Source organism: Variovorax atrisoli 110B (genome assembly GCF_000382045.1).
Classification (GTDB): Bacteria; Pseudomonadota; Gammaproteobacteria; order Burkholderiales; family Burkholderiaceae_C; genus Variovorax; species Variovorax atrisoli.
Window position 1 is genome coordinate 1,131,406 of record NZ_KB907450.1, and the last position, 55,280, is coordinate 1,186,685.

Below are 55,280 nucleotides of genomic sequence, written 5' to 3' on the forward strand. Positions count from 1 at the left end.
CGACGCAGCTGCAGGCCAAGGGCCTGGATGCATTCTGGGCTCGCCCGGGTGACGGAACAATGGGCATGTTCGGCGCGCTCGACCTGGTGATCGCGATGCCGGTGTCATGGCTGCCGCTGGTGGCCGACTATGCGCGGCACGGCAAGCGCAGCACGGGCGGCCTGGGCGGTGCGTTCGGCGGCACGTGGATCGGCTATGCGGTCGCGAACATCTGGTGCTACGCGCTGGGTGTGATGGTGGTGAGCGTGGCAGAACCGGGCACGGGCCTCGTCACCGCGCTGCTGCTGGCGCAGGGCGGGCTGGTGGCGCTGGGGCTGATCCTGATCGACGAGCTCGACAACGCGTACGGCGACGTCTACTCGGGCTCGGTCTCCACGCACAGCCTGCTGCCGCGCTGGAGCGTGAAGCGCTGGGGCCTGCTGCTGGCCGCCCTGTGCATCGCGCTGGCGCTGGTGCTGCCGATACACACCCTGGAGCCCTTCCTGCTGATGCTGAGTTCGGTGTTCGTGCCGCTGTACGGCGTGATCATCGGCCGGCTCGGCAGCGGCGAGACGGTCTCGCCGCAAGGTACGCAGCGCAAGGTCGACCTGGTCGCGGCGCTGATCTGGATCGCGGGCATCGCCGCCTATCACGCGCTCGCCAAGTGGGGGCCGCAGCTAGGCTCCGCGCTTCCGACGCTGGCCGCGACCTTCGTGCTGGCCTGGCTCAGCCGGCCTTCAACGGCAGCCGGTGCGTCGGCACTGGCGCAAAGCCGTGGTTGAGGGGGCCATGGCCTGCGCCGATCTTCACGCCCGCACCCGCGGCCATCGCGCCGAGGATGTAGGCGCGCGCGCGTTCCACCGCATCGGGCAGCGTGGCGCCCAATGCCAGGTGCGCCGCGATGGCGGACGACAGCGTGCATCCGGTGCCGTGCAGGTTGCGGCTTTCGATGCGGCCGGAGGCCAGCCGCCGGCGTTCGCCACCGCCCTGCAGCAGCACGTCGACCACTTCGTTGCCCGGCAGATGGCCGCCCTTGAGCAGCACGGCCTTCGCCCCGAGCGCCAGGAGTTCGTCCGCCGCGCCGTCGAGCGCATCCACGCCGTCGATGGCATGGCCGATCAGCAAGGCGGCCTCGTCGAGATTGGGCGTGACGACGATCGCGCGCGGGAACAACTCGCGCACCAGCACCTGCACGGTTTCCGCCGCGATCAGGCGGTCGCCGCTGGTGGCGACCATCACCGGGTCGAGCACCACGTTCTTCAGCTGGTAGCGGTCGATGGCCCACGCCACCACTTCGACCACCTCTGGCGCATGCAGCATGCCGAGCTTGACGGCGTCGACGCCGATGTCTTCGACCACGGCCTGGATCTGCGCCTTGAGGAAGTCGGGCGGCACGCCGTGGATGCCCGAGACGCCCAGCGTGTTCTGCGCGGTGAGCGCGGTGATGGCCGTCATGCCGTAGCAGCCCAGCGCAGCGAAGGTCTTGAGATCGGCCTGGATGCCGGCGCCGCCGCCGCTGTCGGAACCGGCGATGGAAAGCACGCGTGCGTAGCGCTGTGCGGGCTCTTGGTTGGTGCCTTGGGTCATGCCGAAAATTATCCGCGACGCGAAGGAGCCCCGGCATGAGCCTTCCTTTCAACTCCGTCGCCATCCTCGGTGCAGGCCTCATGGGCCGGCTGATGGCGGTGACGCTCGCGCGGTCCGGCTGCAAGGTCGACGTGTTCGAGGCTGGCAGCGCCGACGCCGAAGGCGCCGCCGCGCGCGTGGCCGCCGCGATGCTCGCGCCGCTGGCGGAGTCGGCGGTGGCGCCGGTCTCGGTGGTGCGCATGGGGCAGCACGCGCTGTCGCGCTGGCCGGAGTTGCTCGCGCCGCTCGTGCAGCCCGTGTTCTTCCAGCGCGAAGGCACGCTGGTGCTCTGGCACCGGCAGGATGCCACGGAGGCCACCCGCCTCGCCCGCGTGCTCGCGAACACCGGCGCGCAGGTACCCGAGCTGGCGCCGATGCAATCCGTCGATGCCCGCGCGATCGCCACGCTGGAGCCTTCGCTGGGCCAGCGCTTCGCGCAGGGCCTGTTCCTTCCGGGCGAAGGGCAGCTCGACAACCGCGCGCTGCTCGCTTCGCTGCTCGCCACGCTTGAGGCCAGCCCTCGCGTCACGCTGCATTGGCAATCGCCGCGTGCGCCCTCGGACTTCACACCCGGTGCTGCCGGCCAGCCCGACTGGGTGATCGACTGCCGCGGCCTCGGTGCCCGTCCGCAGTGGAATGCCCTGCGCGGCGTGCGCGGCGAGGTGATCCGCGTGCATGCCCCCGAAGTGAGCCTGCAGCGGCCCACACGCCTCGTGCATCCGCGCTACCCGCTCTACATCGCGCCCAAGCCGGGCAAGCTGTTCGTGATCGGCGCGACGGAGATCGAGTCGGACGACATGTCGCCCGCCAGCGTGCGCTCCACGCTCGAACTGCTCAGCGCCGCGTATGCGGTGCACAGCGGCTTCGCCGAGGCGCGCATCGTAGAGATCGCGACGCAATGCCGGCCGACGCTGCCCGACAACCTCCCTGCCCTGCGCCTGCCGCAGCCGCGCGTGCTGCAGATCAACGGCCTTTACCGCCACGGCTTCATGATCGCGCCCGCGATGCTCGATGCCGCATTGGAAGTGCTGACGCTTGGCCACTCGCCACTGGCCAAGCGCTTCGGCATGCAGACCCAGGACACATGACGATGAACATCCTGATCAACGACAAGCCCTTCACGCTGCCCGACGAAGCGAAGCTGGCCGACGCGCTGGCCGCGCTGGAGGCCACGCCGCCCTTCGCCGTGGCCGTGAACCGCGAATTCGTGCCCCGCTCGGCCTACGCGACACGCGCGCTGAACCACGAAGACCGCGTCGAGGTGATCCGCCCCGTGACGGGCGGCTGATTTGATGGAGACAACGCAAATGACGACCACGAACGATCCCCTGGTGCTCTACGGAGAGACCTTCCACAGCCGCCTGCTGCTGGGCACCGCACGCTACCCCTCGCCCGATCTGCTCGAGGCTGCCGTGAAGCGCGCGAAGCCCGCGATGCTGACCGCCTCGCTGCGGCGGCAGACCGCCAGCCAGGGCTCGGGCAACAGCGAACTGGGCAACGGCTTCTGGGAGTTGCTGCGCAAGCTCGCGGTGCCGGTGCTGCCGAATACCGCCGGCTGCCACAGCGTGCAGGAGGTGATCGCCACCGCGCAGATGGCGCGCGAGCTGTTCGACACGCCGTGGATCAAGCTGGAGCTGATCGGCGACGACTACACGCTGCAGCCCGACACGCTGAACCTGGTCGACGCGGCCTCGCAGCTGATTCGCGAAGGCTTCAAGGTGCTGCCCTACTGCACCGAGGACCTGGTGCTGTGCCAGCGGTTGGTCGACGTCGGCTGCCAGGCGGTGATGCCGTGGGCCGCGCCCATCGGCACCGGCCGCGGGCCGGTCAACCCCTACGCGCTGCAGGTGCTGCGCGACCGCCTCAAGGTGCCGATGCTGGTGGACGCGGGGCTGGGCCTGCCTTCGCACGCCTGCCAGGTGATGGAGTGGGGATACGACGGCGTACTGCTGAACACCGCCGTCGCGCTGGCGCAGGACCCGGTCGCGATGGCTGGCGCCTTCGCCGACGCGGTGCAGGCCGGCCGCAGCGCACATCGCGCCGGCGCCATGGCCGCTCAGGAGGCCGCGCAACCCAGCACGCCCGTGCTCGGCACGCCTTTCTGGCATCACGAATCATGAGCACCCCATTCGACTCCGGCGCCATCGCGCAGGCCATCGTCGCGGCGCACGGGTTGCGCTTCGGCGCGATCACGTCGGCGCCGGTGAGCGCGCCCAACTTCTCTTCCGACGATCCTGTCTACCGCGGCGCCAAGCGCGCGTGCTCCGCGCTCGGCTTCATCGAGATCGACGCCGAATGCCTGGCCCACGCCTGGCGCGCGCAGACGCAGCGCCTGAGCAGCTTCGACGCGGCGCTGTGGCCCGATGCGCCGGAAGACTTCGGCATGCGCCCCTTTCCGCCCACCGCTCGCGACGACGCGTTTCCGCCGTGCCCCGCGCGGCTCGGCCTCTATGCCGTGCTGCCCGATGCCCGATGGGTCGGCCGCATGGCGCGCGCGGGCGTGCCCACCGTGCAGCTGCGCTTCAAGTCGGACGACGGCGACGCCGTCGAACGCGAGGTGCAGGCGGCCGTCGACGCGGTGCAAGGCACGGGCGCCCTGCTCTTCATCAACGACCACTGGCGGGTGGCCATCGCAGCAGGCGCCTATGGCATCCACCTGGGCCAGGAGGATCTCGACGCGCTATCGGCCGAAGACCTCGGCCAGCTGCGCGCATCGGGCCTGCGGCTGGGTGTCAGCACGCACGGCTATGCGGAGATGGTGCGCGCCGACAAGGTGAGTCCGAGCTACATCGCCATGGGCGCGGTGTACCCGACCACGCTCAAGAAGATGGCGACCGCTCCGCAGGGCGTGGCGCGGCTGGACGCCTATGCGCGACTGCTGCGCGGCTATCCGCAGGTCGGCATCGGCGGCATCGATGCGGTGCGGCTGCCGGAGGTGCTGGCCACCGGCGTGGGCTCCGTCGCCGTGGTGCGCGCGCTTGTCGCGGCCGACGACCCGGAAGCCACGGCCGCGCAGTGGATCGCGGCCATCGATGCCGCCGCAGGCGAATGAACAGAATGAAAAAGACCGAGCTTCCCTTCGATTCTTCCAGCCGGCATCGGCTGTCTCCCGTTTCTCGTGCGCTGGCAGCCCTGCTCTTCGCGGCGGCATGTTCAGCGCATGCGCAGCAGCAATCGGCGCTGCCCGAGATCACCGTCAGCGAAGGCACGGCGGCGCCTCAGGCCGACGTGAGCGGCTTCGGCGACGTGCCGCTGCGCGAACTGCCGATCTCGGCCACGGTGATCGACAGCCAGCAGCTGCAGGCCAGAGGCGCGCGCCGGCTCGCAGATCTCACGCAGTTCGACGCCTCGGTCACCGACGCCTACAACTCCGCGGGCTACTGGGACTACCTCACGGTGCGTGGCTTCGTGCTCGACAACCGCTTCAACTATCGGCGCGAGGGCCTGCCGATCAGCGCCGAGACATCGATCCCGCTCGACAACAAGGAGCGCATCGAGATCCTGCGCGGCACCAGCGGCATACAGGCGGGCACCAGCGCGCCGGGCGGACTGGTCAACTACGTCGTGAAGCGCCCCACCGAACAGGACCTGCGCACGGTGCGCATCGAGACCACGAGCCGTGGCAGCCTGCTTGGCGCCATCGACCTCGGCGGGCGCTTCGGCGAGAACCGGCAGTTCGGCTACCGCATCAACGTGGCGAGCGAGAACCTCAAGCCGCTGACGCACAACCTCGACGGCAACCGCAACCTGTTCTCGCTCGCGGCCGACTGGCGCATCACGCGCGACTCGGTGCTGGAGTTCGAGATCGAGCAAAGCCGCAAGACGCAGCCCAGCCAGAACGGCTACAGCCTGCTGGGCAGCGTGCTGCCCGCGCCGGTGGATCCGCGCATCAACCTCAACAACCAGCCGTGGTCGCAGCCCTCGGTGTTCAAGGCGCTGACGGGCACGGTGCGCTTTAGTCAGGCGCTGAATGCCGACTGGCGCTGGAGCGCGCAGATCGGCCAGCAGCGCCTGAAGAGCGACGACCGACTCGCCTACGCCTTCGGCTGCGGCGCCGAAGGCAACTACGACCGCTACTGCTCCGACGGCACCTTCGACTTCTACGATTTCCGCAGCGACAACGAGCGCCGCACGCTGACGGCCGGCAGCATCAACCTCAAGGGCAACGTGACGACGGGCAGCGTGCGGCACGAACTCGGCTTCGGCCTGCTGCAAAGCCGCGTGCGCAACCGCTTCGACAACCAGGCCTACAACTACGCGGGCACCGGCAACATCTGGGGCACGGCCATCGTGCCGCCGGCGCCGGATGCCACCACGCCGCAGACCAATCGCGACGAACGATCGACCGAGTTCTCGGTGCAGGACGCGATCCGCTGGAACGACCGCTTCACCACCTGGCTCGGCGCGCGCCACACGCGGCTCGACCGCAGCAGCATCGGCAACGACGGATCGAACCCGACCGGCTACAAGCAGGACGTGACCACGCCGTGGATCGCGGCGAGCTACGCCATCCAGCCGGGGCTCCTGGCCTACGCGAGCTGGGGGCGCGGTGTCGAATCGCAGGTGGTGCCGAACAGGATCTCGCAATACAGCAACGCGGGGCAGGCCTTGCCGGCACTTCGCTCAAGGCAGTGGGAGCTGGGCCTCAAGGGCGGCAACGATGCCTTCGATTGGCGGCTCGCCTGGTTCGACATCTCGCGGCCTCTGACCAACATCGACCTGTGCACCGGCCTGTGCGAAGTGCGCAACGACGGCAAGGCGGTGCATCGCGGCCTCGAAGCCGGCGCGCAGTGGAACCAGGGGCCGTGGCGCGTCGGCGGCAGCGTGACGTTGATCGACGCCAAGCGGCGCGGCAGCACTGCCGATCCGGCGCTCAACGGGCAGTCACCCACCAACGTGCCCAAGCAGGTGCTGCGCGCGCAGACCGCGTATCGCTTCGCGTCGGTGCCGGGCCTCGAAGTGGCCGGACAGCTTTCGTACGAAGGCCGCCGCAACGTGCTGCCCGACGGCTCGGTCACCCTGCCCTCGTGGACGCGCGTCGATGCCGTGTTGCGCTACGACACCAAGCTGCGCGGCGCGAACGCGAGTTGGACGCTGTCGGTCGACAACCTGTTCGATCGCCGCTACTGGAAGGAATCGCCCTACCAGTTCGGGCATGTCTACCTGTTCCCAGGCGCGCCGCGCACGCTGCGCCTGGGGCTGAGTGTTGCGCTTTGAGCGCGCGGCCTAAAAGTCGCGAAAAATGACGCTATAATCTAAGGCTTGTTCCTCGATAGCTCAGTCGGTAGAGCGCCGGACTGTTAATCCGTAGGTCCCTGGTTCGAGCCCAGGTCGAGGAGCCACCATCAAGCCGCAAGGCCTCTGGATGCCCCGCTACTCACAAGGTAGCGGGGCATTTCATTTGAAGTGGTGCGCGGTGTTTGTCGCAGGCAATCGTCGCATCGATGCAAAAAATGCAGTCGAAGAGCCAAGATCGGCAAATCCATTGCATATAATTTAAGGCTGTTCCTCGATAGCTCAGTCGGTAGAGCGCCGGACTGTTAATCCGTAGGTCCCTGGTTCGAGCCCAGGTCGAGGAGCCACCATCAAGCCGCAAGGCCTCTGAAGAGCCCGCTGTCTTTCCGGACAGCGGGCTTTTTCTTTGGGCCAGCCTGCTTCACTGCGATCTGCGCAAAGCCGGCCAAGCGCCCTTCACGCGCAGGGCGCACACTCGCGCGCATGGAAAGCAGCCGCCGCATCGAGCAGGACTACCGCGCCCGCGTCGCGCGCGCCGTCGCAGCCATCGTGGCCGATCCAATGGCCGAGCACCGGCTCGAAGATCTCGCGCGGCTCGCGCATTTCTCGCCCTTCCACTTCCATCGCGTCTACGCGAGCGTGGCCGGCGAAACGGTTGCCGCCACCGTGCGGCGCGTGCGGCTCGCGCTCGCGACACGGCTGCTGGAAGCCGGCGACCAGAGCATCACCCAGGTCGCGCTGGCAGTGGGCTACGAGAGCCCACAGGCCTTCACGCGGGCCTTCGGGCAGTTCACGGGACAGTCGCCGCGTTCGTTCCAGCAGAAGGTGGTGCGGGCGATCCTCGATGTCGATGCATTGCCGCAGCCGGATGAAGGCATCGCCGCGCCGGCCGTGCGGATCGTCGAGCACCCCACGAGACGACTTCATGCACTGCGGCACCAGGGGCCGTTCTCCACCATTCCCCATACGCATCGGCGGCTGCGCCTGCATGCAGGCTCCGCACGCATTTCGGACCGCTGGGGCGCTTCCTTCGGCGATCCCGAGAGCGGCATCGGCTACAGCTACTACGCCGCAGTGGATTCCCCCGATCCCTGGCCCGACGCCGCCGACGTGGAGATGCTCGACATTCCCGGCGGCTGCTACGCGGCGCATCGCCTGGCCGGGCCGTACTCGCAGATCAACGCCGCCGTGCGCGCCCTCTACATCCGCTGGCTGCCCTCCAGCGGCTACGAGCCCGACGACAGGCCCACGCTGGAGCACTACCTGAATTCGCCGCGGCAGGTTTCGCCGTCCGAACTGCGCACCGACCTGCTGATCCCGATCCGCCGCGCGATTGCGGCTTGAAACAGCACAGCTAGCGCGGCTGGAAAGCAATGAGCCCCATGCCCGCGAGGCACACCGCCACGCCGGCCACGTCCCACGTCGTCGGCCTCACGCCATCCACCGCCCAGAGCCAGGCGATCGCCACGCCGATGTATACGCCCCCATACGCGGCATAGACACGCCCGGCGGCCGTCTCGTGCAGTGTGAGCAGCCATGCGAACAGGGCGAGGCTGATCGCAGCGGGCACCAGCAGCCATACGGAGCGGTCCTGCTTGAGCCAGAGATAAGGCAGATAGCAGCCGACGATTTCCGCGAGCGCCGTCGCGACGTAGAGAAGAAAGGTCCGCATGCATGGATTGTGAGGCGCGGCTCGCAGCGCGCTTACCGGCAACGAACGCGGGGCCATTGCTTGATGGGCCCGGGAGGCATCCCTACACTCGCGCGAATGGCCCGTCTTTCGTTCGACTCCCGCAAGCACGCTGCACTCGATGCAGCGCGCGTCGGCGATGTCGCGACCACGGCGACCATGGCCGTCTACCGACGCACCTGCGCACTTTCCTGAGCCCGGCGGTCCGCTACCCTTCCTTCTGATGCGCGAACCATTGACCGCCGGGCACCCGCCGCGCGGCCGCGACGCCGTTCATTTCATTCCTCATTGACGGCGCCGCACTCGATTGGAGTGCTTCATGCTTGCAACCATTCACGGAGAGCGCACGCTCACCGAACTCGACTTCGTCCGCCTGGGCAAACTCGCCGATCAACAACTTCCACCGGCGCTCGCCGAACTGCTCGACGCGGCGGACGTGCTGCCCTCGCGCGAAGTCCCGGCCAATCTTGTGACGATGAATTCGCAGGTCGAGATCGAAGACCCGGCCACGGGCCAGCGCCAGCAGATCACGCTGTGCTATCCGGGCGACTCGCAGCCCGGTGCAGGCTTCGTTTCGGTGCTGTCGCCGGTCGGCATCGGCCTGCTGGGCGTGAAGGCCGGCACGCTCGCCTGCTGGCGCATGCCCAACGGGGTGGAGCGCTCCGCGCGCGTGTCGGCGGTGCTCTTCCAGCCGGAAGCCAGCGGGGACTTCACGCGCTGAAGCGGGGCTTTCGCTCAGTGCTTGATGACTGCGCTGGTGCGGTCCTTGGCGCTGTCGATGGTCGCACTCACGGAGCTCGTGTTGATCGCCAAAGCGACCAGGACGGCGCCGACGAAAGCAGGATCGGCGGGACTGTTGAAGTTCGAAGCGCCCGCGATGGCCAGCGCCTGCTGCACCTGCTGGCGGGTCAGTTCCGCAGCCGCTTCTCCAACGATGTTCTTCTTGGTCGCCATCTGAAACTCCTGGAAGTGAAGGAGCGACTGTAACTTTCGAGACAGCGCGTTCGCTGTCCGGTCGCTCGCAGGCTGCGGGTACGGACTCGTGCCTGGTTGCAGCGTGTTCCAGGAAGTATCCAAAGTAATAGAATCGCCGCGCCCTACCCGCCCGTCCCCCGGTGCAGTGCGCCGGCCGACGCCGCGGCCCAGGGCGATCGAGGACATGGGCTGCCGCAGCCCGCACCTCCCCACTTCGGGCTCCGGCCGATGCACCACCCGCGCGGTGGAAACCACTCGGCCGCACCGCGTGCATGCACATGACTTTCGGCACTGGCGTGCCGGATTCACGGGTCGTATCGTCGCGCGGTCGCCGGCGGCGCGTCGAATCGGGAGGTCATACAGGCCAAGGCAGATCCATCTTCGATCTTGACAAGTGACGTCCGCAACGGGCGCCGCATTCTTTTCACTTGACAGATCGGGACATGGCTTTTTCTAAACTCTCTCTCGCAAGCGCACTCGCCGGCCTGCTGGCCCTTTCGGGCTGCCAGACCATGGACATGCAAATGGGCAGCCAGTCGGCCAAGACCGTGGCCACCGGCAGCGCAGCAGGCAGCGCGACCTCCGGTGAAAGCAGCCAGCTCGAGCGCTGCGATTCGCCGCTGGGCACGATCTCGCTGATCGAGAACGTGAACGCGGGCTGGTACACCATCCTCACCGGCGAATACAAGCTGCCGCCCACGGCCAACCTGCTGCGCCTGCTGGTGCAGCAATCGAACTGCTTCGTGGTGGTCGAGCGCAGCGCCGCCGGCATGAACGCCATGACGCGCGAACGCGCACTGCAGCAGTCGGGCGAAATGCGCGGCGGCAGCAACTTCGGCCGCGGCCAGATGGTCGCCTCCGACTACGGCCTGTCGCCTGAGATCGTGTTCAGCAACAGCGATGCCGGCGGCATCGGCGGCGCGCTCGGCGGGCTGGTGGGTGGCGGCCGCGGCCGCGCCATCGCCAACCTCGGCGCGAGCCTCCAGACCCGCGAAGCCAGCGCGCTGTTGACGCTGATCGACAACCGCTCGGGCGTGCAGGTCGCGGCCTCGGAAGGCAGCGCGTCGAAGACCGACTTCGCGGGCTTCGCAGGCTTGGGCGGCCTCTCCGCTGCCGGCGGCATCGGCGGCTACACCCGCACGCCGCAGGGCAAGGTGATCGCCGCGGCCTTCATGGACGCCTTCAACCAGATGGTCCGCTCGCTGCGCAACTACAAGGCGCAGACCGTGCGCGGCCAGGGCCTAGGCGGCGGCGGCCGGCTGGGTGTGGATGGCGGCGCGGCACCGTCGCAGACCTACGTGCCGTCGGAGAAGGCCCCGGCACGCCGCCGCAAGTAAGAGGCAATGCCCCGCCGGCCGGCCCGCCTCGCTCAGAGGTAGCGCGTCTCGGCCGGCGCCTCGAACCAGTTGTTGTTGCGCCCGTCCATGTACCGGACGGGCGCCGTCGACAGTTCCTCCAGCGTCACGTCGTCCAGGCAGTTCACCGCCACGCTCACGTAGGCGCCGCCGATCTGGGGCACATTGCCGCGCCCGAACGAGCGCACGCCGCAGTTCCGGCAGAACAGCCACTCGGTGCTGTGCGAGTTGAACTGGTACAGCGACAGCTCCTCCTGCCCCGACAGCAGCGTGAAGGCGTCCGGCTTCACGATCGCGCCCCATGCGCGGGTCTTGGTGCAGATCGAGCAGTTGCACTTGCCCGTGCCTTCGGCCAGATCGATCAGGGCCTGGAAGCGGACCTTGCCGCAATGGCAGCTGCCGTTGTACGTCTTCTTCATGGTCTGTGTTCCTGTTTTCCTCGCTGCGGAGGCTGTTGAGCGAAGACCCGAGGCTACGCCCCATTGCGGACAGTTCCTGTCCTCGATTGCAGGCATGATGTGCGCATGCTGTCTGCCACCGCACGCCTGATCCGGCTTCTTTCCCTTTTCCAGGCGCAACGCTCCTGGACGGGCGCCGACCTTGCCGCCCGGCTCGAGATCACCGAGCGCACGCTGCGCCGCGACGTAGACCGCCTGCGCAGCCTGGGCTACACGGTCGACTCGACCTCGGGCGTGGCCGGCGGCTATCGGCTGGGTGCGGGTACAGCGATGCCGCCGCTGCTGCTGGAAGACGAGGAAGCCATCGCGGTCGCCCTCGGCCTGGGCAACCCCGCAGGCGCCTCGGCAGACATCGGGAACGCCTCGATGCGCGCGCTGGCCAAGCTCGAACAGCTGATGCCGCCGCGCCTGCGCCGCCGGCTCGACAGCGTCCGCGCATCGGTGGTGCCGGTGATGCAGGACAAGTCGCCTGTGCGCCTGAAGGCCGTGTCATTGCTTGCCGAGGCCTGCACGGAGCGGCTGGAGTTGCGCTTCGGCTACCGCGACCACCACGACGCCCCGACCGAGCGCACCGTGCAGCCTCATCGCGTGGTGCAGACCGGCACGCGCTGGTATCTGCTGGCCTGGGACGTGGCGCGCGAGGACTGGCGCACCTTCCGGCTCGACCGCATCGTCGAGCCCGTGCCGACCGGCGAGCGCTTCACCCCGCGCCGGCTGCCTCATGGCGACGTGGCTGCCTACATGGAGCATGCGCTGAAGGTGTCGCCCTACCTGCACCATGCGCAGATCGTGGTCCACGCGCCCATCAAGGCGCTGGAGCCCTATCTCGCCTGGGTCGGCGGAACGCCGCATGCCGTCGGCGAGGGTTCCACGCGCATCGCCACCGCGGCCAATTCGCTCGACGCGCTGGCCGTCTGGCTCGGCTGCATGCCGCACGATTTCGAGGTCGAGTCACCGCCGGAGCTGGTCGCGCACCTTTCGCTCGTGGCCGGGCGGCTGGGCAAGGCGGCGTCCCGTGCATCCCGCCCATCCCATAGGCCACCGAAAGCGGTAGGCCGCCTCCCCCGTATATAGGATGGGCAGCGAACCAGCCGCCCCCTACCCTCTGCGACATCAGCAACCCAGGCCTTTCTTCCCATGCGCCTCGTCACCACGCCATGCATGAGCGCATGCAGCTTCTCCTCCACAGGCCCGGTCCACGCATGATCGCGGAAACACAGGTCGCCCTCGTCGAAGACGACACCGGCATGCGCGAGCGCATCTCGCGCGTGGTCGATGCAGACCCCTCCCTGAGCCTGGCCTACAGCGCCTCCAATGCGAGCGACATCCTGCGCTGGCTGATCGACAACCCGGTCGACGTGCTGCTGGTGGACCTCGGCCTGCCCGACCGGCCCGGGCTGCAGGTGATCAGCCAGTGCCGCAACATGCAGCCGGCCTGCGCGGTGATGGTGCTTTCGATCTTCGGCGACGAGGCCAACATGGTCCAGGCCTTCGAGGCCGGCGCCAGCGGCTACCTGCTGAAGGACGGCACCGAGGCCGATCTCGCCACCCACATCCGCCACCTGCGCGCCGGCGGCTCGCCGATGTCGCCGGTGATCGCGCGCAAGCTGCTGCGCCGCTGGCAGGCCCACTCAGGCGGTGCATCCAGGGAACAGGCTGCTGCCAAGGCCGCCGGTGCCCCGACGGTCGCGCCAGAACGACTTTCACCGCGCGAGTTCGAGGTGCTCGACCTGGTCTCTCGTGGTTTCACCTATGTCGAAGTCGGGATGCAGATGGGAGTCTCGGCCTCGACCGTCCAAACCCATATCCGCAATATCTACGGCAAGCTGGATGTGCACAACAAATCGGAAGCTGTTTTCGAGGCCCGCAACCTCGGCTGGCTTCCCTAGCGTGACCGGCGGCGGCCTGTGCCGCCTGCTGCTCGCCGCCCTGTGCCTGTGGCTCGTGCTGGCGTCGGCAGGGACCCCAGCCAGCGCGGCGGAAGCGCCTGATGCCTTCGACGTGATCTGGGCCGAAGCGGAACTCGAACCCGATGGCCAGCCCGCGCTGCAACGCCGGGTACAGCTGCCCTTCCGCTGGGACCACGAGTTCCCGGGGCGCGGCGGCAAGGCCACCTACCGCATCGAGTTGCCCGCCTCCGCGGTACCGGTGGGCCAGTCCGCGGCCCTGCTGCTCTCGGGTGCTGGCAACCAGGTGGCGATCTCCTTCAACGACGCACTCGTGGCCAGCTACGGCACCCTGGGCGCGCCGAACTACGACGCATCCAAGAGCAACCTGCTGGTGCCGGTGCCCACCGTGCTGCACCAGCAAGGCCAGCCGCAGTTGCTGGTGGTGCGCACCACCATCCAGCGCCAGCGCGGCGCGGGGCTGGCCAGCGTCCACTACGGCCCGGAGACGTCCCTCGCGGCGGTCTACCGGGCCAGGCAGAACTGGCGCAACACATCGGCCATCGTCTATGCCGTCAGCCTGCTGCTGATGGGCGGCATCGCCGGAGGGCTCTGGCTGCGCCAGCGCGACGCGCTCTACGGCTGCTTCGCGCTGGCCGCGCTCTCTGGCGTGGCGCGCAACCTCGATCGCGTGTGGCCCGACGTGGCCATCCCCTGGCCGCTGTGGGGCGCCATCGTGGCGGTCTGCTACGCCTGCCACATCGGGCTGATCGCGCGCTTCGTGCTGCTGGTGCTGGAGCGCAATCCGCCGTGGCTGGTGCGCTCCATCTATACCGCGCTGGCGCTGTCGGTCACGCTGGCGTGCGCTTCTTTCGCGTTCGCGCAGCCGCTGCTGTGGACCGGCGGGCTGGTCATCCTGCAGCTCACCAGCATCATCTGCCTGCCCTACGTGGTGTACGGCGCGCTGGTGGACCGGCGACGCATCGCAGGCGTGCTGATGGCCGCGGGCACGCTGGCCATCCTGGCCGGCGCGCATGACCTGCTGCTGGTGCGCATGGGCCTCTTCGGCGGCGCCTACTACACGCTCACGGCGCACGCGATGTTCTTCTTCGTGATGATCCTGGCCGGCCTGGTGGTCGAGCGCTACAGCCGCACCGTGGCCGACTACCGCGCACTCAACGCCAACCTCGCGGCCCGCGTGGCCGAACGCGAAGACCAGTTGCGCAGCGCCTTCGACACCATGCGCCAGCAGCAGCAGGAACAGGCCGTGCTGCTGGAGCGCCAGCGCATCATGCGAGAGATCCACGACGGCGTGGGCTCGCAGCTGGTCGGGCTGCTCAACGTGGTGACGCAGGCCCGGCCCGACCGCTCGGTGATCGAGGAACACGTCAAGCTCGCGCTCGACGAGATGCGCATGGCCGTCGATTCGCTGCAGCCCACGCACGACGACCTGGCCACCGTACTGGCCACGCTGCGCTACCGCCTGCAGCCGCGGCTCGATGCCGCCGGCATCGAGCTGGTGTGGGACGTGGAAGTGATCCCGCAGCTGGAGCCCTTCGCCGCGCAGGCGGCCCTGCAGCTGCAGCGCATCCTGCTGGAGGCCTTCACCAACGTGCTCAAGCACGCGGGTGCCACGCGCATCGTGATGCATGCGAGCTGGCACGGGGAAGAGACGCCCTCGCTGGTGCGCATCATGCTCACCGACAACGGACGCGGCCTGTCTTCGGCGCCGGCCAGTGGCGGGCGAACGGGCCACGGCATCGCCAACATGCGGGCGCGCGCCCAGTCCATCGGCGCGCGGCTGCAGATCGAGACGGTGGATCCGGCCGCCGGAGGCACGCGCATGCAGCTCGACTGGCCCTGCTCGCCGGCCTGAGGCGCTGCCCGGTCAGCGCAGGGCGAAAGCCAGCGTCACCGCGCCCAGCGCCAGCAGCCCGAGGCCGGCGATGAACACCATCTCGCCCCACGCCTCCAGCTTCGCGCCGGAAATGCGTGAGCGCATCGAGATGAAGGACAGCAACGCGCTGGCCAGGAAGACCAGCGCGTCCACTGCGAGCAGGCGGTCGATCAGCAGCCGCATGTCGTCGCGCGGCCCGAGGTGCCCGATGGACATCACCGTCATGCACACGCCGATCATGGTGGCCGACGTGGGCAGGATGTGCGCCGAGAGGCTCTGTGCAGGTGACGTCATTCGAGCGGCGGTTCTGAAGTCTCGGTTCCTTCGTGGAACACCGAGGAACCGGCCTCGCCGGGCCTCGAGTGTTCCCCGCGGGGGTTGGCGGCGCGACACGCAGTGCGCGCAGCCCGGGGGGGTCAGCCAATCCTCACGGGCACGAAGATCTTGTCTTCGCCGCGCTGGATCAGCAGCGCCACCGACTTGTTGCTGGCCTTCGCCACCACCTCGCGCACCTGCTCCACGCTCTGCGCCGGGGTGCCGTTGATGGCCAGCAGCACGTCGCCCGCCTGCACCCCGGCCTGGGCGGAGGGGCCGGCCGCGTCCTCGATCAGCAGGCCGTTGTCGACGGAGGCTTCGCGCTTTTCCTGCGGCTGCAGCGGCCGCAGCGCCAGGCCCAGCTTGCCCTGGCCCACGTCGGCATCGGCCTTCGCGACCTTGGCGGGCTTGTCGCTCGCGTCGCCGAGCTTGGCCTGCAGCTCCTGGCGTTCGCCCTGGCGCCACACTTCCAGCGTGACCTTCTTGCCCGGAGCCTGCTGGCCGATCACAGCCGGCAGGTCGCCCGAGGACACGATGGGCTGGCCGTCGACCTTGCGGATCACGTCGCCCGCCTTCAGGCCGGCCTTGTCGCCGGGGCCGCCCTTCTCGATGTTCGAGACCAGCGCGCCTTCGGGCTTGTCGAGCTTGAACGAATCGGCGAAGGCCTGGTTCACCTCCTGCACCGCAATGCCGAGGCGTGCGTGCTGCGCCTTGCCGGTGGCGACGATCTGGTCCTTCACCTGGATCGCCACGTCGATCGGGATCGCGAACGACACGCCCTGGTAGCCGCCGCTGCGGCTGTAGATCTGCGAGTTGATGCCGACCACCTCGCCACGCGTGTTGAGCAGCGGGCCGCCGGAATTGCCGGGGTTCACAGCCACGTCGGTCTGGATGAAGGGCACGTAGCTGTCGTCGGGCAGCGAGCGGCCCTTGGCGCTCACCACGCCGGCCGTCACGGTGTTCTCGAAGCCGAAGGGCGAGCCGATGGCCAGCACCCATTCGCCGACCTTCAGGTCCTTGGTGTTGCCCAGCGCGAGCACCGGCAGGTTCTTCGCGTCGATCTTGAGCACCGCGATGTCGGTCTTGGCGTCGGCGCCCAGCACCTTCGCGCGGTATTCGCGGCGGTCGGTGAGCTTGACGGTGACTTCCTTCGCGTCCTTCACGACGTGGGCGTTGGTGATGATGATGCCGCTGGGGTCGACGATGAAGCCCGAGCCCTGCGCACGCACTGGCACCTCGCGCTGCTGTTGCTGGCCGCGCGGGTTCATCTGGCCCTGGAAGCGGCGGAAGAACTGGAACATCGGATCGTCCGGATCGACGCCCTGGATCTCGGCGGCGGCCTCGTCGTCGGACGCCTTCATGGTGCCGGTCACGCTGATGTTGACCACGGCCGGGCCGTCGCGCGAAGTGATCGTCGAGAAGTCGGGCAGCGTGACCATGGCGGCCGGCGCGGTCGCGACGGCGTTGGTGGTCGGCGCACCCACGGCGCGGGCGCTGGTGTAGGCGCCGGCGCCGACGGCACCGATCACGCCGGCGCTTGCCAGGGCGATGGCCAGGGCACGGGGAGAAGTCAGACGTGAGTTCATTCGTCGGTTCCTTTCAAGGCGTATGGACGCAAAACGATGAAAGGAATGTCGCGGGTCTGACTTAAGCGCCGCTTAAACGGCGCGGCGCCGCCGCAAGGGACTCAGGCGCGCGCCGGAAAGCGCACCAGCACGCGCAGGCCGCCGAGGCTGGACGACTGGTCGAGCGCCACCGTCGCCCCGTGCAGGTCGGCGATCGACTTGACGATGGCCAGCCCCAGCCCGCTGCCCGGCGCCTGCGACTCGCCGGAGCGGTAGAACCGGTCGAGCACCCGCTCGCGCTCCTCGGGCGGCAGGCCCGGTCCGCTGTCGTCCACGGTGAGCTCGACGGTGCCGCCCACACGGGCGATGCCGATGTCGACCCGGCCCTCGACCGGCGTGTACTTGATGGCGTTTTCCAGCAGGTTGCGAAGCAGCATTCGCAGGGCTTCCGACTGTCCAAGCACCACCGCAGCCTCGTCGGCATGCGCGATGCCGATGTCGATGCCCCTCGCCTGCGCAGCCGCCACCGCGTCGGAAACCGCGAGCCGCGCGACCTCGGCCAGGTCGACCGGCTCGGGCCTGGCGCCGGCCGCGATGCTGGCCTCGTGCCGGGCCAGCGCGAGCATCTGCTCGACCAGCCGCGTGGCGCGGTCGATGCCCGCCACCAGCCGGCTCACGGCGAGCTCGCGCGAGGCATCGTCGGGTGCGCGCTGCAGGCCCTGCACCTGCAGCTTGAGCGCGGCCAGGGGCGAGCGCAGTTCGTGCGCGGCATCGGCGACGAAATGCTTCTGCGCATCGAAGGCATGGCGCACGCGGTCGAAGAGCAGGTTCAGTTCCTGCACCAGCGGACGCACCTCGTCGGGCAGGTTCTCGTCGCTCACCGGGGAGAGATCGTCCGCCTGCCGCGAGGCGACCTGCCTTCGCACGCGCGCCACCGGCGCAAGCGACCTGCTCACCACCCACCACACGACCAGCATCAGAAGCGGCGCCATCAGCGCCACCGGCGCGATGGTGCGCAGCGCCAGCGTACCGGCCATGTGGCGGCGCGCCGCCATGTCCTGCGCCACCTGGATCACCAGCCCGCGCGTCTGCATCGAGAACACGCGATACGTGGTGCCGCGTGCGTTCACGTCGGCGAAGCCCAGCACCGCCAGCTGCGGCAGCGCGGCCTGCTCGGCCGATTCGAAGATGCGCACGCCGTCGGCCGTCCACACCTGCACGACGAAGTCGAAGTTCTGCTCGGCGGCGCCCAGCCCTCCCACCGCGGCGCTCGGCGGCAGGCCCGCGCGCAGCGACAGCGCCATCTGCTGCATGTGATAGTCGAAGATGTCGTCGGCCTCCGCGAGCACCGTGCGATAAGCCACCAGCGCCTGTGCGCCCGCAGCCAGAACGATGGCTGCAAGAAGGAACCACAACAGGCGCGCGCGCAGCGAACCGGTCAGCGAATCAAACAGCCGCCTCATGCCCCCTCCCTTCGCGGGACGTCACGGAACCGGCTTCGCCGGCCCGTAGACGTCGCCCCCGGAAGGGGGTTGGCGAAGCGACACGAAGTGCGCGAGGCCTGGGGGCGAGTCATAGCTTCGGCACCATGTAGCCGACACCCCTCACATTGCGGATGAACTCCGCGCCGAGCTTCTTGCGCAGCCCGTGCACATAGACCTCGACCGCGTTGCTGCTGATCTCGTCCTTCCAGCTGTAGAGCTTCTCCTCGAGCTGCGCGCGCGACAGCACCATGCCCGGCCTCGCCAGCAGGGGCTCCAGCACGGCCCACTCGCGCGCCGACAGCACCACCGGCTGGCCGGCCACCGTGACCTCGCGCGTGGCCGGGTTGATGCTCACGCCCATGTGCTCGTACACCGGCTCTGCGCGCCCCGCCGCCCGGCGCAGCAAGGCGCGTATGCGGGCAAGGAGCTCGTCGAGGTCGTAGGGCTTGAGCACATAGTCGTCGGCGCCGGCATCGAGGCCTTCGATGCGCTGCTGCACCGAGTCGCGCGCGGTGGCGATCAGCACCGGCATGCGCTGCTTGCGCGCGCGCAGGTTGCGCAAGACCTCGAGGCCGTCGCGCCTGGGCACGCCCAGGTCGAGCATCACGAGGTCGTATTGCTGGGTCCGCAGCGCCGTTTCGGCGGCCTCGCCGTCTTTCACCCAGTCCACCGCGTACTGTTCGGCGCGCAGCAGGTCGAGCACCGCTTCGCCGATCATCACGTCGTCTTCGAGGAGGAGCAGTCGCATGGTTGTGTCCGTTTCGGGGGTTCGAGGCGCGGGCTTCGGCCAAAGTTCAGATCGGGCCCGCGCTCAGAGCAGAGACCGGACTTCGCGCGCGGCTTCGAAGAGCAGCGGCAGCATCTCGCGCAGCAGTGTCTCCTCCTGGTAGCGCGTGCCCGAGAGCACCACGTTGAGCGCCGCCACAGTGCGGCCCTGCATGTCGCGCAGCGGCACGGCCAGCGCCTGCACACCCAGCTCGTGTTCCTCGCTGGCGAAGCAGTAGTCGTCCTTGCGCGTGCGGGCGATCAGCTGCCGCAGGCCCCGTGCCTGCGTCACCGTGCGGGGCGTGAGCCGCGCCAGGTGCCGGCCCTTGAGCCATTGCATGAACTGGGTCGGCGCCATCGCCGCCAGCAGCACGCGCCCGGTGGAGGTGGCATGCGCGGGCAGCCGCGCGCCCAGGTGCAGGCCGTAGGCGAGCACCCGGGTCGGCGTGCCGTAGGTGCCGCTGCGCGCAACGATGACGACCTCCTCGCCATCGAGCACCACGGCCGAGAACGACTCGCCGGTCTGCGCCGCGAGCCGGTTCAGCGTCGGCTGCAGCGCGCGCGGCAGGCGCGACGAGGCGAGATAGCTGCCCGAGAAGCGCAGCACCTTCGGCGCCATCCAGAAATAGCTGCCGTCGGTCTCCAGGTAGCCCAGGTGGGCCAGCGTCAGCAGGTGGCGGCGGGCGGCGGCGCGCGTGAGGCCGGCGCGCTCGGCGGCCAGCGTGGCGTTCAGGCGCTGGCGCTCGGTGTCGAAGCTTTCGAGCACGGCCATGCCCTTGGCGATGCCCTCGATGAAGTCGGCCTTGGCGATGCTCATTCGGCGGGATGGTTCGTCGTCTATGGAAGTGTTGCGCGATGATCGCGCACGCATTCGCATGATCGCACACAGCCGCGCAAGCGGCCTCCACGGAACGCCCCGCGCGCCCTACGCTCCGCAAAACCCTTTCGGAGACACCCACATGCGCACCCAGGTCGCCATCATCGGAGCCGGTCCCGCCGGCCTGCTGCTCGGTCAGCTTCTGTACAAGGCAGGCATCGACAACGTCATCGTCGAACGCCAGAGCGGCGACTACGTGCTCGGCCGCATCCGCGCCGGCGTGCTGGAACAGGTCACCATGGACCTGCTGGCGCGTGCCGGCGTCGACACCCGCGCCAAGGCCGAGGGCCTACCGCACGAGGGCATCGAGCTGCTCTTCAAGGGCGCGCGCCACCGCATCGACATGCACGGCCTCACCGGCGGCAAGCAGGTGACGGTGTACGGCCAGACCGAAGTGACGCGCGACCTGATGGAAGCACGCGCGGCCGAGGGCCTGACCACCATCTACAGCGCGGCCAACGTGAGCCTGCACGACTTCCAGTCGGGCAAGCCGCGCGTGCGCTACGAGAAGGACGGCCAGACGCACGAGATCGAATGCGACTTCATCGCCGGCTGCGACGGCTACCACGGCGTGAGCCGCGCCAGCGTGCCGGCCGACGCGATCCAGACCTACGAGAAGATCTACCCCTTCGGCTGGCTCGGCGTGCTGGCCGACGTGCCGCCGGTTTCGCACGAACTCATCTATGCCAACACCGCGCGCGGCTTCGCGCTGTGCAGCATGCGCAGCGCCACGCGCAGCCGCTACTACGTGCAGGTGCCGACCGAGGAGCGGGTGGAGAACTGGAGCGACGAGGCCTTCTGGAACGAGCTGCGCGAGCGGCTCGACCCCGAGGCGCGCGAGCGCCTGGTGACCGGCCCTTCGCTGGAAAAGAGCATCGCGCCGCTGCGCAGCTTCGTCGCGGAGCCGATGCGCTTCGGCTCCCTCTTCCTGGCGGGCGACGCGGCGCACATCGTGCCGCCGACCGGCGCCAAGGGCCTGAACCTCGCTACGGCCGACGTGGGGTATCTCTCGCGTGCCGTCGAAATCTTCTACGGCGAGAAGTCGGCCTCGGCGCTCGACCGCTACTCCGACCTGTGCCTGCGCCGCGTCTGGAAGGCCGAGCGCTTCTCGTGGTGGTTCACTTCGCTGATGCACCGCTTTCCCGAGACGGGCGCCTTCGGGCAGAAGATCCAGGAGGCGGAGCTCGACTACCTCGTGCACTCGACCGCAGCCTCCACCGCGCTGGCGGAGAACTACGTCGGGCTGCCGCTCGAAGACTTCTAGGCCGCAGCCGTAGCCTTGGCCGCAACAGGCCGGCCTTCCAGCGCGGCCTTCATGGCCGCCCCGCCCTGCTCCATCATCGGTGCGATGTAGGCAGCCATGGCGTCGGGCAATACGTCGGTGATCCAGACGAAGCGAGAGCGGCCCTCCCCTTCCTCGAACACCTGCGCCGTCGCATGGTGATGCGTCGCCTTGCCGCCTGTGACGGTGTAGGCCAGCCGGCGGTGCGCTTCGTCGATGCCCACCAGCACCTCTCGCGCAACGAGGCCGTTGGCGAAGGTCAGGATGCGGGCGCCCTCCGCGTCGATCGTGCAGGCCGTGAGAAAACCCGGCGCGAGCCGCGTGTGCACGGCGTTGAAATCCCGCAGCGCATCCCAGACCTGCGCTGCGCCTGCCTCGACGACGAATTCCTTGTAGACCGTGGCCATGGTGCCGCTCCTCGTTCAGGGGCAGACCGCCTCGACGTTGTTGCCGTCGGGATCGATCAGGAAGGCCGCGTAATAGGTCGGGCTGTAGTCCGGCCTCGGGCCTGCACCGCCGTTGTCGGTGCCTCCGGCTTGCAGGCCTGCCTTGTGGAAGGCGGCCACGGCCTCGTGGCTGGGTGCGCGGAAGGCGATATGGGTGCCCGGCCCTTTTGCCGCGCCCTTGGCGGCATAGAGCCACAGTGCCGGCTCGTCCGCAGGGCCGATGCCGGCGTAGCTGTCGTCGTGCGGGCCCGGCACGTGGCCCAGCGGCGCGAGCGCGGCCTCGTAGAAGCGGCGGCTCGCGGCGAGGTCCGCGACTTTCAGTCCGATGTGGTCGTACATGATGGTTTCCTGCTCGATGTGTTGATCAGGAGTCCATCATCGAAGAGCGCCGCGATCCGCTCTTGGAGAATCTTGCGATCGCCCTTTGCCGCCCTGCGGAAGCCGCCGGGCGACACGCCCGCGGCCCGATGGAAGGTGCGCACGAAGTTGCTCAGATCGGCAAAGCCCACGTCCAGCGCGACCTCGGTCACCGGCCGGTGCTCGTCTTCGGCCAGCAGCCGCGCGGCGCGCCGCAGGCGTGAGCGCACGAGGTACTGGTGCGGCGTGACGCCCAGCACCTGCGAGAACAGCCGCAGGAAGTGGAAGGAGCTCAGGCCGGCTTCGGCAGCGGCGCCGTCGAGGCCGATGTCGTGCTGCAGGTTGGCGTCGATCCACATCGCGGCGTCGACCGCGCGGCGGCGGTCGCGGGAGATGGCCGACGAAGGCAGCTTCGGCTTCGCCCGGCCCGAGACGACCTCGACGAAGCGGCTCGCGAACCACATGCCCAGCTCGTCCAACCCCACGTCGCCTTGCCCGTCGGCCGCGGCCTGGGCCAGTTCGCCGATGACCACCAGTTCCGCCAGCGGCGGCACACCGCCGGCGCGCCAGGTCTTGCCGTCGCCGCCGATCAGGTCGACGAAGCCCGGCGAGAGGTGAAAGGCCAGGCACTCGTCGCCGCAGACGTGGTGGTCGTGCGTGCAGACGTACTCGTCGCCCGGGCAGCCGACCAGCACCGAGCCGGCGACCAGTTCATAGGCATTGCCGCGCGTGCGATAACCGAAGCTGCCCTTGCGCACGTACGAGACCGAATAACCTTCGTGCATTTCTGTGAAAGGCTGCGCGTCGGGACCCGCATCGCAGCGGTAGCTGGCGATGCGGATTGCGTCGGTCTGTACTTCGTTGGTGACAAGCATGGCCGACGCCCTCGTGCCCCACGAAAACGATTGCTCAATCGACCGTTTGCATCGCCTGCCAGACGCGTGCGGGGCTCAGCGGCATGTGCAGGCGCGGTGCGCGCGTGGCGAGGCCGTTGCGCGCGAAGGCATCGGCCACCGCGTTCACGATGGCCGGCGTGGCGCCGATGGTGCCCAGCTCGCCCACGCCCTTCACGCCCAGCGGGTTGTTCTTGCAGGGCGTGGACTCGTCCATCTCCATGTTGAACATGGTGTCGACGATGTCCGCGCGCGGAGCCGCGTAGTCCATCAGGCTGCCGGTGACAGGCTGGCCGGTCTCGTGGTCGTACACCACCTGCTCGTACAGCGCCTGGCCGATGCCCTGCACAGCGCCTCCCTCGAGCTGGCCGCGCACGATCATCGGATTGATCACGCGGCCCACGTCGTTGACCGAGCTGTAGGCCACCACGCTGATCTCGCCGGTGGGCGGATCGATCTCGATCTCGCAGATGTGGCAGCCGTTGGGCCAGGTGGGGCCCGCCACGGTGCTGGTGGAGTCGACGAAGATCTCGCGCCCGGGCTGCTTCGCCGCCAGCGTGAACAGGTCGAGCTCGAGGTCGGTGCCGGCCACGTTGAACACGCCGCGGCTGTAGACGATGTCGTCGAGCGAGGCCTCGAACTCCTGCGCTGCGAGTTCGCGCGCCTTGTCGATGGTGCGCTCGGCGCCGATGCGCACGGCCGAGCCGCCGGTGAAGAGAGAGCGCGAGCCGGCGCTGCCGAAGCCGTCGCCGCGGTCGGTGTCGCCGAGCACCACGCGGACCTTCTCGATGGGCACGCCGAAGGCGTCCACAGCGAGCTGGGCCAGCGAGGTGGCGATGCCCTGCCCCATGGCGTTGACGGCCGAGAAAACCTCGATCACGCCGTCGGCCTGCACCGAGACTGTGACGCGCTCCTCGAAGACGTTGCCGCCCGTCCACTCCAGGAAGGTAGCGATGCCCAGGCCGCGGTGCTTGCCCCGGCCGGCCGACTCGGCGGCGCGGGCCTCGAAGCCCTGCCAGTCCGCGAGCGTGAGCGCCTGGTCCATCACCGACTCGAAGTTGCCGGTGTCGTAGGTCTGCGCCATCGGGTTCTTGTACGGCATCTGCTCCGGGCGGATGAAGTTGCGCCGGCGCAGCGCGACGCGGTCGATGCCGGTCTGCCGCGCGGCCTCGTCCATGAGCCGCTCGATGGTGAAGATGGCTTCGGGGCGCCCCGCGCCGCGGTAGGCGCCGGTGGGCGCGGTGTTGGTGAGCACCGCCTTGAAATGGAAGTCGATGGTCTGGATGTCGTAGACGCTGGTCTGCACCCAGGGGCCGATGAGCAGTTGGATCGCGACGCCGGTGCCGGTGGCGTAGGCGCCGACGTTGGCGAGCGTCTTGATGCGCAGCGCGAGAATCCTGCCATCGGCGTCGAGCGCCATCTCGGCGCGCGCCTCGATGTCGCGGCCGTGCGCGCTGGAGAGGAACTCCTCGCTGCGGTCGGCCACCCACTTCACCGGCCGGTCCACCTGCAGCGCCGCATAGGCGACAGCGATGTCCTCCGGATAGGCACCGGTCTTCATGCCGAACCCGCCACCGACGTCGCCCACCACCACGCGCACCTTCTCCTTCGGCAGGCCGATGGCGGCGCAGATGGCGTCGCGCACGCCGGACGGCATCTGCGTGCTCATGCGGATCGTGAGGCGGCCGGTCTTGGGGTCGCGCGCAGCGAGCACCGAACGCGGCTCGATCGTGAGGGCGACCACCCGCTGGTTGATCACGTCGAGGGCGATCACGTGGCTGGCCCGGGCGAAGGCAGCCGTGGCGGCCTCGCTGCTGCCGTGGCGCATTTCTGCGCTGATGTTGCCGGTGGCCTCCTCGCACAGCAGCGGCGCGCCCTCGGCGGTGGCGCTGGCGAGGTCGACCACCATGGGCAGCTCTTCATACTCGACCATGATGGCTTCGGCCGCGTCGCGCGCCTGCTGCACGGTCTCGGCCACCACCGCGGCCACCACCTCGCCGACGAAACGGGTGCGCTCATGGGCGATGGCCCGGCGCGGCGGGCTGGCGCTGTCGCTGCCGTCCGCGCGCTTGAACCCCGCGGCGCCCGGCAGGGGCTTGACGCCGGCATCGGCCATCTCGGCGCCGGTGATCACGCGCAGCACGCCGGGCATGGCGGCGGCGGCGCTGGTGTCGATGGAAACGATCCGCGCATGCGGATACGAGGATCGGAGGAAGACGAGGTGCGCCTGCTCAGGCAGCGTGACGTCGTCGGTGTAGCGTCCGGCGCCCGAGAGAAGGCTTTCGTCTTCGAGGCGGCGAACTGCCTGGCCGCTGCCGAAGCGGGTGGGATTGGGTTCAGTGGTCAACGTTGTCCTCTTGTACTTATCCCCGGCGTTCGCTCGGGCCTGCCTGATCTGGTCGTTGATGCTGCAAATGCAAGCTGTGCACTATAGGGTTTCCGGCGGGTCTTGTGGCGCCGGGTCGTAGGAGCCGACTGCTGGTGGCGATGTCGACCGGACGCGATTTTCACCGACTGGCCCCATGTTTGCGAAGCCGTGTATACCTATGGACATGCGACAACTGCCCTGGCTCGAACCCGGAGATGCCCTGCCCGACCCCGCTTCGGCCTGGGGAGCAGCCGACCCGGTACCCGGTCTGCTGGCCGCCGGCGGCGCGCTCGACGTCGATACTTTGATGCAGGCCTACGGCAACTGCGTCTTCCCCTGGTTCAGCGAGGATCAGCCGATCCTGTGGTGGAGCCCCGACCCGCGCATGGTGCTGCAGGTGGACGAGTTCAGGCTGCACCGATCGCTGCGCAAGACCCTGGCGCGCTTCGTGGAAACACCCGGCTGCGAGGTGCGCATCGACCACGGTTTCGAGGCCGTCATCAGGGCCTGCTCGGCCTCGCCGCGGGTGGGCCAGTCGGGCACCTGGATCGTGCCGGACATGGTGGCGGCCTATACGGATTTGCACCGCGCGGGCCACGCCCACAGCGTCGAGACCTGGATCGACGGCGAGCTCGCGGGCGGCCTGTACTGCGTTTCGCTGGGTCGCGCGGTCTTCGGCGAGTCGATGTTCACCCGCCGTCCGGACGCATCGAAGATCGCGCTGGCGGCGCTGGTGTCGCTCTGTCGCCACTTCGGCGTGCGGATGATCGACTGCCAGCAGAACACCGCCCACCTCGCGAGCCTCGGCGCCCGCGAAATGCCGCGCAAGCGCTTCGTCGCGCACGTGGCAGGGGCACGGCAGGAACAGGGCCCACGGTGGCGATTCGAGCCCGTATACTGGTCCGAACTCCTTTCAGCGCGACCTCCCTCCCTGACGTGACGCACCTCAAGGATCTCCCGCTCCACACACTGCAGTTCTATGCGACTGCACCCTACCCCTGCAGCTACCTGCCGGACCGGCAAGCCCGCTCGCAAGTGGCCACGCCCAGCCACCTGATCCACAACGACGCCTACTCCGACCTGGTGCTCAGCGGCTTCCGGCGCAGCGGCATGTTCACCTACCGGCCCTACTGCGATGGCTGCCGCGCCTGCATCCCGCTGCGCGTGCTGGCCAACTCCTTCCGTCCCAACCGCAGCCAGCGCCGGGCGGTGAAGCAGCATGCCAACCTGCAGGCCCGCGTGCTCAAGCTGTGCTTCATGCCGGAGCACTACCAGCTCTACCTGCGCTACCAGAACGGCCGCCACGCCGGCGGCGGCATGGACCACGACAGCATCGACCAGTACACCCAGTTCCTGCTGCAGAGCCGGGTCAATTCGCGGCTGGTGGAATTCCGCGAGACCCTGCCCGACGGCAGCGCTGGCGCGCTCAGGATGGTGTCGATCCTCGACGTGCTCAACGACGGCATCTCGGCCGTCTACACCTTCTACGAGCCCGACTCGAGCGCCGGCTACGGCACCTACAGCGTGCTCTGGCAGATCGAGCAGGCCCGCAAGCTGGGGCTGCCGCACGTCTATCTGGGCTACTGGATCGAGCACAGCCCCAAGATGAACTACAAGGCGCGCTTTTCCCCTCATGAAGTGTTGTTGGACGGCCGCTGGCAGGCACCAGGCGATTTCACAAGATAAAATGGCGCTCGGTCATCACCGCAGAGCGCCATGAGAAAAAACCAATCCGACATTCCCGCCGTTCCCGTGATCCAGGTGATCGAGCGCATGTTCGCGCTGATCGACGTCCTGGCCTCCCGCGAGGACGCGATTTCGCTGAAGGAGATCAGCGAAAAGACAGGGCTCCACCCGTCGACCACGCACCGCATCCTCAACGACCTGGCCGTCGGCCGCTTCGTCGACCGCCCCGAAGCAGGCAGCTACCGGCTCGGCATGCGCCTGCTGGAGCTCGGCAACCTGGTCAAGGGCCGGCTCAACGTACGCGACGCAGCCCTGGGCCCGATGCGCGAGCTGCACAAGCTGACGCAGCAGCCCGTCAACCTCAGCATGCGCCAGGGCGACGAGATCGTCTACATCGAGCGCTCCTACAGCGAGCGCTCCGGCATGCAGGTGGTGCGCGCCATTGGCGGCCGCGCCGCCCTGCACCTGACCTCGACCGGCAAGCTGTTCCTGGCAGCCGACGACCCGCAGCGGGTGCGCAGCTACGCCACGCGCACCGGGCTGGCTGGCCACACCCGCAACAGCATCACCCAGCTGCCCGCGCTGGAGCGCGAACTGTCGAAGGCGCGCCAGTACGGCATCGCCCGCGACAACGAAGAGCTGGAACTGGGGGTGCGATGCATGGCTGCAGGCATCTATGACGACCAGGGCAAGCTGGTGGCCGGCTTGTCGATCTCGGCGCCAGCCGACAGGTTGGACGAAGGCTGGCTGCCCAAGCTGCAGGCCACGGCCAACGAGATCTCGGGCGCGCTGGGGTTCAAGGAAGGCATGTCGGCCACGCCCTCGCCTTCCGCAAGCTCCTCACCTTCCGCTGGTGCTTGACCTGGCACCGGCAGCAGCCGCGCCGCCCGCCAAAAACAAAACAGGCCCTCGCAGGGCCTGTTTTTCGTTGGGGACAGGATCTGCCTGATCAGCCAGCCACCTGGTATGCAGCGTTGCGCGACGAGGCCGCCGGCGAACCGACCGCATGCGTGGCTTCCACCCAGCGGCGCACGCGCTCCGCATCGGCAATGCGGCTGAACTTGCCGGCCGAATCCAGGAACACCATGATCAGCTTGCGGCCGGCAACCCGGGCCTGCATCACGAGGCATTGGCCGGCTTCGGAGATGTAGCCGGTCTTCTGCACGCCGATTTCCCAATCGGGGCTCTTCACGAGACGGTTGGTGGTATTGAACTGCAGCACGCGGTTGCCGACTTCGACCTGGTACTCGGGCGAGGTCGACAGCGAACGCACGGTGGCATCGGCGTAGGCGGCGTTGACCAGCAGAGCCAGGTCTTGCGCGCTCGACTGGTTGCGGCTCGACAGGCCGGTGGGCTCCACGTAGCGCGTGTCCTTCATGCCGAGCATCTTGGCCTTGGCGTTCATGATGCTCACGAAGGTCGCCAGGCCACCCGGATAGGTGCGGCCGAGCGCGTGCGCTGCACGGTTCTCGCTCGACATCAGCGCCAGGTGCAGCAGTTCGCCGCGCGAGAGCGTGGTACCGACGGTCAGACGCGAGCTGCTGCGCTTCTCGGTGTCGACGTCGTCCTGGGTGATGGTGATGAGTTCGTCGTTCGGCAGATGGGCCTCGCTGATGAGCAGGCCGGTCATGAGCTTGGTGAGCGACGCGATCGGCAGCACGGCGTGGTCGTTCTTGCTGAGCAGAACTTCGTGGGTGTCCTGGTCGATGACCAGCGCAACGCTCGACTTCAGGTCGAGCGCATCTTCGGTTCCATGCAGGCCGGCCATCTGGCCGAAGGATTGGCGCGGAGCCTCCACGACGCGTACCACCGAGCGGCGCTGCACGGCCACCACGGTCTTGCCGTTCTTCTTGTGGATGGTGGCGACGACGTTGCGGCCGCCGCGAACCACCTTCTCGGCGCGTTCGGCCTTTTCGGCACGGCCGCCGCGCTTGGCGACGACGGCGGTCTTCGAGGAAGCGGCGCTGCGCTTGACTTCGACGGGCACAGGCCCCTTCGCCTTCTTGGCGGCGACGGCGGTCTTGGCGGCGGGCTTTTCCTTCTTTGCTGCCTGGGCGCCAGGCAGCAAAAACGCCGTGGCGCAGAGCGCGACGGCGATGGCTTTGAAAGCGGGCAGGAACCGCTGGCTGGAAACTCGGCTTAGGCGGGCTTCAGGCATTAATAAATCTCCAGCGGCGACAAACGAGGACCGCAGTGTATCGAAATCAAAAAAGACACGCAATATCAGTTACTTGCATCCTCTTCTTCATTCGAATAACAAGGATCGCCCGACAACCTAACCTTGTGCCGCAACTCTCTCAGCTTGGCTCTGTAACTTGTTGAGCGCACTCAAATAAGCCTTAGCCGAAGCGACAACGATGTCCGGATCTGCACCCACACCGTTGACTACCCGCCCTGCGTTTTGTAACCGGACTGTAACTTCTCCCTGGCTTTCCGTCGAGCCGCTGATGGCGTTTACAGAGTAAAGAACCATCTCGGCACCACTCTTGACATGCGACTCGATGGCCTTCAGGGAAGCATCAACCGGGCCATTCCCGTCGGATTCGCCGGTGACTTCCTTGCCCTGGACGGTGAACACGATTTTCGCCTGGGGGCGCTCGCCGGTTTCGCTGTGCTGGGAGAGAGAGACGAAAGCAAACTGCTCACCAACGTTCGACACCTCCTCCGCGCTGACGAGCGCGAGGATGTCCTCGTCGAAAATCTCGGACTTCCGATCGGCCAGTTCCTTGAAGCGCAGGAAGGCAGCGTTGATCTCGCCTTCGCTGTCCATGGCCACGCCCAGCTCCTGCAGGCGCTGCTTGAAGGCGTTGCGGCCGCTGAGCTTGCCCAGCACGATCTTGTTGGCGGTCCAGCCCACGTCTTCCGCACGCATGATCTCGTAGGTGTCGCGCGCCTTCAGCACGCCGTCCTGGTGGATGCCCGAGGCATGCGCGAAGGCGTTGGCGCCCACCACCGCCTTGTTGGGCTGCACCACGAAGCCGGTGGTCTGGCTGACCATGCGGCTGGCGGCCACGATGTGCTGGGTGTCGATGCGCAGGTCGAGCCCGAAGTAGTCCTTGCGGGTCTTCACCGCCATGACGACCTCCTCGAGCGAGCAGTTGCCCGCGCGCTCGCCCAGGCCATTGATGGTGCACTCCACCTGGCGCGCGCCGCCGATCTTCACGCCGGCCAGCGAGTTGGCCACGGCCATGCCCAGGTCGTTGTGGCAGTGCACCGACCAGATCGCCTTGTCGCTGTTGGGAATGCGCTCACGCAGCATCTTGATGAAGTTGCCGTAGAGCTCGGGGATGGCGTAGCCGACGGTGTCGGGCACGTTGATGGTGGTGGCGCCTTCGGCGATCACGGTTTCGAGCACGCGGCACAGGAAGTCGGGGTCGCTGCGATAGCCGTCCTCGGGGCTGAATTCCACGTCGCCGATCTGGTTGCGCGCGAAGCGCACCGCCAGTCTCGCCTGTTCATGCACCTCCTCGGGCGACATGCGCAGCTTCTTTTCCATGTGAAGCGGCGAGGTGGCGATGAAGGTGTGGATCCGCCCGCGGGCCGCGCCCTTGAGGGCCTCGGCTGCTCGGCCGATGTCGCGGTCGTTGGCGCGCGAGAGGCCGCACACCGTCGAATCCTTGATCGTGTTGGCGATCGCCTTCACCGCCTCGAAGTCACCGTTCGAGCTGGCCGGAAAGCCCGCCTCGATGACGTCGACCTTCAGCCGCTCCAGCAGCTTGGCGATGCGCATCTTCTCGTCGCGCGTCATCGAGGCGCCCGGCGATTGCTCGCCGTCGCGCAGGGTGGTGTCGAAAATGATCAGCTGGTCGGTCATCGTGGTTCTCCTTCGTACGCGCCTTTCCTGCGCGTCCGGACCGGACCAGCGCTTCAGCGTCAGGCGACTTCAACCACCGATTGTGCGCTGTGCGCGCCCCGGGTACGCGCACGTTGCACGCCCGAGACGATCGCCTTCAGCGAAGCGGTGACCACGTTCGCGTCCACGCCCACGCCGAAGAGCGTGTGCGTGCCGTCCACGCGCAGCTCCAGGTAGGCCACCGACTTCGCGTCGGCACCCGCGCCGATGGCATGCTGGTGGTAGTCCATCACGCGCACGGAATGGCCCGTGGCCTGGCTCAGCGCCTGCGTGAAGGCGTCGATGGGACCGTTGCCGCGGCCCTCGATGGCGCGGACTTCGCCGTCCCATTGCACGTCGGCCTGAATCGCCACGGCAGCCTCTGCGCCCTCGCCCTTCTCCTCGATCAGGCGATGCGGCAGCGACTGCGCGGTCTCGATGCCGTATTCGCGCACGAACAGCTGCCAGAGGTCGGCCGCGGTGAGCTCCTTGCCGGCCACGTCCATCACGCGCTGCACCGACTGCATGAACTCCATCTGCAGGCGGCGCGGCATCTCGATGCCGTACTCGCTCTCGAGGAGGTAGGCCATGCCGCCCTTGCCCGACTGGCTGTTCACGCGGATCACCGCCTCGTAGCTGCGGCCGACGTCCTTCGGGTCGATCGGGAGGTACGGAATCTCCCAGACGTCGCCGTCCTTGCGCGCCGCGAAGGCCTTCTTGATCGCGTCCTGGTGCGAGCCCGAGAACGAGGTGTAGACCAGGTCGCCCACGTACGGATGGCGCGGGTGCACCGGGATCTGGTTGCAGTGCTCGACGGTGGCGCGGATCTCGTCGATGTTCGAGAAGTCGAGCTCCGGCGATACGCCCTGGGTATAGAGGTTGAGCGCGACGTTCACCAGGTCGAGATTGCCGGTGCGCTCGCCGTTGCCGAAGAGGCAGCCTTCGATGCGCTCGGCGCCGGCCATCAAGGCCAGTTCACCCGCCGCCGTGCCGGTGCCACGGTCATTGTGCGGATGCACGCACAGCACGATGGAGTCGCGGCGCGCGAGGTTGCGGTGCATCCACTCGATCATGTCGGCGAAGATGTTCGGCGTGGAGTGCTCGACCGTGGTGGGCAGGTTGATGATGCACTTGCGCTCGGGCGTGGGCGCCCAGACTTCGGTCACCGCGTCGACCACGCGCTTGGAGAAGTGGACATCGGTGCCCGAGAACATCTCGGGCGAGTATTGGAAGGTCCACTTCGTGTTCGGCTGCTTGGCAGCGAACTCGTTGAACATGCGGGCGTGGCTGCTGGCGAGTTCGACGATCTGGTCCTCGTCCATGCCGAGCACCACGCGGCGCATGACGGGCGCAACCGCGTTGTAGAGATGCACGATCGCGCGCGGGGCGCCCTGCAGCGATTCGAAGGTGCGGGCGATGAGGTGGTCGCGCGCCTGCGTCAGCACCTGGATCGTCACGTCGTCGGGAATGCGGTCTTCCTCGATGAGCTTGCGCACGAAGTCGAATTCGATCTGAGAAGCCGAGGGGAAGCCGACCTCGATCTCCTTGAAGCCGATGGCCACGAGGGTTTCGAACATGCGCATCTTGCGCGCGATGTCCATGGGTTCGACCAGGGCCTGGTTGCCATCGCGCAGGTCTGTCGACAGCCAGATCGGCGCCTTGGTCAGCACGGCATCGGGCCAGGTACGGTCCTTGAGGCCGATCGGGGCGAATGCGCGGTACTTGCTTTGAGGTTGCTTGAGCATGTCGATTTCTCTGTGATGGTTGGTAATCGACCAGCAACCCCAAAAAACAAACGGCCCGTTGCTGGTGCGAACGGGCCGTGATGAGGGATTTGCGCGTGCGCTACCGTCTCCGCCCGTGAGGGAGGGCTAGTAGGGCCAGAAGCGAAATCTTGTTCATGAGGGTGTCGAATGTAGCACAAGCCACGCTCAGTTATGCAAGCCCCGTTCGTCGGGCTCCTCCGTCGAGGTGCTGATCACGCTGGCCTGCTGGCCCTTGGCCTTGCGCCAGGCATAGACCACATAGCCGCTCAGGCCGTAGACGACGAACAGGCCGAACAGCACCGTCGGCGGGTGGATGTTGATGACGGCGATGCCCAGCGCGATCAGCACGATCACCGCGAAAGGCACGCTCTTCTTCATCTGGATGTCCTTGAAGCTGTAGAACGGCGCATTGGTGACCATCGTGAGGCCCGCGTACAGAGTGAACGCGAAGGTGACCCACGTGATCTGCGTCCACGAGAGATACAGCACCTCGCCACCGCGCTTGCCCCACTCGTTCACCAGCCAGATGAAGCCCGCAACGAGCGCAGCAGCTGCAGGTGACGGCAGCCCCTGGAACCAGCGCTTGTCGACCACGCCGGTGTTGACGTTGAAGCGCGCGAGGCGCAGCGCCGCGCATGCGCAATAGACGAAGGCAGCGATCCAGCCCCAGCGGCCCAGCCCCTTGAGCGACCACTCGTAGGCGATGAGCGCCGGCGCTGCGCCGAACGACACCATGTCGGACAGCGAATCCATCTGCTCGCCGAACGCGCTCTGCGTATTGGTCATGCGCGCGACGCGGCCGTCGAGGCTGTCGAGGATCATCGCCGCGAACACGCCGAGCGCCGCGAGGTCGAAGCGCGCGTTCATGGCCATCACGACCGAATAGAAGCCGCCGAACAGCGCCGCCAGCGTGAACAGGTTCGGCAGGATGTAGATGCCTTTGCGGCGCTTGCGCGGCGGCACATCGTCGGGAAGCGTGTCGTCATGCATCGAATTTGCCTCCATCCCTCGTGCGTGCTGCGTGGGTAGCTATCCATTCGATAGCATCTTGATCTGTGAATCGCATGGTTCGCAGTGTAGTTCAGGGGCCCGCGTCGTCCCCTTTCAAACAAAAGGGCCACCGCAACGGGTGGCCCTCGGGAAACGGGCGCCGAAGCGCCCTCCTGGCTGGCAGATCAGTTGCGGGTCTGGTCGACCAGCTTGTTCTTCTTGATCCAGGGCATCATCGCGCGCAGCTTCTCGCCGACGACTTCGATCTGGTGCTCTGCATTCAGGCGGCGGCGGCTGATCAGCGTGGGAGCGCCAGCGGCGTTTTCCAGCACGAAGCTCTTGGCGTATTCGCCGGTCTGGATGTCCTTCAGGACCTGCTTCATGACCTTCTTGGTCTCTTCGGTCACGACACGCGGGCCGGTGACGTACTCGCCGTACTCGGCGTTGTTCGAGATCGAGTAGTTCATGTTGGCGATGCCGCCTTCGTAGATCAAGTCGACGATCAGCTTCAGTTCGTGCAGGCACTCGAAGTACGCCATTTCGGGGGCGTAGCCGGCCTCCACCAGCGTTTCGAAACCGGCCTTGATCAGCTCGACCGTGCCGCCGCACAGAACCGCTTGTTCGCCGAACAGGTCGGTCTCGGTTTCTTCGCGGAAGTTGGTCTCGATGATGCCGGCCTTGCCGCCGCCGTTGGCAGTGGCGTAGCTCAGCGCGAGGTCGCGCGCCTTGCCGGTCTTGTCCTGGTGCACGGCCACGAGGTGGGGCACGCCGCCACCCTGGGTGTACGTGCTGCGCACGGTGTGGCCCGGGGCCTTGGGAGCGACCATCCACACGTCGAGGTCGGCGCGCGGCTGCACGAAGCCGTAGTGCACGTTGAAGCCGTGCGCGAAGACCAGCGAAGCGCCTTCCTTGATGTTCGGGGCGACGTCGTTCTTGTAGACGTTGGCGATCTGCTCGTCGGGCAGCAGGATCATGACCACGTCGGCGGCCTTCACGGCCTCGGCCACTTCGGCGACCTTCAGGCCGGCCTTCTCGACCTTGGGCCAGGAAGCGCCGCCCTTGCGCAGGCCGACCACGACCTTCACACCGCTGTCGTTCAGGTTCTGCGCGTGCGCATGGCCCTGCGAGCCGTAGCCGATGATTGCAACCGTCTTGCCCTTGATGAGGCTCAGGTCAGCGTCCTTGTCGTAGTAAACCTTCATTTGAATCTCTCCTAAAAAATCTCTCGCACCCGTGCGGGATGCATTTCACTCAAAGGCCGGAGGAATTCCGGTCCTTCATCTGCTGGTTGATGGACACGAGGCTGTCGTGGATGCGGAACAGCACGATGAGCAGTTCGCTGTAGATGCGTACGCCGATGGTGCCGAAGATCAGGACCGTGAAGGCCGGCAGGTACTGGCGCTGCAACAGCGCTGCCACCGCCAGCACGACCACGCCCAGCAGGCCGAGGAAATAGAGCACCCGGACGATCGCCGGGGTCACCATCCTGTCGAAACCAAGCAGTCCTCGCATCACTCTCGCCTCATGTGTGGATGAACGTATGAACTGAGGGCGCCTTCACCCTCCTACACGCGCAGGATGCGCTCGCCGCGCCCGATGCCACTGGCACCGGTACGGACAGTCTCGAGGATAGCGCTACGCTCGATCGCTTCCAGGAAAGCGTCGTTCTTGCCGTGGTCGCCGGTGAGTTCGATGGTGTAGCTCTTGTCGGTCACGTCGATGATGCGGCCGCGGAAGATTTCCGCCATGCGCATCATCTCCTCGCGTTCCTTGCCGACCGCGCGCACCTTCACCATCATGAGCTCGCGCTCGGTGTAGGCGCCTTCGGTGAGGTCGACGACCTTCACCACCTCGATCAGCCGGTTCAGGTGCTTGGTGATCTGCTCGATCACGTCGTCCGAACCGGTGGTGACGATGGTCATGCGCGAGAGGCTTGCGTCCTCCGTGGGCGCCACCGTGAGCGATTCGATGTTGTAGCCGCGGGCCGAGAACAGGCCCACCACGCGGGAAAGAGCACCCGGCTCGTTTTCCAGCAGCACTGCGATGATGTGTTTCATGTTTGCGTGACTCCTCTTTTCGCCGCCCTCCCCCGTGCACGGTAATGCGCGGGCTTGGCGGGCAATAGATTCGTCAGTAGTAAAGAGTTGAGCGAATGTCCGTTCCGTCGATCCGGTCAGAGATCTTCGGAACCCAGCAGCATCTCGGTGATGCCCATGCCGGCCTTCACCATCGGGAACACGTTCTCGGTCGGATCGGTACGGAAGTCCATGAACACCGTGCGGTCCTTGAGCTTGCGCGCCTCGCGCAGCGCCGGTTCCACGTCTTGTGGACGCTCGATCAGCATGCCGACGTGGCCATAGGCCTCGGCGAGCTTCACGAAGTTGGGCAGCGCATCCATGTAGCTGTGGCTGTAGCGGCCGGAGTATTCGATCTCCTGCCACTGGCGAACCATGCCCAGGTAGCGGTTGTTGAGCGAGCAGATCTTGATCGGCGTGTTGTACTGCAGGCAGGTGGAGAGTTCCTGGATGCACATCTGCACCGAGCCTTCGCCGGTGATGGTGAACACTTCCGAATCGGGCTTGGCGAGCTTGATGCCCATGGCATAGGGAATGCCCACGCCCATGGTGCCAAGGCCACCGGAGTTGATCCAGCGGCGCGGCTCGTCGAAGCGGTAGTACTGGGCGGCCCACATCTGGTGCTGGCCGACGTCCGACGTGATGTACGTGTCGGTATCCTTGGTCATGTTCCAGAGGGTCTCGACCACGTACTGCGGCTTGATCACGTCCTTGTTGCCGCGGTCGTACTTCAGGCAGTCGCGCGAACGCCATGCCTCGATCGTCTTCCACCAGTCGGCCAATGCGCCAGCGTCGGGCTTGGTGGTGCTCTCGCGGATCATCGAGATCAGCTCGGTGAGCACGTCCTTCACGTCACCGACGATCGGGATGTCGACCTTCACGCGCTTCGAGATGCTCGAAGGGTCGATGTCGACGTGGATGATCTTGCGTTCGTTCTGCGCGAAGTGCTTGGGGTTGCCGATCACGCGGTCGTCGAAGCGCGCGCCCACGGCCAGCAGCACGTCGCAGTTCTGCATCGCGTTGTTGGCTTCGATGGTGCCGTGCATGCCCAGCATGCCCAGGAACTTGCGGTCGCTCGCCGGATAGGCGCCCAGGCCCATCAGCGTGTTGGTGACCGGATAGCCCAGCATGTCGACCAGCGTGCGCAGTTCGTTGCAGGCGTTGCCCAGCAGCACGCCACCGCCGGTGTAGATGTAGGGGCGCTTGGCGGCCAGCAGCAGTTGCAGCGCCTTGCGGATCTGCCCGCCATGGCCCTTGCGCACCGGGTTGTACGAGCGCATCTCGACCTTGTCGGGATAGCCCGCGTACGGAATCTTCTTGAACGAGACGTCCTTGGGCACGTCCACCACCACGGGGCCCGGACGGCCGCTGCGCGCGATATGGAAGGCCTTCTTCATCGTCATGGCCAGATCCTTGGGATCCTTGACGAGGAAGTTGTGCTTGACGATGGGGCGGGTGATGCCGACCGTGTCGCATTCCTGGAAGGCGTCGAGGCCGATGGCTGCCGTCGGCACCTGGCCCGAGATGATCACCATCGGGATCGAGTCCATGTACGCCGTCGCGATGCCGGTGACCGCATTGGTCAGGCCGGGACCGGAAGTGACAAGCGCCACGCCGACCTCACCGGTGGCACGGGCGTAGCCGTCGGCAGCGTGGACGGCGGCCTGTTCATGGCGCACCAGCACATGCTGGATGGTGTCCTGCTTGTAGAAAGCGTCGTAGATATAGAGAACCGCGCCGCCCGGGTAGCCCCAGACGTACTGGACGCCTTCGGCCTGCAGTGCCTTCACCAGCACTTCGGCGCCCATGAGTTCTTGAGTCGAATTGCCTGCGCCAGCGGACGCAGCGGCTGCGGAGACGATTTCCGCCTTGGAGATTTCCATGATCAACCTTTGTTTATTTCGGGAACGAAATACCTTGGGTGCCCCTTGCCAACCCTTGTGAGGTCGCGCCAGGACTTGAGGCCAAAGCCATGGACGGACTGATGTTCCGCCGGACCGTGACCCGTTTGCCTTTTGACTTGCAAGGCGGATTATGACATTTCCGGGCGTTCATATTCGCTTCAGCTGCCTTGTAAAGCTACAAAGGCATAATCCGCGGCGATAAACGTAGCGATCGCTAGACCCCATTCCCACGCGGCGCGCCCTGCGCGCCCCCTCTCGCTTGGCCACTGAACAAGAACTCTCCGACTTCCTGAAAAGCGTCGAACGGCGCGCTTTCAAGCGCTCGGTCTACCACGTGCGGGATGAAGAAGCGGCCCTCGATATCGTGCAGGACAGCATGATGAAGCTGGCCCAGCACTACGGGGACAAGCCCGCGGCCGAGCTGCCGATGCTGTTCCAGCGCATCCTGTCGAATTGCACGCTCGACTGGTTCCGCCGCCAGAAAACCCGGCGCGCCCTGTTCTCCAACCTCAGCGATTTCGATTCGGTCGACGAAGACGGAGATTTCGATCTGTTGGAGAACTTCGTCTCGCCCGCCGACTCTAGGGAGGCGGAGAGCGCCGAAGACACCACCCGCCGCGCCCAGATCTTCAAGGAGATCGAGGAGCAGATCGCAGCTTTGCCGGGCCGTCAACGCGAGGCTTTCCTGATGCGTTACTGGGAGGAAATGGACGTCGCAGAGACGGCCGCTGCGATGGGCTGCTCCGAGGGCAGCGTCAAAACCCATTGCTCGCGAGCCGTCCACGCTCTGAGCAAGGCGCTCAAGGCCAAGGGAATATCGCTATGAACACTAAGGTTCCAACCTCGATCAACACCGTTGCCGAAGACCAGTTCGGCCAGCGTCTGGCAGCCCGCCTCTCGGCTGGCAACCAGGAACTGCCGCACGACATCGGCGAGCGGCTGCGCGTGGCGCGTGCGCAGGCCGTGGCGGCGCGCAAGCAAGCCCCGCAACTGAGGACCGCGCCTGCGGTGGTGCGCTCGGGCAACACGCTCACGATGGGCGGCAGCTGGTGGACTCGCATCGCATCGGTGGTGCCCCTGATAGCGCTCGTTGCGGGCCTGATCACCATCAGCGTGATGCAGGACGAGGACCGCGCCAGTGAACTGGCCGAAGTGGATTCCGCTCTGCTGACAGGCGATCTCCCCCCCGCCGCCTACACCGACCCCGGTTTTGCCCAATTCCTCAAGGCCGAAAACGCCTCCGACTGAACCTTCATCGATCGAATGCGACGCCGCACCTCTTCCAGCTTGAACAGCCCCCGCCCGTTGCGCCCGCTTCCGGCGGGCGCATTCATTTGGGCGGGCGCGTTCGCTGTCGCGGCCTTCGGCCTGACGCTCGCCTGCGCCCAGCCTCCTTCCGAGACCGCCTCCAAGGCGACTGGGAACCCGCCTTCGAGCACTTCGGCTTCGGCGAGCAGCCCCAAGGCCGTTGCCCCGACGAAGCCGCTGTGGAACGAACTCACGGCCGAGCAGCAGCAGGCGCTGAAGCCGCTGAATTCGCACTGGAACACGCTGAACATCGGTCAGAAGAAGAAATGGCTGGCGCTGTCGCGCAACTTCAGCAGCATGTCGGCGGAGGACCAGTCCACCCTCCACAGCCGGATGATCGAATGGGCCGCCCTGAGCAACCAGCAGCGCATCCAGGCCCGCCTGAACTTCGCCGAGGTGAAGCGCATTCCGGCCGATGAGCGCAAGCTCAAGTGGGAGCAATACCAGGCTCTGAGCGAGGAAGAAAAGCGCAAGCTGGCCGAGCGCGCCGCCGCCAAACCGCGCGGCGCCGCAATTCCCGTGCGACCGGTGTCTTCCCAGAAGCTGGTGCCGGTGCCTCCCATTGCGCCCGCCGGACACTCGCCGCGGATCCTGCTCGCCCCTCCCCCTGCACCGGCCGAGACGGTTCTGGTCGCCTCGCCTCCGGAACGCGCTCCCGCAGCGGCTGCCGCGGCGACACCGGCTGTTTCCGTCGCTCCAGCCGCTCCGGCCTCCTCCGGCGCCACGGCGCAGCCTGTTCCCGCCGAAGCCCAGGTGCCGGCACCATCGACGGCAGCGGATCAAGCGTCGTCTTCCACCCCCTGAGCGCAGGCCTCGATGGTTTCCAGCCCCTCCGAAGCTTCGAGCTCCGATCAGCCCGCCTCGCCCAACCCTCTTGCTCCCAGCGCTCCTGTTTCGATAGTGCCCGGCCTCTGGCGCCGCATGGCCTGCTGGCTCTACGAGGGCATGCTGCTCTTTGCCGTGGTGTTCGTCTCGGGCTGGCTCTTCAGCACGCTGGGCCAGATGCGCGACGCGATGGATTCGCGGCGCCATCTCCTGCAGGCTTTTCTTTTCGTGGTATTCGGCGTGTACTTCGTCTGGTTCTGGACCAAGGGCCAGACCCTCGCCATGAAGACCTGGAACATCCGCATCGTCGACATTCACGGCCAGCCCGTGAGCCAGCGCCGCGCGCTCGCGCGCTACCTGCTGAGCTGGGTCTGGTTCCTGCCGCCGCTGGCCGCCATCGCGCCCTTCAAGCTCTCGGGCGGCGAGTCGACCGTGCTGATCTTCGGCTGGGTGGCCGTCTGGGCCGTTCTGGCACGCTTTCACCCCGACCGCCAGTTCTGGCATGACGCCTGGGCCGGTACACGGCTCATCACCTCCAAACCGATGAGCCGCCGATGAGTGCCGTGCCGAAGCTTCCCGATCCCGCCGTCAACCCGCAGAAGGCCCGCAAGGGCCTCGATCGCGTCTGGCATGCCACGCTGATATCCCTGCACGGCCTGCGCGCCGGCTGGAGCGAGCCCGCCTTCCGCCAGGAAGCCATCCTGTCGATCGTGATGATCCCGGCAGCCTTCTGGCTGGGGCGCAGCTGGGTCGAGGTCGCGCTGCTCGCCGGCAGCGCCGTGCTCGTGATGATCGTGGAGCTTCTCAACACCGCCGTGGAGGCCGCCATCGACCGCATCGGGCCCGAGTGGCACGACCTCTCCAAGCGCGCCAAGGACATGGGCAGCGCCGCCGTGCTGCTTTCGCTGACGCTTTGCGCAGGGATCTGGGCAGCGGCGCTGTGGCAACGCTTCATGTCATGAGGCGGTCCATCGGCTGCGGCATGATGGCGGGATGACTCCCGAATTTTCGATCTGTGTGTACTGCGGCTCGCGCCCCGGCGAGCGCCCTGAATTCACCCAAGCCGCCCAGGCCGTCGGCCAATGGATCGGCCGGCATCGCGGCCAGCTTGTCTACGGCGGTGGCCGAACCGGCCTGATGGGCACGGTGGCCGAGGCCACCCGCCAGGCCGGCGGCCGCGTCGTCGGCATCATCCCCAAGGCGCTGGTCGACAAGGAACTGGCCAACCCCCTTTGCGATGAACTCCACGTGGTCGACACCATGCACGAGCGCAAGGCCATGATGGGCGAGCGCGCCGACGCCTTCGTCGCCCTGCCGGGCGGCATCGGCACCTTCGAGGAACTGTTCGAGATCTGGACCTGGCGCCAGCTCGGCTACCACGACAAGCCCACCGGCATCCTCAACACCGCCGGCTACTACGACGGCCTGCTCGCCTTCCTGGCGCACAGCGTGCGCGAGGGCTTCATGGGCGAATGGCAGATGGAGCTAATCCGCACCGGCACGGACGTGACCGAACTGCTCACGGCGCTGCGCGCCGAGGTACCGCTGCACGCACGCGGAGACCGCCTCTCGGAAAACCTCTGACCTCGGACAGCCCCGGGGGAAGTCAATCCAGAAACACCGAGGAACCGGCTCCGCCGGGCCTCAGGTGTTGCCCCCGGAAGGGGGTTGGCGCAGCGACACGAAGTCGCGCGCAGCCTGGGGGCGAACCAATCAAACAGCGTTCTCGTTCTCTTCGCCGGTACGGATGCGCACGATGCGCTCCACGGCGGTCACGAAGATCTTGCCGTCGCCGATCTTTCCGGTGCGCGCGGAATTGACGATGGCTTCGATGCAGCGCTCCACGTCAGCCTCGTTGACGACCACTTCGACCTTCATCTTGGGAAGGAAGTCGACGACGTATTCGGCGCCGCGGTAGAGCTCGGTGTGCCCCTTCTGGCGACCGAAGCCCTTGACTTCGGTCACTGTCAGGCCGGTGACGCCCACTTCGGCCAAGGCCTCGCGCACGTCCTCGAGCTTGAAGGGTTTGACGATGGCGGTGATCTGCTTCATGGTTTTTGCGCTCCGGCGGTTTCGTTGAATTTGCTGGTGATAGGGTAACGCCAATCCTTGCCGAAGCTTCGGTGGGTGACCCGGATGCCTACCGGCGCCTGGCGCCGCTTGTACTCGTTGATCTTGATCAGCCGCGCGACCCGCTCGACCACCGCGCGCTCGTAGCCGGCCGAAATGATCTCGTCGATTCCCTCGTCGTCCTGCATGTAGCGTGCCAGGATCCCGTCGAGGATGTCGTAGGGCGGGAGGCTGTCCTGGTCGGTCTGGTCGGGCCGGAGCTCGGCGCTCGGGGGGCGCGTGATGATCCGCTCGGGGATCGGCTCGCTACCCGTGCCGTACGGGTCGTGGGCATTGCGCCAGCGCGCCAGGGCGAAAACAGTGGTCTTGAGCAGGTCCTTGATGACCGCGAAGCCCCCTGCCATGTCGCCGTACAGCGTGCAGTAGCCGGTGGCCATCTCGCTCTTGTTGCCCGTGGTCAGCACGATGGAGCCGAACTTGTTCGACAGCCCCATCAGCAGCGTGCCGCGGATGCGGGCCTGGATGTTCTCCTCGGCCGTGTCCTCGGGCCGGCCCTTGAACTCCTCCGCCAGCGCGCCCTTGAAGGACTCGAAGGTGTGCCTGATGGAAATCTCGTCGTAGCGCACACCCAGGCGGCCGGCCATGTCGCGTGCATCGATCCAGCTAATGTCGGCGGTGTAGGGCGAAGGCATCATCACCGCTCGGACCCTGTCCTTGCCCAGTGCATCGACCGCGATCGCGAGCACCAGGGCGGAGTCGATGCCGCCCGAAAGCCCCAGGATGGCGCCCGGAAACCCGTTCTTGCCGATGTAGTCGCGCACGCCGAGCACCAGGGCATCCCAGAGCTGAGCCTCGGCGTCGCGCGGGGGGGCGATGGCGCCCGGCTCCGCGACGAAGCCGATGCCGCCCTGCGGCTTGCGCTCCAGCTGCACGAAAACCAGCTTCTCCCGGAAACTCTCGGCCTGCATGGCGGTGGCGCCGTCGGCCTGCAGCGCGAAGGAAGCACCGTCGAAAACCACCTCGTCCTGCCCGCCCACCAGGTGCGCGTAGACCAGCGGCAGCCCGACCGCACGCGCCCGGTCGGCCATGCGCGCGACGCGCTCGCCCTCCTTGCCCACGTGGTAAGGCGAAGCGTTGATCACCGCCAGCACCTCGGCGCCGCCATCGCGCGCGAGTTCCGCCGGCTGGTCGAACCAGGCGTCCTCGCAGATCAGCAGGCCGACCGAGACGCCCTCCACCTCGAACACGCAGGTGCCCTGCCCCGGCGTGAAGTAGCGGCGCTCGTCGAACACCTGGTAGTTGGGCAGTTCGCGCTTGGCGTAGGTCTCGAGGATGCGGCCTTCCTTGATGACGCTGGCCGCGTTATGGCGCATCTGCACGGCCACCGAGCGGCTGCGCAGGCTGCCGCCCGTCGGATGCCCCACCACCACGACCATGTCTTTGAGGTCGGCCAGAGCGGCGGCGATGCCTTTCACGGCATCATCACAGGCTTCGGTGAAGGCGGGGCGCAGGAACAGGTCCTCCGCAGCGTAGCCGGCAATCGAGAGTTCGGGCGTCAGCAGGAGGCGCGCACCCTGGCCATGGGCTTCGCGCGCGGCATCGACGATCTTCTTCGCGTTGCCGGCGAGGTCGCCCACCACAAAATTGAGTTGCGCGATGGCGAGCTTGAGCGTCATACAGAAGGAAGAAAAAGGCTTGAACGATTATGTCATTCGGGTTCTGCCGTCTCCGTCGGACGTGAGCCCGGAAGCGTGGAACGCGCTGCTCGCCGCCCAGGCCGAGCCGTCGCCCTTCATGCGCCACGAATACCTCTCGGCCCTGACCGACAGCCGCAGCGCCACACCCGACAGCGGCTGGCTGCCGCAGTTCGTCACGCTGTGGCAGGGCGAGCAGTTGCAGGCCGCGTGCCCGCTCTACGTCAAGGACCATTCCTACGGCGAATACGTCTTCGACTGGGCCTGGGCCAATGCCTACGAGCAGCATGGGCTGGTCTACTACCCGAAGGCGGTGGTGGCGGTGCCTTTCACGCCGGTGCCCGGTGCACGGCTGCTGGCGCGCGATGCCGAGAGCCGCACTTTGCTGGTGCAGGGCCTGATCGCGCTGTGCAAGCAGCTCGAACTGTCGTCGCTGCACCTGCTGTTCGGCGCCGACGCGGACATCGCCGCCTGCACCGAGGCGGGCCTCATGCTGCGCAACACGGTGCAGTTCCATTGGACGAACGCGCAATACGCCGATTTCGACGCCTTCCTCGCCAGCCTCTCCCACGACAAGCGCAAGAAGATCCGCCAGGAGCGCCGCAAGGTGGCCGACGCCGGGGTGCGCTTTCGCTGGTCGCGCGGCGCCGACATCGGCAAGGCAGACTGGGATTTCTTCTACCGCTGCTACGAACGCACCTACCGCGAGCACGGCAACCCGCCCTACCTCACGCGCGACTTCTTCCGGCGCATGGCCGACACGATGCCCGAGGCCTGGCTGCTCTTCGTCGCCGAGCGCGACGGCAAGCCCATGGCGAGCAGCCTGATCGCACTCTCCACGGAACCCGACAGCCCCCTGGTGGCCTACGGTCGCTACTGGGGCGCGCTGGAGCGCGTCGACTGCCTTCATTTCGAGGCCTGCTACTACCAGCCGCTGGCCTGGTGCATCGAGCACGGCGCGCAGCGCTTCGAGGGCGGTGCCCAGGGCGAGCACAAGATGGCGCGGGCGCTGATGCCGGTAAAGACCACCAGCGCGCACTGGCTGGCGCATCCGTCCTTCGCCGACGCAGTGGAGCGCTTCCTAGAACGCGAGGGGGCGGGCATCGAGAACTACATGGACCATCTGGGAGAGCGCAGCCCCTTCAAGTCAGGTTGAGCTGCGATTCGGCGCTGCTATAAAAGCGCCGACATCCACAACAATCCAGAGAGGAAGAACTCGATGCCATTCATCGGACTGGGCCTGCACGTCCTCATCGCGCTGTTCTTTGCCGTGCATGCGATGCGCCACGGCAAGCAGATGTACTGGCTGCTGATCCTGTTCAGCTTTCCGCTTCTCGGCAGCATCGTGTACTTCGTGGTCGAGTACCTGCCGGCCTCGCGCATGCAACGCACCGCGGGCAAGGTGGCGAACGCGGCCATCGGCTTCATCGACCCCGAGCGTGAGTACCGCGCCGCCGCCGAGGCCTACGACCTCGCGCCCACGGCACAGAACAAGCTGCGCCTCGCCAAGGCCGCGCTCGACAGGGGCCAGGCCGCCGACGCGGTCGGCCACTACCGCGACGCACTGAAGGGCCCGCTGGCTTCCGACCCGGAACTGCAGTTCGGCCTCGCCAGCGCCCTGCTCGCGGCGGGTGGCGCCACCGCCGGGCGCGACGCCCTTCAGGCCCTGCAGACGCTGCGCTCCACGCGCGACGACTACCGCAAGGACGAAGTGGCAGTGCTTATCGCCCGCGCCCTCGCCGCCGACGGCCAGCAGGCGGAGGCGCGCCAGGCCTTCGAGGAAGCGCTGAGCCGCTACAACACCGTCGAGGCCCGCGCCCGCTACATCGCATGGCTCGCCCAGCAAGGCGACGCCGCCGGCGCGCAACGCCAGTGGGACGAGTTCCAGCAGGCCGCGCGCCACTGGAACTCGCACGCACGTTCGGTCAATCGCGAATGGATGCAGTTGGCCGGCGACGCCGTCCGGGGCTGAGCGTTCTCTGTCCAAGGGCATAGCGCCCTTGTCCGTTTGGCACATCGACGGCGTGTCCGCCCTCTCCTAGCATCGGCTTCGAGGAGAGAACCCCAGCATGCAGACATCCACACGCCGGGCCGTCGCGGCACTCTGCTTCATCGCAGCCGGGCCCTGGGCGTCGGCCGCCAGCTTCGATTGCTCCAAGGCCGGCAACGCCACCGAGAAGGCGATCTGTGCCGACGCCGGACTCTCGCGGCAGGACGAAGCTATGGCCGCGCTCTACAAGCGGCAGGCTGAGATGCCCGGCACGGGCCAGTGGCCTGCCATCCTGAAACGGGATCAGCGCGACTGGATCGCGGTGCGCAATCGCGAATGCAAGGCGAACACGGAGTGCCTGAAGCAGGACTACGAGCGGCGCATCAGCTATCTCAGCCACCCTCTTCTCCAGTGGATGGGCCGCTATGTGGAGGGCCGCTGCCCGCGGGACGGCCGCTTCCTCGACGTGACGCCCGAGGTGGGCGGCACGCTGAGCATCGATCTCTACATCTGCCCCGATTCGCGCGGGAACATGCTGCTGCAGGGCAAGAACGTGCTCGACGGGCAGCGGCGCCTCGTGGTGCAGGAGTCCGGGCGTTGCACCCGCACCCTCCAGTTCGATACCGACCGCGTCACCGTCTCCGACGGGCCGGGCTGCGCACCTGCGCTGGCCGGCAGCTTCGCGCGCGACCCGCGGCGCTCGCCCTTCGAGAACGAATAGGCGAGCTTTTTACTTTCAGCTTCTTACTTCTTGTAGTTGGCCACGCCGTCCATGATTTCCTTCCTGGCCGAGTCGATGCCTTCCCAGCCCAGCACCTTGACCCACTTGCCCGCTTCCAGGTCCTTGTAGTGCTCGAAGAAGTGGCTGATGGCCTTCAGGCGCATCGGGTTCACGTCGTCCACCGACTTCCAGTGGCTGTAGATCGGCAGCACCTTGTCGGTGGGCACGGCGAGCACCTTGCCGTCGACGCCGGCTTCGTCTTCCATCATCAGGATGCCCAGGGGGCGGCACGGCACCACCACGCCCGGCAGCAGCGGGTACGGCGCGATCACCAGCACGTCGACCGGGTCGCCGTCGCCCGACAGGGTCTGCGGCACGTAGCCGTAGTTGGCGGGGTAGTACATGGCCGTCGTCATGAAGCGGTCGACGAAGATCGCGCCCGATTCCTTGTCCACCTCGTACTTGATCGGGTCGGCGTTCATCGGGATTTCGATCACGACGTTGAAGGCGTCGGGCAGGTTCTTGCCGGGGGAAACTTTGTCGAAGGACATGACGTTTTTCGAGTAGTTGAAAAGTATGAGAGGGACGGGGACAAACCCTGAGTTTACTTTCCGTGTCACCGGCCGGTCGCACACGCATCTGTTTTTGCCTGTAAATTGCAACCGTTGGCCAATCGGCTCCGCACCCCGGTGCAGCGAGCTTCGAGGAAGCAACGCGGCGGAAATCACGGTCCCGTACGCGTTGCACGCAAGGGCCCGTGCTGTCCGTCTCCACTAGTCACAACGAACGAATGGAGAAGCAAAGCATGATCGGCAACACCCCCCTGATACTGGCCATCGTCTGCGGTCTCGTCGCCGTGGCCTACGGTTTCTGGGCCCGAAGTTGGATTCTGGCGAAGGACGCGGGCAACGCCCGCATGCAGGAGATCGCGGCGGCCATCCAGGCCGGCGCCTCGGCCTACCTCGCCAAGCAGTACAGCACCATCGCCGTCGTCGGCATCGTGCTCGCCATCCTGATCGCCGTCTTCCTCGACCTCACCACCGCCGCCGGCTTCATCGTGGGCGCGGTGCTTTCCGGAGCCTGCGGCTTCATCGGCATGAACGTGTCGGTGCGCGCCAACGTGCGCACCGCGCAGGCCGCTACCCACGGCATCGGTCCGGCGCTCGACGTCGCGTTCCGCGGCGGCGCCATCACCGGCATGCTGGTGGTCGGGCTGGGCCTGCTGGGCGTGTCGGCCTTCTACTGGGTGCTGATCGGCAGCGGCACTCCGGCCGCGGGGCACAGCCTGTCGGCGGTGCTCAACCCGCTGATCGGCTTCGCCTTCGGCTCCTCGCTGATCTCGATCTTCGCGCGGCTGGGCGGCGGCATCTTCACCAAGGGCGCCGACGTCGGCGCCGACCTGGTGGGCAAGGTGGAGGCCGGCATCCCCGAGGACGATCCGCGCAACCCCGCAGTGATCGCCGACAACGTGGGCGACAACGTCGGCGACTGCGCCGGCATGGCCGCCGACCTGTTCGAGACCTATGCCGTGACGCTGATCGCCACCATGGTGCTGGGCGCGCTGATGGTCGCGGCGGCGCCCACCAACGCGGTGCTCTACCCGCTGGCGCTGGGCGGGGTCTCGATCATCGCGTCGATCATCGGCTGCTTCTTCGTGAAGGCGTCGCCGGGCATGGTCAACGTGATGCCGGCGCTCTACAAGGGGCTGGCGGTGTCGGGCATCCTGTCGCTGATCGCCTTCTGGTTCGTCACCAGCTGGCTGATCCCCGACAACGCGATCGCCGCGAGCGGCAGCCAGCTCAAGCTGTTCGGCGCCTGCTTCGTCGGTCTGGCGCTGACGGCCGCGCTGGTGTGGATCACCGAGTACTACACCGGCACGCAGTACAAGCCCGTTCGGCACATCGCGCAGGCATCGACCACGGGCCACGGCACCAACATCATCGCGGGCCTGGGCGTTTCGATGCGCTCGACAGCCTGGCCGGTGATCTTCGTTTGCATCGCGATCCTGGCGGCCTACTCGCTGGCTGGCCTCTACGGCATCGCGGTGGCCGCCACGTCGATGCTGAGCATGGCCGGCATCGTGGTCGCGCTCGACGCCTACGGCCCCATCACCGACAACGCCGGCGGCATCGCCGAGATGAGCGAACTGCCCGACAGCGTGCGCGCCGTGACCGACCCGCTCGACGCGGTCGGCAACACCACCAAGGCCGTGACCAAGGGCTACGCCATCGGCTCGGCAGGCCTGGCCTCGCTGGTGCTCTTCGCCGACTACACGCACAAGCTGGAGAGCTTCGGTCAGGCGATCAGCTTCAACCTGAGCGACCCGATGGTGATCGTGGGCCTGTTCATCGGCGGCCTGATCCCCTACCTCTTCGGTGCGATGGCCATGGAGGCCGTGGGCCGCGCAGCCGGCGCGGTGGTGGAGGAAGTGCGCCGCCAGTTCCGCGACATCCCCGGCATCATGGAAGGCACCGGCAAGCCCGAGTACGGCAAGGCCGTGGGCATGCTGACCGGCGCGGCCATCAAGGAAATGATGATCCCCTCGCTGCTGCCGGTTCTGGTGCCGATCATCGTCGGCCTGGTGCTCGGGCCGAAGGCGCTGGGCGGGCTGCTGATGGGCACCATCGTCACGGGCCTGTTCGTCGCCATCAGCATGTGCACCGGCGGCGGCGCCTGGGACAACGCCAAGAAGTACATCGAGGACGGCCACTTCGGCGGCAAGGGCAGCGAGACGCACAAGGCCGCCGTCACCGGCGACACCGTGGGCGACCCCTACAAGGACACGGCCGGACCGGCGGTGAACCCGCTGATCAAGATCATCAACATCGTGGCACTGCTCATCGTGCCGCTGGTGGTGAAGTTCCATGCGGGCGATGCGGCTGCGGCGGCACCTGCGAAGGTGGAGACGCCGCCCGCCGCCACTGCACCGGCGGCCATGGCCCCATCGACACCCGCGGCCACGGTCGCATCGGGTGCCGTATCGGCAGCCGAAGCCGCCGCGGTGAAGGTGGAGAACGGCGTCGTGAAGTTCTACTTCACGACTGCCAGCGCCGAGGTGGCGCCCAACGCCAAGGAGGCGCTGGCCGACGTCATCAAGGCCGTGCAGAGCGGCAGCACCGTGCTCGTGAGCGGCTACCACGACGCCAGCGGCGACCCGGCCAAGAACGCCGAGCTCGCCAAGCAGCGCGCAATGGCCGTGAGCGATGCGCTCAAGGCCGCCGGTGCGCCCGAGGACAAGATCGAGCTGGCCAAGCCGGAGCAGTCGCAGGCCGACGGGCCTCCTGCCGAGGCTCGCCGCGTCGAAGTCAAAGTAAAGTCATGAGATGACGCTCCCCCGGGCTTCGCGCGGTTCGCGTCGCTACGCCGGCCCCCTCGCCGGGCCCCACACCTGCGGCCCGGCAGTGCCGGTTCCGCGGTGTCTCGCGCACGGCCTGCTCGAGCCTTGCATGCCACTGAAGGCGCGTTGCGCCATGGACCACTGAAAGATGCCCACGACCGAACGACTCGAATCATTCATCGCCGCCGTCGAAGGCGGCGCGCATGCCAAGGCCATCGAGGACTACTACACCGAAGACGCCACCATGCGCGAGAACCAGGCCGAACCGCGGCGCGGCCGCAGCACGCTGGTGGCCCAGGAAACCGCCGTGCTGGAGCGCGCCGAGTCGGTGGTCTCCACCTGCGTTCGGCCGGTGCTGGTGAACGGCGACCACGTCGCGATCCACTGGATCTTCGAGTTCACGTTTAAGGGCGGCGGCAGGATGCGCATGGAGGAGATCGCCTGGCAGCGCTGGGAGGGCGAGCGCATCGCCGAGGAGCAGTTCTTCTACGACCCCGCCCAGCGAAAGCCGGGCTGACCGGGACCTTCCCCGACCGCTCCATCCACCGCCATGGCGCTGCTGCCAGTCTCCTAGCCCCATGCGATACCTACATGCCCTGTTCGCCGGCACCTGGGCCATCGCCCGGGCCGAGTTGGCGATCGTGCGGCGCTTTCCGCGCATCCTGCTGGCAGTGGCGGCGGTGGGCGTGGTGCCCGCGATCTATGCGCTGATCTATCTCTCGAGCGTGTGGGACCCGGCCGGCCACACATCCGACCTGCCCGCCGCCATCGTCAACCAGGACCGGGGCGTGACCTACATGTCGCGCACGGTCAACGTGGGCGACGAGCTCACGCGCACCCTGCTCGACAAGCGCGCCTTCGGCTTCCGCACGATGACCGACACCGAAGCGGCACGCGCCGAGGTGCGGCGGGGCACGCTGGCCTTCGCGCTGCTGATCCCGCCCGACTTCAGCGCCAACGCGGTGCCCGGCGCGCAGCGCGGCGCGGGACAGATCGTGGTCTACACCTCCGAAGGCAACAACTACAGCTCGGCCGGCCTGGCGCGGCGCTTCGCGGGCGAACTGGGGCACCAGGTCAACGAGATGCTCAACGAGCAGCGCTGGGGCCTGGTGCTGAATGCGGCCTCGGGCTCGCAGGCGCGGCTCGACAAGCTCAAGCAGGCCCTGATGGAGCTGCGCGACGGCAGCCAGGCGCTGGCCAGCGGCGCCGCCCAGTACGGCGCAGCCGCACAGCAGGTGGGAAGCGGGTTCAAGCAGGTCAACGGCGGCATCCGCACCATCGAATCGAAGCTGCCGGCCGATGCCGACCTGCGCGCGCTCAAGGCCGGCTCGCAGCAGCTCGCGGCGGGCCAGCGCGAACTCGGCAGCGGCCTCGCGCAAATCGGCGACGGGCTCGAGCAGCTCGAAGGCGGTGCCGGGCAGCTCGGCGACGGCGCGCGCCGGATGCAGAAGGACACGGCCGACATCCCCTTCGTGGGCGAGCGCATCGCCAAGGGTGCTGGCGAGCTCGCGGCGGGCGCCGACAAGCTGCGCGGAGGCATCGAGCAGGCGCAGGCCGCCATGACCAAGGCGCAGGACGGCAGCCGCAAGCTCGCGAACGGCGCGACCGCGCTCGACGGCGGCGTGGGCAAGCTCACCGACGGCATGGCGGCGCTGGCGGCGGGCATCCACACCATGTCGGGCAGGCTGCCGCCCGACCGCAAGCTCGACGAGTTCGTGCAGGGCGGCGTGCAGCTCGCCCAGGGCGCGGAGCGGCTTTCGACCGGCGTGCGCACCATCGAGGCCGCCCTGCCCGCCTCGATCACCCGCATCCAGGGCAGCGCCTCGGGGCTGGCGGACTCGGTCGAGCCCAAGGTGGAGGTGGTGGCGCCGGTGGCCAACAACGGCAGCGCCTTCGTGCCCAACATGGTGTCGGTGGCGCTGTGGATCGGCGCGGTGATGGCGGGCTACCTGTTCAACATCCGCATCGTGCTGTCGGACCACAGCCACTACCCCAAGCTCGCGAAGACGCTGGGCAAGATCACCATGCCGGCGCTGATCGTGCTGCTGCAGGTTGCGCTGGTGCTGGCCACGCTGGTGGGCGTGCTCCAGGTGCAGGCCCCGGACGTGCCGGCCCTTGCCTTGACGATGGCGCTGGCCTCGCTGGTGTTCCTGGTGGTGCTGTTCGCGATCCTGCACGTGTTCGGCGACTTCGGCCGCATCCTCACCGTGCTGCTGCTGACGCTGCAGCTGTCGGCCGGCGGCGGCGTGCTGCCGGTGGAGCTTTCGGCCGGCTTCTTCCGCGACGTGCATGGCTGGCTGCCCTTCAGCTGGGTGGTGCAGGCCTTCCGCGCCGTGATGTTCGGCGCCTTCGACAACGGCTGGGCGCATGCCTGCGGGGCCGTGCTGCTCTCGGGCGCGGTTGCCGTCGGGCTGATGGCGATCTTCGGCAAGTGGAACGAAGTGCTGCCGGCGGACTACAAGCCGACGATCCAGGTCTAGGGCTCAATATGTGACATCAATGATGTAACATTCAATCTGTCACATGAACACGCCAGCCGCCACCGATGCCGCCCAGGAACTCTCCGTCGAGGAGCTGGCCGCGCACACCGGCGTGACCGTGCGCAACATCCGCGCCTACACCACCGCCGGCCTGCTGCCGCCGCCCAGGCTGCGCGGACGGCTCGGCCTGTATGGCGACGAGCATGCGCAGCGCCTGGCGCTGATCCGCGAACTGCGCGACCAGGGCTTCGGCATAGAAGCCATCCGCCGCATCTTCGACCGCGCGCCGGCCTCGGCGTGGCGCGACCTCGTGGCCGTTGCCCGGTCCGTCTCGGGCAGCCTCTTCGCCGAGGAAAAGCCGGTGGTGGTCTCGGCCGACGCGCTGGCCGCCAAGTGGAAGGGCCAGATGACGCCCGCCCTGCTCGCCCGCGCCACCAAGGCCGGCCTCATGCGCGAACTGCCCGACGGCCAGGTGCAGATGCTCAGCCCCGCGCTCGGCCAGATCGCCGAGCAGCTTGCCGCCCTGGGCCTGCCGCTGGAAGAGGCCATCCGCATGCAGGAGACCATGGCCCGCACGCTGCGCACCGTGGCGCGCCACTGGCTGCGCGCGCTGGCCGACAACCTGCTGAGCAGCGACGCCATCGACGCCGGGCGCGCAACCCAGCTGCTCGAACAGGCCCGGGGCCTCGCCACCGGCGCGGTGCAGGCCGCGTTCCCCGTGATCCTGCAGCAGGAGCTCGACGCCCTGCTGCGCAAGACCACCTGAACCGATGACGAAACGAACACGCCACGCCGCAAGCCCCTTCACGCCGAGCCTGTTGCCGGCATTGCTGGTGCTGTGCGGCACCGCCTTCGCGCAGGCACTGCCACAGGCCCAGACGCCAGCCCAGCCGCAAGCCGGCGACGACACCCTCTCCCTGAGCTTCGACGCGGCCCGCGCCCGCATGATCGACCGCTCCGACAAGCTGGCCGCCGCCCGCGCCGCCGTCGACGCGAAGGAGCTGCAAAGCCAGGGCCTCAAGCGCCTGGGCGGCCCCTCGGTCAGCATCTCCGCGCTGGCCTATGCCTACAACGCGAACCTGAACCTCGATCTCGATCCGCTCAACCAGCGGCTCGGGCAGCTGGGTTCGGCGCTGCCGTCGTCCATCCAGAGCGTGATCGCGCGCGTGCCGATACCGCAACTGCCCAACAGCTACACGCTCAACCGCCACGACACCGGCACCAACGCCTCGATCTCCGCCGTGTGGCCGATCTACGTGGGCGGCGCGACCGACGCGGTGCGCGGCTTCGTCTCGGCCCAGACGCGCGAGGCGCAGGCCGACGCCGAACAGGCCGGCCACGAGGTCGACACCCTGCTCGTGCAACGCTACTTCGGCGCGCAGCTCGCCCGCCGCGCTGCCGCCCTGCGCCTGCAGGCCGAGCGCACCATCGCGCAGCACGACTCGGCGGCGCAGAAGATGCTGGCCGCCGGCGTGATCTCGCGCGTCGAGCGGCTGCAGGCCAGCGCCGCGTATGAAGAAGCCCGCCGCAACGCACGCAAGGCCGAGAACGACGCGGCGCTGGCCTCCGTGGCGCTGGCCCGCACCGTACGCGCCGACGGCAGCGTGGCGCCGCAGACGCCGCTCTTTCTCATCAGCACGCCGATCGAGCCGCTGAACTACTTCATCGATTCGGCGCTCACGCGGCACCCGGGCCTGGACAAGGTCGCGGCCAAGAAGTCGCAGGCCGAGCAGCTGCACGAAGGCGAAGAGGCGCTGCGCAGGCCGCAGGTGATCGCCTTCGGCACGCGCGAGCTCAAGAGCGGCAACGCCGACTGGGTGGCCGGCGTCGGCGTGCGCTGGACGCTTTACGACTCGGTGGACCGCGACAAGCTCTCGGCCGCCTCGCTCAAGCAGGTCGAGCAGGCCGAACGCACCGATGCGCAGGCGCGCAGCGACATCTCGCTGCTGGTCGAGCGCAACTGGCGCGCGCTGGAGAACGCTCGCCGCCAGTATCTGGAGATGAAGGCCTCGGTCGAGCTCGCGCAGGAGGTCGTGAAGCTGCGCACCGCCGGCCTGCGCGAAGGCACGAGCACCACGCTCGACCTGATCGACGCAGAGACCAACCAGGCCAAGGTGCTGACCGAACGCGCGCAGGCCGCCAACGACTACGTGCAGGCGCTCGCGCAGTTGCTCGAAAGCGCCGGGCTTTCCGACAGGTTTTCCGACTACATCGCACGTGCCGACGTGAAGGTGAATTGATGATGAGTGCCAAGACCCGAAAACTGATCGCGATACTGGCCGGCCTGCTCGTGCTGGCGCTGCTCGTCTGGGGCTTCTGGCGCGCCTCGCGTCCGGCGCCCGAGGTGTTCCAGGGCCAGATGGAAGCGCGCGAGACCGACGTCGCGGGCAAGGTGACCGCGCGCGTCGCCGAAGTGCCGGTGAAGGAAGGCGATCGCATCCAGGCCGGCACGGTGCTGGTCCGCATGGACAGCCCCGAGGTGCGCGCCAAGCTCGCGCAGGCAACCGCCGCCGAGCAGGCCGCGCAGGCCGTCGCCGAGAAGGCGCAGAACGGCGCCCGTCCGCAGGAAGTAGAAATGGCGCGCATGCAGTGGCAGCGTGCCGAGACCGCCGCGCAACTGGCGCAAACCTCTTTCCGCCGAGTCGACGGACTCGCGCGCGAGGGCCTGGTGGCCGACCAGAAGCGCGACGAAGCAGAGGCCAACTGGAAGGCCTCGCGCGACGCCGCCATCGCGGCGAAGGCGCAGTACGACATGGCCCGCACCGGCGCCCGCCCCGAGGACAAGGCCGCAGCCAGCGCACAGGCCCGCCAGGTCGCCGGCGTGGTGGCCGAGGCGGAAGCCGCCAAGGCCGAGACCGAGCTACGCAGCCCCGTGGCCGGCGAGGTGGCCAAGGTGCTGGCGAAGGTCGGCGAACTTTCGCCGCAGGGCGTGGCGGTGGTCACGGTGGTCGACCTGAACGACCAGTGGGTGGTGCTCAACGTGCGCGAAGACCGGCTCGCCCGCTTCGCGCTGGGCGACGAATTCGACGCCCACCTGCCCGCGCTGCCCGAGGGCAAGCGCACCGCACGCTTCAAGGTCTACTACAGCGCCGTGCTGCCCGACTTCGCGACCTGGCGCGCCACGCGCGGCGGAACCGGCTTCGACGTGC

55 protein-coding genes and 2 tRNA genes (2 of these 57 only partly in view) are annotated in these 55,280 nt (G+C 67.6%); 33 read left to right on the top strand and 24 right to left on the bottom strand.

Going from position 1 to position 55,280, the window contains the following annotated elements:
- A protein-coding gene (locus G369_RS0105330) for a purine-cytosine permease family protein (RefSeq protein WP_019652949.1) crosses the window boundary here: on the top strand, positions 1–761 show its 3' portion. The gene continues 586 nt to the left of window position 1, outside the view; 761 of the gene's 1,347 nt are visible here — the last part of the coding sequence; its start codon lies beyond the left edge, outside the window; the stop codon is at positions 759–761.
- On the opposite strand, the gene thiD is transcribed toward G369_RS0105330, so the two are convergent.
- A complete protein-coding gene (thiD, locus tag G369_RS0105335) occupies positions 706–1,566 on the bottom strand; it encodes a bifunctional hydroxymethylpyrimidine kinase/phosphomethylpyrimidine kinase (protein ID WP_019652950.1) in 861 nt (286 codons plus the stop codon). The two genes, G369_RS0105330 and thiD, sit on opposite strands and share 56 nt — an antisense overlap.
- Before the next feature lie 35 nt (positions 1,567–1,601).
- On the opposite strand from thiD, the gene G369_RS0105340 reads away from it, so the two are divergent.
- The 8 genes from G369_RS0105340 (at position 1,602) to G369_RS0105375 (ending at position 8,184) form a co-directional block, all read left to right on the top strand.
- Positions 1,602–2,693: an FAD-dependent oxidoreductase gene (locus G369_RS0105340; RefSeq protein WP_019652951.1), complete on the top strand. Its 1,092-nt coding sequence runs from the start codon at positions 1,602–1,604 to the stop codon at positions 2,691–2,693.
- Entirely contained in the window at positions 2,690–2,893 is a 204-nt protein-coding gene (gene thiS / locus G369_RS0105345) for a sulfur carrier protein ThiS (protein WP_019652952.1), read from the top strand. The genes G369_RS0105340 and thiS overlap by 4 nt, the downstream gene beginning before the upstream one ends.
- Before the next feature lie 19 nt (positions 2,894–2,912).
- The gene (locus tag G369_RS0105350; RefSeq protein WP_019652953.1) at positions 2,913–3,725 is read left to right on the top strand and encodes a thiazole synthase; all 813 of its coding nucleotides are present in this window, start codon (positions 2,913–2,915) and stop codon (positions 3,723–3,725) included.
- Entirely contained in the window at positions 3,722–4,657 is a 936-nt protein-coding gene (gene thiE / locus G369_RS0105355) for a thiamine phosphate synthase (RefSeq protein WP_019652954.1), read from the top strand. Before G369_RS0105350 ends, thiE begins: the two co-directional genes overlap by 4 nt.
- Before the next feature lie 5 nt (positions 4,658–4,662).
- Complete coding sequence (locus G369_RS0105360) at positions 4,663–6,822, top strand: TonB-dependent siderophore receptor (RefSeq protein ID WP_019652955.1); 2,160 nt, start codon at positions 4,663–4,665, stop codon at positions 6,820–6,822.
- Positions 6,823–6,871: 49 nt separating this feature from the next.
- A tRNA-Asn gene (locus G369_RS0105365) sits at positions 6,872–6,947 on the top strand.
- A 164-nt stretch (positions 6,948–7,111) separates the two neighbouring features.
- A tRNA-Asn gene (locus tag G369_RS0105370) sits at positions 7,112–7,187 on the top strand.
- Positions 7,188–7,323: 136 nt separating this feature from the next.
- Positions 7,324–8,184 (top strand): AraC family transcriptional regulator, encoded by an 861-nt coding sequence (locus G369_RS0105375; RefSeq protein ID WP_019652956.1) that lies wholly within the window; start codon positions 7,324–7,326, stop codon positions 8,182–8,184.
- A 10-nt stretch (positions 8,185–8,194) separates the two neighbouring features.
- Here G369_RS0105375 and G369_RS0105380 read toward each other — a convergent pair whose 3' ends face one another.
- Positions 8,195–8,512 carry a YnfA family protein gene (locus G369_RS0105380; RefSeq protein WP_019652957.1) on the bottom strand — a complete coding sequence of 106 codons (318 nt, stop codon included), beginning with the start codon at positions 8,510–8,512 and terminating at the stop codon, positions 8,195–8,197.
- 337 nt (positions 8,513–8,849) lie between these two features.
- On the opposite strand from G369_RS0105380, the gene G369_RS0105385 reads away from it, so the two are divergent.
- Positions 8,850–9,251 carry a GreA/GreB family elongation factor gene (locus G369_RS0105385; RefSeq protein WP_026346213.1) on the top strand — a complete coding sequence of 134 codons (402 nt, stop codon included), beginning with the start codon at positions 8,850–8,852 and terminating at the stop codon, positions 9,249–9,251.
- Positions 9,252–9,265: 14 nt separating this feature from the next.
- Here G369_RS0105385 and G369_RS0105390 read toward each other — a convergent pair whose 3' ends face one another.
- Positions 9,266–9,484, bottom strand: coding sequence for a hypothetical protein (locus tag G369_RS0105390; RefSeq protein ID WP_019652959.1), 219 nt, complete (start codon positions 9,482–9,484; stop codon positions 9,266–9,268).
- A gap of 464 nt (positions 9,485–9,948) precedes the next feature.
- On the opposite strand from G369_RS0105390, the gene G369_RS0105395 reads away from it, so the two are divergent.
- Entirely contained in the window at positions 9,949–10,842 is an 894-nt protein-coding gene (locus G369_RS0105395) for a CsgG/HfaB family protein (RefSeq protein ID WP_019652960.1), read from the top strand.
- A 32-nt stretch (positions 10,843–10,874) separates the two neighbouring features.
- Here G369_RS0105395 and G369_RS0105400 read toward each other — a convergent pair whose 3' ends face one another.
- A complete protein-coding gene (locus tag G369_RS0105400) occupies positions 10,875–11,279 on the bottom strand; it encodes a GFA family protein (protein WP_019652961.1) in 405 nt (134 codons plus the stop codon).
- A 105-nt stretch (positions 11,280–11,384) separates the two neighbouring features.
- Here G369_RS0105400 and G369_RS35455 point away from each other — a divergent pair, with 105 nt between their 5' ends.
- From G369_RS35455 to G369_RS0105415, 3 genes are all read left to right on the top strand, one after another.
- Entirely contained in the window at positions 11,385–12,392 is a 1,008-nt protein-coding gene (locus tag G369_RS35455; RefSeq protein WP_019652962.1) for a helix-turn-helix transcriptional regulator, read from the top strand.
- 128 nt (positions 12,393–12,520) lie between these two features.
- Positions 12,521–13,207, top strand: coding sequence for a response regulator transcription factor (locus tag G369_RS0105410; RefSeq protein WP_019652963.1), 687 nt, complete (start codon positions 12,521–12,523; stop codon positions 13,205–13,207).
- A gap of 1 nt (position 13,208) precedes the next feature.
- Positions 13,209–15,080: a sensor histidine kinase gene (locus G369_RS0105415; RefSeq protein ID WP_019652964.1), complete on the top strand. Its 1,872-nt coding sequence runs from the start codon at positions 13,209–13,211 to the stop codon at positions 15,078–15,080.
- A 12-nt stretch (positions 15,081–15,092) separates the two neighbouring features.
- Here G369_RS0105415 and G369_RS0105420 read toward each other — a convergent pair whose 3' ends face one another.
- The 5 genes from G369_RS0105420 to G369_RS0105440 form a co-directional block, all read right to left on the bottom strand.
- The gene (locus G369_RS0105420; RefSeq protein WP_019652965.1) at positions 15,093–15,395 is read right to left on the bottom strand and encodes a hypothetical protein; all 303 of its coding nucleotides are present in this window, start codon (positions 15,393–15,395) and stop codon (positions 15,093–15,095) included.
- A gap of 122 nt (positions 15,396–15,517) precedes the next feature.
- Positions 15,518–17,002 carry a DegQ family serine endoprotease gene (locus tag G369_RS0105425; RefSeq protein WP_019652966.1) on the bottom strand — a complete coding sequence of 495 codons (1,485 nt, stop codon included), beginning with the start codon at positions 17,000–17,002 and terminating at the stop codon, positions 15,518–15,520.
- Positions 17,003–17,103: 101 nt separating this feature from the next.
- The gene (locus G369_RS0105430) at positions 17,104–18,444 is read right to left on the bottom strand and encodes an ATP-binding protein (RefSeq protein WP_019652967.1); all 1,341 of its coding nucleotides are present in this window, start codon (positions 18,442–18,444) and stop codon (positions 17,104–17,106) included.
- Between the two features lie 109 nt (positions 18,445–18,553).
- On the bottom strand, positions 18,554–19,213 hold the full coding sequence (locus tag G369_RS0105435; protein ID WP_019652968.1) for a response regulator: 660 nt from the start codon (positions 19,211–19,213) through the stop codon (positions 18,554–18,556).
- A gap of 63 nt (positions 19,214–19,276) precedes the next feature.
- A complete protein-coding gene (locus G369_RS0105440; protein ID WP_019652969.1) occupies positions 19,277–20,047 on the bottom strand; it encodes an IclR family transcriptional regulator domain-containing protein in 771 nt (256 codons plus the stop codon).
- Between the two features lie 142 nt (positions 20,048–20,189).
- Between G369_RS0105440 and pobA the strand changes: the two genes are divergently transcribed.
- Entirely contained in the window at positions 20,190–21,371 is a 1,182-nt protein-coding gene (pobA, locus tag G369_RS0105445) for a 4-hydroxybenzoate 3-monooxygenase (RefSeq protein WP_026346214.1), read from the top strand.
- Here the strand turns inward: pobA and G369_RS0105450 are convergent.
- The 4 genes from G369_RS0105450 to G369_RS0105465 are packed head-to-tail and all read right to left on the bottom strand — an operon-like array spanning position 21,368 to position 25,432.
- Positions 21,368–21,796 carry an SRPBCC family protein gene (locus G369_RS0105450; RefSeq protein ID WP_019652971.1) on the bottom strand — a complete coding sequence of 143 codons (429 nt, stop codon included), beginning with the start codon at positions 21,794–21,796 and terminating at the stop codon, positions 21,368–21,370. The two genes, pobA and G369_RS0105450, sit on opposite strands and share 4 nt — an antisense overlap.
- 15 nt (positions 21,797–21,811) lie before the next feature.
- Positions 21,812–22,174, bottom strand: coding sequence for a VOC family protein (locus G369_RS0105455; RefSeq protein ID WP_019652972.1), 363 nt, complete (start codon positions 22,172–22,174; stop codon positions 21,812–21,814).
- Positions 22,153–23,067, bottom strand: coding sequence for a helix-turn-helix domain-containing protein (locus G369_RS0105460; protein WP_019652973.1), 915 nt, complete (start codon positions 23,065–23,067; stop codon positions 22,153–22,155). The genes G369_RS0105455 and G369_RS0105460 overlap by 22 nt, the downstream gene beginning before the upstream one ends.
- Before the next feature lie 34 nt (positions 23,068–23,101).
- Complete coding sequence (locus tag G369_RS0105465) at positions 23,102–25,432, bottom strand: xanthine dehydrogenase family protein molybdopterin-binding subunit (RefSeq protein WP_019652974.1); 2,331 nt, start codon at positions 25,430–25,432, stop codon at positions 23,102–23,104.
- Between the two features lie 205 nt (positions 25,433–25,637).
- Between G369_RS0105465 and aat the strand changes: the two genes are divergently transcribed.
- The 3 genes from aat to G369_RS0105480 are packed head-to-tail and all read left to right on the top strand — an operon-like array spanning position 25,638 to position 28,000.
- Positions 25,638–26,393: a leucyl/phenylalanyl-tRNA--protein transferase gene (gene aat / locus G369_RS0105470; RefSeq protein WP_026346215.1), complete on the top strand. Its 756-nt coding sequence runs from the start codon at positions 25,638–25,640 to the stop codon at positions 26,391–26,393.
- A complete protein-coding gene (locus G369_RS0105475; protein WP_019652976.1) occupies positions 26,390–27,139 on the top strand; it encodes an arginyltransferase in 750 nt (249 codons plus the stop codon). Before aat ends, G369_RS0105475 begins: the two co-directional genes overlap by 4 nt.
- Before the next feature lie 30 nt (positions 27,140–27,169).
- Entirely contained in the window at positions 27,170–28,000 is an 831-nt protein-coding gene (locus tag G369_RS0105480; RefSeq protein WP_019652977.1) for an IclR family transcriptional regulator, read from the top strand.
- A gap of 88 nt (positions 28,001–28,088) precedes the next feature.
- Here G369_RS0105480 and G369_RS0105485 read toward each other — a convergent pair whose 3' ends face one another.
- The 8 genes from G369_RS0105485 to G369_RS0105520 all read right to left on the bottom strand — a co-directional run bounded on the left by G369_RS0105485 (position 28,089) and on the right by G369_RS0105520 (position 37,685).
- Positions 28,089–29,297: a serine hydrolase gene (locus tag G369_RS0105485; RefSeq protein ID WP_019652978.1), complete on the bottom strand. Its 1,209-nt coding sequence runs from the start codon at positions 29,295–29,297 to the stop codon at positions 28,089–28,091.
- 117 nt (positions 29,298–29,414) lie between these two features.
- On the bottom strand, positions 29,415–30,953 hold the full coding sequence (locus tag G369_RS0105490) for a 2-isopropylmalate synthase (RefSeq protein ID WP_019652979.1): 1,539 nt from the start codon (positions 30,951–30,953) through the stop codon (positions 29,415–29,417).
- Positions 30,954–31,012: 59 nt separating this feature from the next.
- Positions 31,013–32,716 (bottom strand): 2-isopropylmalate synthase, encoded by a 1,704-nt coding sequence (leuA, locus tag G369_RS0105495; RefSeq protein ID WP_019652980.1) that lies wholly within the window; start codon positions 32,714–32,716, stop codon positions 31,013–31,015.
- A 186-nt stretch (positions 32,717–32,902) separates the two neighbouring features.
- Positions 32,903–33,727: a CDP-diacylglycerol--serine O-phosphatidyltransferase gene (gene pssA, locus G369_RS0105500; RefSeq protein ID WP_019652981.1), complete on the bottom strand. Its 825-nt coding sequence runs from the start codon at positions 33,725–33,727 to the stop codon at positions 32,903–32,905.
- A gap of 185 nt (positions 33,728–33,912) precedes the next feature.
- Positions 33,913–34,929, bottom strand: a complete 1,017-nt coding sequence (gene ilvC, locus G369_RS0105505; RefSeq protein ID WP_019652982.1) for a ketol-acid reductoisomerase — start codon at positions 34,927–34,929, stop codon at positions 33,913–33,915.
- Positions 34,930–34,978: 49 nt separating this feature from the next.
- On the bottom strand, positions 34,979–35,239 hold the full coding sequence (locus G369_RS0105510; protein WP_019652983.1) for a DUF4282 domain-containing protein: 261 nt from the start codon (positions 35,237–35,239) through the stop codon (positions 34,979–34,981).
- 53 nt (positions 35,240–35,292) lie between these two features.
- Positions 35,293–35,784 carry an acetolactate synthase small subunit gene (gene ilvN / locus G369_RS0105515; RefSeq protein WP_007834236.1) on the bottom strand — a complete coding sequence of 164 codons (492 nt, stop codon included), beginning with the start codon at positions 35,782–35,784 and terminating at the stop codon, positions 35,293–35,295.
- A gap of 116 nt (positions 35,785–35,900) precedes the next feature.
- Entirely contained in the window at positions 35,901–37,685 is a 1,785-nt protein-coding gene (locus tag G369_RS0105520; protein WP_019652984.1) for an acetolactate synthase 3 catalytic subunit, read from the bottom strand.
- Between the two features lie 280 nt (positions 37,686–37,965).
- Between G369_RS0105520 and G369_RS0105525 the strand changes: the two genes are divergently transcribed.
- From G369_RS0105525 to G369_RS0105550, 6 genes are read left to right on the top strand one after another with little or no spacing between them, the layout of a single operon-like run.
- Positions 37,966–38,532 carry an RNA polymerase sigma factor gene (locus G369_RS0105525; protein WP_019652985.1) on the top strand — a complete coding sequence of 189 codons (567 nt, stop codon included), beginning with the start codon at positions 37,966–37,968 and terminating at the stop codon, positions 38,530–38,532.
- The gene (locus tag G369_RS0105530; protein ID WP_019652986.1) at positions 38,529–38,954 is read left to right on the top strand and encodes a DUF3619 family protein; all 426 of its coding nucleotides are present in this window, start codon (positions 38,529–38,531) and stop codon (positions 38,952–38,954) included. The genes G369_RS0105525 and G369_RS0105530 overlap by 4 nt, the downstream gene beginning before the upstream one ends.
- Before the next feature lie 57 nt (positions 38,955–39,011).
- The gene (locus G369_RS0105535; protein WP_244164273.1) at positions 39,012–39,818 is read left to right on the top strand and encodes a DUF3106 domain-containing protein; all 807 of its coding nucleotides are present in this window, start codon (positions 39,012–39,014) and stop codon (positions 39,816–39,818) included.
- Positions 39,819–39,830: 12 nt separating this feature from the next.
- Complete coding sequence (locus G369_RS0105540) at positions 39,831–40,397, top strand: RDD family protein (RefSeq protein ID WP_019652988.1); 567 nt, start codon at positions 39,831–39,833, stop codon at positions 40,395–40,397.
- On the top strand, positions 40,394–40,801 hold the full coding sequence (locus G369_RS0105545) for a diacylglycerol kinase (RefSeq protein WP_019652989.1): 408 nt from the start codon (positions 40,394–40,396) through the stop codon (positions 40,799–40,801). Before G369_RS0105540 ends, G369_RS0105545 begins: the two co-directional genes overlap by 4 nt.
- 31 nt (positions 40,802–40,832) lie before the next feature.
- Complete coding sequence (locus G369_RS0105550; RefSeq protein ID WP_019652990.1) at positions 40,833–41,423, top strand: LOG family protein; 591 nt, start codon at positions 40,833–40,835, stop codon at positions 41,421–41,423.
- Positions 41,424–41,552: 129 nt separating this feature from the next.
- Here the strand turns inward: G369_RS0105550 and G369_RS0105555 are convergent, their stop codons facing one another.
- Positions 41,553–41,891, bottom strand: a complete 339-nt coding sequence (locus tag G369_RS0105555; protein WP_019652991.1) for a P-II family nitrogen regulator — start codon at positions 41,889–41,891, stop codon at positions 41,553–41,555.
- The gene (locus G369_RS0105560; protein ID WP_019652992.1) at positions 41,888–43,585 is read right to left on the bottom strand and encodes an NAD+ synthase; all 1,698 of its coding nucleotides are present in this window, start codon (positions 43,583–43,585) and stop codon (positions 41,888–41,890) included. Before G369_RS0105560 ends, G369_RS0105555 begins: the two co-directional genes overlap by 4 nt.
- Positions 43,586–43,604: 19 nt before the next feature.
- Between G369_RS0105560 and G369_RS0105565 the strand changes: the two genes are divergently transcribed.
- The 3 genes from G369_RS0105565 (at position 43,605) to G369_RS37030 (ending at position 46,314) form a co-directional block, all read left to right on the top strand.
- A complete protein-coding gene (locus tag G369_RS0105565) occupies positions 43,605–44,759 on the top strand; it encodes a GNAT family N-acetyltransferase (protein ID WP_020722960.1) in 1,155 nt (384 codons plus the stop codon).
- 63 nt (positions 44,760–44,822) lie between these two features.
- Positions 44,823–45,575, top strand: coding sequence for a hypothetical protein (locus G369_RS0105570; protein ID WP_019652994.1), 753 nt, complete (start codon positions 44,823–44,825; stop codon positions 45,573–45,575).
- Positions 45,576–45,672: 97 nt separating this feature from the next.
- Positions 45,673–46,314: a lysozyme inhibitor LprI family protein gene (locus tag G369_RS37030; RefSeq protein WP_019652995.1), complete on the top strand. Its 642-nt coding sequence runs from the start codon at positions 45,673–45,675 to the stop codon at positions 46,312–46,314.
- Between the two features lie 23 nt (positions 46,315–46,337).
- Here the strand turns inward: G369_RS37030 and ppa are convergent, their stop codons facing one another.
- Positions 46,338–46,865 carry an inorganic diphosphatase gene (ppa, locus tag G369_RS0105580; RefSeq protein ID WP_019652996.1) on the bottom strand — a complete coding sequence of 176 codons (528 nt, stop codon included), beginning with the start codon at positions 46,863–46,865 and terminating at the stop codon, positions 46,338–46,340.
- 254 nt (positions 46,866–47,119) lie between these two features.
- Between ppa and G369_RS0105585 the strand changes: the two genes are divergently transcribed.
- From G369_RS0105585 to G369_RS0105610, 6 genes are all read left to right on the top strand, one after another.
- A complete protein-coding gene (locus G369_RS0105585; RefSeq protein WP_099047473.1) occupies positions 47,120–49,636 on the top strand; it encodes a sodium-translocating pyrophosphatase in 2,517 nt (838 codons plus the stop codon).
- A 163-nt stretch (positions 49,637–49,799) separates the two neighbouring features.
- Complete coding sequence (locus G369_RS0105590) at positions 49,800–50,168, top strand: nuclear transport factor 2 family protein (RefSeq protein ID WP_019652998.1); 369 nt, start codon at positions 49,800–49,802, stop codon at positions 50,166–50,168.
- 61 nt (positions 50,169–50,229) lie between these two features.
- On the top strand, positions 50,230–52,131 hold the full coding sequence (locus tag G369_RS0105595) for a YhgE/Pip domain-containing protein (protein ID WP_019652999.1): 1,902 nt from the start codon (positions 50,230–50,232) through the stop codon (positions 52,129–52,131).
- A 43-nt stretch (positions 52,132–52,174) separates the two neighbouring features.
- Positions 52,175–52,897, top strand: a complete 723-nt coding sequence (locus G369_RS35465; protein ID WP_019653000.1) for a MerR family transcriptional regulator — start codon at positions 52,175–52,177, stop codon at positions 52,895–52,897.
- Between the two features lie 4 nt (positions 52,898–52,901).
- Positions 52,902–54,371 (top strand): TolC family protein, encoded by a 1,470-nt coding sequence (locus G369_RS0105605; protein ID WP_157773632.1) that lies wholly within the window; start codon positions 52,902–52,904, stop codon positions 54,369–54,371.
- On the top strand, positions 54,371–55,280 hold the 5' portion of the coding sequence (locus tag G369_RS0105610) for an HlyD family secretion protein (protein ID WP_019653002.1). The gene runs 77 nt beyond the window's last position; only the first 910 of its 987 coding nucleotides appear in the window; the start codon lies at positions 54,371–54,373; its stop codon lies beyond the right edge, outside the window. Before G369_RS0105605 ends, G369_RS0105610 begins: the two co-directional genes overlap by 1 nt.

Bases quoted from the DNA above. Each gene is read 5' to 3' on its own strand.
- thiD (WP_019652950.1), bottom strand. From the start codon at position 1,566: ATGACCCAAGGCACCAACCAAGAGCCCGCACAGCGCTACGCACGCGTG.
- G369_RS0105340 (WP_019652951.1), top strand. From the start codon at position 1,602: ATGAGCCTTCCTTTCAACTCCGTCGCCATCCTCGGTGCAGGCCTCATG.
- thiS (WP_019652952.1), top strand. From the start codon at position 2,690: ATGACGATGAACATCCTGATCAACGACAAGCCCTTCACGCTGCCCGAC.
- G369_RS0105350 (WP_019652953.1), top strand. From the start codon at position 2,913: ATGACGACCACGAACGATCCCCTGGTGCTCTACGGAGAGACCTTCCAC.
- thiE (WP_019652954.1), top strand. From the start codon at position 3,722: ATGAGCACCCCATTCGACTCCGGCGCCATCGCGCAGGCCATCGTCGCG.
- G369_RS0105360 (WP_019652955.1), top strand. From the start codon at position 4,663: ATGAAAAAGACCGAGCTTCCCTTCGATTCTTCCAGCCGGCATCGGCTG.
- G369_RS0105375 (WP_019652956.1), top strand. From the start codon at position 7,324: ATGGAAAGCAGCCGCCGCATCGAGCAGGACTACCGCGCCCGCGTCGCG.
- G369_RS0105380 (WP_019652957.1), bottom strand. From the start codon at position 8,512: ATGCGGACCTTTCTTCTCTACGTCGCGACGGCGCTCGCGGAAATCGTC.
- G369_RS0105385 (WP_026346213.1), top strand. From the start codon at position 8,850: ATGCTTGCAACCATTCACGGAGAGCGCACGCTCACCGAACTCGACTTC.
- G369_RS0105390 (WP_019652959.1), bottom strand. From the start codon at position 9,484: ATGGCGACCAAGAAGAACATCGTTGGAGAAGCGGCTGCGGAACTGACC.
- G369_RS0105395 (WP_019652960.1), top strand. From the start codon at position 9,949: ATGGCTTTTTCTAAACTCTCTCTCGCAAGCGCACTCGCCGGCCTGCTG.
- G369_RS0105400 (WP_019652961.1), bottom strand. From the start codon at position 11,279: ATGAAGAAGACGTACAACGGCAGCTGCCATTGCGGCAAGGTCCGCTTC.
- G369_RS35455 (WP_019652962.1), top strand. From the start codon at position 11,385: ATGCTGTCTGCCACCGCACGCCTGATCCGGCTTCTTTCCCTTTTCCAG.
- G369_RS0105410 (WP_019652963.1), top strand. From the start codon at position 12,521: ATGATCGCGGAAACACAGGTCGCCCTCGTCGAAGACGACACCGGCATG.
- G369_RS0105420 (WP_019652965.1), bottom strand. From the start codon at position 15,395: ATGACGTCACCTGCACAGAGCCTCTCGGCGCACATCCTGCCCACGTCG.
- G369_RS0105425 (WP_019652966.1), bottom strand. From the start codon at position 17,002: ATGAACTCACGTCTGACTTCTCCCCGTGCCCTGGCCATCGCCCTGGCA.
- G369_RS0105430 (WP_019652967.1), bottom strand. From the start codon at position 18,444: ATGAGGCGGCTGTTTGATTCGCTGACCGGTTCGCTGCGCGCGCGCCTG.
- G369_RS0105435 (WP_019652968.1), bottom strand. From the start codon at position 19,213: ATGCGACTGCTCCTCCTCGAAGACGACGTGATGATCGGCGAAGCGGTG.
- G369_RS0105440 (WP_019652969.1), bottom strand. From the start codon at position 20,047: ATGAGCATCGCCAAGGCCGACTTCATCGAGGGCATCGCCAAGGGCATG.
- pobA (WP_026346214.1), top strand. From the start codon at position 20,190: ATGCGCACCCAGGTCGCCATCATCGGAGCCGGTCCCGCCGGCCTGCTG.
- G369_RS0105450 (WP_019652971.1), bottom strand. From the start codon at position 21,796: ATGGCCACGGTCTACAAGGAATTCGTCGTCGAGGCAGGCGCAGCGCAG.
- G369_RS0105455 (WP_019652972.1), bottom strand. From the start codon at position 22,174: ATGTACGACCACATCGGACTGAAAGTCGCGGACCTCGCCGCGAGCCGC.
- G369_RS0105460 (WP_019652973.1), bottom strand. From the start codon at position 23,067: ATGCTTGTCACCAACGAAGTACAGACCGACGCAATCCGCATCGCCAGC.
- aat (WP_026346215.1), top strand. From the start codon at position 25,638: ATGCGACAACTGCCCTGGCTCGAACCCGGAGATGCCCTGCCCGACCCC.
- G369_RS0105480 (WP_019652977.1), top strand. From the start codon at position 27,170: ATGAGAAAAAACCAATCCGACATTCCCGCCGTTCCCGTGATCCAGGTG.
- G369_RS0105485 (WP_019652978.1), bottom strand. From the start codon at position 29,297: ATGCCTGAAGCCCGCCTAAGCCGAGTTTCCAGCCAGCGGTTCCTGCCC.
- G369_RS0105490 (WP_019652979.1), bottom strand. From the start codon at position 30,953: ATGACCGACCAGCTGATCATTTTCGACACCACCCTGCGCGACGGCGAG.
- leuA (WP_019652980.1), bottom strand. From the start codon at position 32,716: ATGCTCAAGCAACCTCAAAGCAAGTACCGCGCATTCGCCCCGATCGGC.
- pssA (WP_019652981.1), bottom strand. From the start codon at position 33,727: ATGCATGACGACACGCTTCCCGACGATGTGCCGCCGCGCAAGCGCCGC.
- ilvC (WP_019652982.1), bottom strand. From the start codon at position 34,929: ATGAAGGTTTACTACGACAAGGACGCTGACCTGAGCCTCATCAAGGGC.
- G369_RS0105510 (WP_019652983.1), bottom strand. From the start codon at position 35,239: ATGCGAGGACTGCTTGGTTTCGACAGGATGGTGACCCCGGCGATCGTC.
- ilvN (WP_007834236.1), bottom strand. From the start codon at position 35,784: ATGAAACACATCATCGCAGTGCTGCTGGAAAACGAGCCGGGTGCTCTT.
- G369_RS0105520 (WP_019652984.1), bottom strand. From the start codon at position 37,685: ATGGAAATCTCCAAGGCGGAAATCGTCTCCGCAGCCGCTGCGTCCGCT.
- G369_RS0105530 (WP_019652986.1), top strand. From the start codon at position 38,529: ATGAACACTAAGGTTCCAACCTCGATCAACACCGTTGCCGAAGACCAG.
- G369_RS0105540 (WP_019652988.1), top strand. From the start codon at position 39,831: ATGGTTTCCAGCCCCTCCGAAGCTTCGAGCTCCGATCAGCCCGCCTCG.
- G369_RS0105545 (WP_019652989.1), top strand. From the start codon at position 40,394: ATGAGTGCCGTGCCGAAGCTTCCCGATCCCGCCGTCAACCCGCAGAAG.
- G369_RS0105550 (WP_019652990.1), top strand. From the start codon at position 40,833: ATGACTCCCGAATTTTCGATCTGTGTGTACTGCGGCTCGCGCCCCGGC.
- G369_RS0105555 (WP_019652991.1), bottom strand. From the start codon at position 41,891: ATGAAGCAGATCACCGCCATCGTCAAACCCTTCAAGCTCGAGGACGTG.
- G369_RS0105560 (WP_019652992.1), bottom strand. From the start codon at position 43,585: ATGACGCTCAAGCTCGCCATCGCGCAACTCAATTTTGTGGTGGGCGAC.
- G369_RS0105570 (WP_019652994.1), top strand. From the start codon at position 44,823: ATGCCATTCATCGGACTGGGCCTGCACGTCCTCATCGCGCTGTTCTTT.
- G369_RS37030 (WP_019652995.1), top strand. From the start codon at position 45,673: ATGCAGACATCCACACGCCGGGCCGTCGCGGCACTCTGCTTCATCGCA.
- ppa (WP_019652996.1), bottom strand. From the start codon at position 46,865: ATGTCCTTCGACAAAGTTTCCCCCGGCAAGAACCTGCCCGACGCCTTC.
- G369_RS0105585 (WP_099047473.1), top strand. From the start codon at position 47,120: ATGATCGGCAACACCCCCCTGATACTGGCCATCGTCTGCGGTCTCGTC.
- G369_RS0105590 (WP_019652998.1), top strand. From the start codon at position 49,800: ATGCCCACGACCGAACGACTCGAATCATTCATCGCCGCCGTCGAAGGC.
- G369_RS0105595 (WP_019652999.1), top strand. From the start codon at position 50,230: ATGCGATACCTACATGCCCTGTTCGCCGGCACCTGGGCCATCGCCCGG.
- G369_RS35465 (WP_019653000.1), top strand. From the start codon at position 52,175: ATGAACACGCCAGCCGCCACCGATGCCGCCCAGGAACTCTCCGTCGAG.
- G369_RS0105605 (WP_157773632.1), top strand. From the start codon at position 52,902: ATGACGAAACGAACACGCCACGCCGCAAGCCCCTTCACGCCGAGCCTG.